Annotated in this window: 52 protein-coding genes and 3 pseudogenes (2 of these 55 running past the window's edge); 29 read left to right on the forward strand and 26 right to left on the reverse strand. The window is 63.3% G+C overall.

Annotated elements, in window-relative coordinates; translation table 11 throughout:
- The 3 genes in view from AC3YOG_RS15470 to AC3YOG_RS15480 are tightly spaced (at most 25 nt apart) and all read left to right on the forward strand, a layout consistent with a single transcriptional unit that may run on beyond the window.
- Positions 1-508: the 3' portion of a carbohydrate ABC transporter permease gene (locus AC3YOG_RS15470; protein ID WP_489935721.1), read on the forward strand. It extends 329 nt beyond the left edge of the window; only the last 508 of its 837 coding nucleotides appear in the window; its start codon lies beyond the left edge, outside the window; it ends in the stop codon at positions 506-508.
- A gap of 10 nt (positions 509-518) precedes the next feature.
- On the forward strand, positions 519-1,607 hold the full coding sequence (locus tag AC3YOG_RS15475) for an ABC transporter ATP-binding protein (RefSeq protein ID WP_172124430.1): 1,089 nt from the start codon (positions 519-521) through the stop codon (positions 1,605-1,607).
- Between the two features lie 25 nt (positions 1,608-1,632).
- Positions 1,633-3,645: an aldo/keto reductase gene (locus tag AC3YOG_RS15480; RefSeq protein ID WP_489935722.1), complete on the forward strand. Its 2,013-nt coding sequence runs from the start codon at positions 1,633-1,635 to the stop codon at positions 3,643-3,645.
- A gap of 39 nt (positions 3,646-3,684) precedes the next feature.
- On the opposite strand, the pseudogene AC3YOG_RS15485 reads toward AC3YOG_RS15480, so the two are convergent.
- The 5 genes and pseudogenes from AC3YOG_RS15485 to AC3YOG_RS15505 form a co-directional block, all read right to left on the reverse strand.
- Positions 3,685-4,791 (reverse strand): annotated as a pseudogene (locus tag AC3YOG_RS15485) (glycoside hydrolase family 1 protein); the annotation flags it as partial.
- Positions 4,792-5,065: 274 nt separating this feature from the next.
- Positions 5,066-6,091, reverse strand: a pseudogene (locus tag AC3YOG_RS15490) (glycosyltransferase); the annotation flags it as partial.
- A 525-nt stretch (positions 6,092-6,616) separates the two neighbouring features.
- Positions 6,617-9,739, reverse strand: a complete 3,123-nt coding sequence (locus AC3YOG_RS15495) for an efflux RND transporter permease subunit (protein ID WP_489888546.1) — start codon at positions 9,737-9,739, stop codon at positions 6,617-6,619.
- Complete coding sequence (locus AC3YOG_RS15500; protein ID WP_489935723.1) at positions 9,740-10,948, reverse strand: efflux RND transporter periplasmic adaptor subunit; 1,209 nt, start codon at positions 10,946-10,948, stop codon at positions 9,740-9,742.
- Between the two features lie 319 nt (positions 10,949-11,267).
- Complete coding sequence (locus tag AC3YOG_RS15505; protein ID WP_489935724.1) at positions 11,268-13,046, reverse strand: hypothetical protein; 1,779 nt, start codon at positions 13,044-13,046, stop codon at positions 11,268-11,270.
- A gap of 149 nt (positions 13,047-13,195) precedes the next feature.
- Here AC3YOG_RS15505 and AC3YOG_RS15510 point away from each other — a divergent pair, with 149 nt between their 5' ends.
- The 4 genes from AC3YOG_RS15510 to AC3YOG_RS15525 are packed head-to-tail and all read left to right on the forward strand — an operon-like array spanning position 13,196 to position 16,633.
- The gene (locus AC3YOG_RS15510) at positions 13,196-14,299 is read left to right on the forward strand and encodes an inositol-3-phosphate synthase (protein WP_489888543.1); all 1,104 of its coding nucleotides are present in this window, start codon (positions 13,196-13,198) and stop codon (positions 14,297-14,299) included.
- The gene (locus AC3YOG_RS15515) at positions 14,296-14,892 is read left to right on the forward strand and encodes a histidine phosphatase family protein (RefSeq protein ID WP_489935725.1); all 597 of its coding nucleotides are present in this window, start codon (positions 14,296-14,298) and stop codon (positions 14,890-14,892) included. The genes AC3YOG_RS15510 and AC3YOG_RS15515 overlap by 4 nt, the downstream gene beginning before the upstream one ends.
- A gap of 23 nt (positions 14,893-14,915) precedes the next feature.
- Positions 14,916-15,701 (forward strand): TIGR04290 family methyltransferase, encoded by a 786-nt coding sequence (locus AC3YOG_RS15520; protein ID WP_489935922.1) that lies wholly within the window; start codon positions 14,916-14,918, stop codon positions 15,699-15,701.
- On the forward strand, positions 15,698-16,633 hold the full coding sequence (locus AC3YOG_RS15525) for a beta-xylosidase (protein WP_489935726.1): 936 nt from the start codon (positions 15,698-15,700) through the stop codon (positions 16,631-16,633). The genes AC3YOG_RS15520 and AC3YOG_RS15525 overlap by 4 nt, the downstream gene beginning before the upstream one ends.
- 17 nt (positions 16,634-16,650) lie before the next feature.
- Here AC3YOG_RS15525 and AC3YOG_RS15530 read toward each other — a convergent pair whose 3' ends face one another.
- The 4 genes from AC3YOG_RS15530 to AC3YOG_RS15545 form a co-directional block, all read right to left on the reverse strand.
- Positions 16,651-18,072, reverse strand: a complete 1,422-nt coding sequence (locus tag AC3YOG_RS15530) for a Coenzyme F420 hydrogenase/dehydrogenase, beta subunit C-terminal domain (protein WP_489935923.1) — start codon at positions 18,070-18,072, stop codon at positions 16,651-16,653.
- Positions 18,059-19,123, reverse strand: coding sequence for a polysaccharide pyruvyl transferase family protein (locus tag AC3YOG_RS15535; RefSeq protein ID WP_489935727.1), 1,065 nt, complete (start codon positions 19,121-19,123; stop codon positions 18,059-18,061). Before AC3YOG_RS15535 ends, AC3YOG_RS15530 begins: the two co-directional genes overlap by 14 nt.
- A gap of 123 nt (positions 19,124-19,246) precedes the next feature.
- A complete protein-coding gene (locus AC3YOG_RS15540; RefSeq protein ID WP_489935924.1) occupies positions 19,247-20,038 on the reverse strand; it encodes a ZIP family metal transporter in 792 nt (263 codons plus the stop codon).
- Between the two features lie 4 nt (positions 20,039-20,042).
- A complete protein-coding gene (locus tag AC3YOG_RS15545; RefSeq protein ID WP_489935728.1) occupies positions 20,043-21,104 on the reverse strand; it encodes an ATP-dependent DNA ligase in 1,062 nt (353 codons plus the stop codon).
- A 92-nt stretch (positions 21,105-21,196) separates the two neighbouring features.
- Here AC3YOG_RS15545 and AC3YOG_RS15550 point away from each other — a divergent pair, with 92 nt between their 5' ends.
- The gene (locus AC3YOG_RS15550) at positions 21,197-22,597 is read left to right on the forward strand and encodes a M20/M25/M40 family metallo-hydrolase (protein ID WP_489935729.1); all 1,401 of its coding nucleotides are present in this window, start codon (positions 21,197-21,199) and stop codon (positions 22,595-22,597) included.
- Positions 22,598-22,619: 22 nt separating this feature from the next.
- Here the strand turns inward: AC3YOG_RS15550 and AC3YOG_RS15555 are convergent, their stop codons facing one another.
- The gene (locus AC3YOG_RS15555; protein WP_172124454.1) at positions 22,620-23,504 is read right to left on the reverse strand and encodes a carbohydrate kinase family protein; all 885 of its coding nucleotides are present in this window, start codon (positions 23,502-23,504) and stop codon (positions 22,620-22,622) included.
- Complete coding sequence (locus AC3YOG_RS15560; RefSeq protein ID WP_489935730.1) at positions 23,501-24,448, reverse strand: pseudouridine-5'-phosphate glycosidase; 948 nt, start codon at positions 24,446-24,448, stop codon at positions 23,501-23,503. The genes AC3YOG_RS15555 and AC3YOG_RS15560 overlap by 4 nt, the downstream gene beginning before the upstream one ends.
- A 401-nt stretch (positions 24,449-24,849) precedes the next feature.
- Between AC3YOG_RS15560 and AC3YOG_RS15565 the strand changes: the two genes are divergently transcribed.
- From AC3YOG_RS15565 to AC3YOG_RS15580, 4 genes are all read left to right on the forward strand, one after another.
- Complete coding sequence (locus tag AC3YOG_RS15565; RefSeq protein WP_489935731.1) at positions 24,850-25,941, forward strand: polyamine ABC transporter substrate-binding protein; 1,092 nt, start codon at positions 24,850-24,852, stop codon at positions 25,939-25,941.
- A 60-nt stretch (positions 25,942-26,001) separates the two neighbouring features.
- A complete protein-coding gene (locus AC3YOG_RS15570; RefSeq protein ID WP_489935732.1) occupies positions 26,002-27,150 on the forward strand; it encodes an ABC transporter ATP-binding protein in 1,149 nt (382 codons plus the stop codon).
- Positions 27,151-27,384: 234 nt separating this feature from the next.
- Positions 27,385-28,335: an ABC transporter permease subunit gene (locus AC3YOG_RS15575; protein WP_127754174.1), complete on the forward strand. Its 951-nt coding sequence runs from the start codon at positions 27,385-27,387 to the stop codon at positions 28,333-28,335.
- A gap of 1 nt (position 28,336) precedes the next feature.
- Positions 28,337-29,146 carry an ABC transporter permease subunit gene (locus AC3YOG_RS15580; protein ID WP_172124460.1) on the forward strand — a complete coding sequence of 270 codons (810 nt, stop codon included), beginning with the start codon at positions 28,337-28,339 and terminating at the stop codon, positions 29,144-29,146.
- A gap of 236 nt (positions 29,147-29,382) precedes the next feature.
- Here the strand turns inward: AC3YOG_RS15580 and AC3YOG_RS15585 are convergent, their stop codons facing one another.
- Both AC3YOG_RS15585 and AC3YOG_RS15590 read right to left on the reverse strand, forming a co-directional pair.
- The gene (locus AC3YOG_RS15585) at positions 29,383-29,811 is read right to left on the reverse strand and encodes an RrF2 family transcriptional regulator (RefSeq protein WP_127754176.1); all 429 of its coding nucleotides are present in this window, start codon (positions 29,809-29,811) and stop codon (positions 29,383-29,385) included.
- Positions 29,812-30,666: 855 nt separating this feature from the next.
- A pseudogene (locus AC3YOG_RS15590) lies at positions 30,667-32,436 on the reverse strand (cation:proton antiporter domain-containing protein); the annotation flags it as partial.
- A 298-nt stretch (positions 32,437-32,734) separates the two neighbouring features.
- Between AC3YOG_RS15590 and AC3YOG_RS15595 the strand changes: the two are divergent.
- Positions 32,735-33,574 carry a transglutaminase-like domain-containing protein gene (locus AC3YOG_RS15595; protein WP_127754177.1) on the forward strand — a complete coding sequence of 280 codons (840 nt, stop codon included), beginning with the start codon at positions 32,735-32,737 and terminating at the stop codon, positions 33,572-33,574.
- Between the two features lie 25 nt (positions 33,575-33,599).
- Here AC3YOG_RS15595 and AC3YOG_RS15600 read toward each other — a convergent pair whose 3' ends face one another.
- From AC3YOG_RS15600 to AC3YOG_RS15615, 4 genes are read right to left on the reverse strand one after another with little or no spacing between them, the layout of a single operon-like run.
- Entirely contained in the window at positions 33,600-34,490 is an 891-nt protein-coding gene (locus tag AC3YOG_RS15600; protein ID WP_127754178.1) for a transglutaminase family protein, read from the reverse strand.
- Complete coding sequence (locus AC3YOG_RS15605; RefSeq protein WP_127754179.1) at positions 34,487-35,575, reverse strand: ATP-dependent DNA helicase; 1,089 nt, start codon at positions 35,573-35,575, stop codon at positions 34,487-34,489. The genes AC3YOG_RS15600 and AC3YOG_RS15605 overlap by 4 nt, the downstream gene beginning before the upstream one ends.
- Positions 35,575-36,258 (reverse strand): fumarylacetoacetate hydrolase family protein, encoded by a 684-nt coding sequence (locus AC3YOG_RS15610; protein WP_127754180.1) that lies wholly within the window; start codon positions 36,256-36,258, stop codon positions 35,575-35,577. Before AC3YOG_RS15610 ends, AC3YOG_RS15605 begins: the two co-directional genes overlap by 1 nt.
- Complete coding sequence (locus AC3YOG_RS15615) at positions 36,251-37,312, reverse strand: aldo/keto reductase (protein WP_127754181.1); 1,062 nt, start codon at positions 37,310-37,312, stop codon at positions 36,251-36,253. The genes AC3YOG_RS15610 and AC3YOG_RS15615 overlap by 8 nt, the downstream gene beginning before the upstream one ends.
- Positions 37,313-37,430: 118 nt before the next feature.
- Between AC3YOG_RS15615 and AC3YOG_RS15620 the strand changes: the two genes are divergently transcribed.
- From AC3YOG_RS15620 to AC3YOG_RS15630, 3 genes are all read left to right on the forward strand, one after another.
- A complete protein-coding gene (locus AC3YOG_RS15620; RefSeq protein WP_489935733.1) occupies positions 37,431-38,297 on the forward strand; it encodes an EamA family transporter in 867 nt (288 codons plus the stop codon).
- 73 nt (positions 38,298-38,370) lie between these two features.
- Positions 38,371-38,748, forward strand: a complete 378-nt coding sequence (locus AC3YOG_RS15625; protein WP_127754182.1) for a YciI family protein — start codon at positions 38,371-38,373, stop codon at positions 38,746-38,748.
- Positions 38,745-40,031 (forward strand): RNA polymerase sigma factor, encoded by a 1,287-nt coding sequence (locus AC3YOG_RS15630; protein ID WP_489935734.1) that lies wholly within the window; start codon positions 38,745-38,747, stop codon positions 40,029-40,031. Before AC3YOG_RS15625 ends, AC3YOG_RS15630 begins: the two co-directional genes overlap by 4 nt.
- A gap of 66 nt (positions 40,032-40,097) precedes the next feature.
- On the opposite strand, the gene AC3YOG_RS15635 is transcribed toward AC3YOG_RS15630, so the two are convergent.
- The 5 genes from AC3YOG_RS15635 to AC3YOG_RS15655 all read right to left on the reverse strand — a co-directional run bounded on the left by AC3YOG_RS15635 (position 40,098) and on the right by AC3YOG_RS15655 (position 41,835).
- Positions 40,098-40,445, reverse strand: coding sequence for a DUF2934 domain-containing protein (locus AC3YOG_RS15635; RefSeq protein WP_127754184.1), 348 nt, complete (start codon positions 40,443-40,445; stop codon positions 40,098-40,100).
- A 45-nt stretch (positions 40,446-40,490) separates the two neighbouring features.
- Positions 40,491-40,694, reverse strand: coding sequence for a hypothetical protein (locus AC3YOG_RS15640; RefSeq protein ID WP_127754185.1), 204 nt, complete (start codon positions 40,692-40,694; stop codon positions 40,491-40,493).
- A gap of 5 nt (positions 40,695-40,699) precedes the next feature.
- Positions 40,700-40,888 carry a hypothetical protein gene (locus AC3YOG_RS15645; protein ID WP_127754186.1) on the reverse strand — a complete coding sequence of 63 codons (189 nt, stop codon included), beginning with the start codon at positions 40,886-40,888 and terminating at the stop codon, positions 40,700-40,702.
- Positions 40,889-40,965: 77 nt separating this feature from the next.
- Positions 40,966-41,484 carry a metallophosphoesterase family protein gene (locus tag AC3YOG_RS15650; protein ID WP_127754187.1) on the reverse strand — a complete coding sequence of 173 codons (519 nt, stop codon included), beginning with the start codon at positions 41,482-41,484 and terminating at the stop codon, positions 40,966-40,968.
- 45 nt (positions 41,485-41,529) lie between these two features.
- Positions 41,530-41,835, reverse strand: a complete 306-nt coding sequence (locus AC3YOG_RS15655) for a DUF6894 family protein (protein ID WP_127754188.1) — start codon at positions 41,833-41,835, stop codon at positions 41,530-41,532.
- Between the two features lie 131 nt (positions 41,836-41,966).
- Between AC3YOG_RS15655 and AC3YOG_RS15660 the strand changes: the two genes are divergently transcribed.
- The 4 genes from AC3YOG_RS15660 to AC3YOG_RS15675 all read left to right on the forward strand — a co-directional run bounded on the left by AC3YOG_RS15660 (position 41,967) and on the right by AC3YOG_RS15675 (position 44,939).
- A complete protein-coding gene (locus tag AC3YOG_RS15660; protein ID WP_127754189.1) occupies positions 41,967-42,254 on the forward strand; it encodes a hypothetical protein in 288 nt (95 codons plus the stop codon).
- 109 nt (positions 42,255-42,363) lie between these two features.
- Positions 42,364-43,737, forward strand: coding sequence for a hypothetical protein (locus AC3YOG_RS15665; RefSeq protein ID WP_127754190.1), 1,374 nt, complete (start codon positions 42,364-42,366; stop codon positions 43,735-43,737).
- Positions 43,734-44,612 carry an ATP-dependent Clp protease proteolytic subunit gene (locus tag AC3YOG_RS15670; RefSeq protein WP_172124473.1) on the forward strand — a complete coding sequence of 293 codons (879 nt, stop codon included), beginning with the start codon at positions 43,734-43,736 and terminating at the stop codon, positions 44,610-44,612. The genes AC3YOG_RS15665 and AC3YOG_RS15670 overlap by 4 nt, the downstream gene beginning before the upstream one ends.
- Positions 44,613-44,642: 30 nt before the next feature.
- Positions 44,643-44,939, forward strand: a complete 297-nt coding sequence (locus AC3YOG_RS15675; protein WP_127754192.1) for a hypothetical protein — start codon at positions 44,643-44,645, stop codon at positions 44,937-44,939.
- 3 nt (positions 44,940-44,942) lie between these two features.
- On the opposite strand, the gene AC3YOG_RS15680 is transcribed toward AC3YOG_RS15675, so the two are convergent.
- Positions 44,943-45,953 carry an LLM class flavin-dependent oxidoreductase gene (locus AC3YOG_RS15680; RefSeq protein ID WP_489935735.1) on the reverse strand — a complete coding sequence of 337 codons (1,011 nt, stop codon included), beginning with the start codon at positions 45,951-45,953 and terminating at the stop codon, positions 44,943-44,945.
- A 196-nt stretch (positions 45,954-46,149) separates the two neighbouring features.
- Between AC3YOG_RS15680 and AC3YOG_RS15685 the strand changes: the two genes are divergently transcribed.
- Positions 46,150-46,755 (forward strand): acyloxyacyl hydrolase, encoded by a 606-nt coding sequence (locus tag AC3YOG_RS15685; protein ID WP_489935736.1) that lies wholly within the window; start codon positions 46,150-46,152, stop codon positions 46,753-46,755.
- A gap of 83 nt (positions 46,756-46,838) precedes the next feature.
- Positions 46,839-47,375 carry a hypothetical protein gene (locus AC3YOG_RS15690; protein ID WP_489935737.1) on the forward strand — a complete coding sequence of 179 codons (537 nt, stop codon included), beginning with the start codon at positions 46,839-46,841 and terminating at the stop codon, positions 47,373-47,375.
- A 2-nt stretch (positions 47,376-47,377) separates the two neighbouring features.
- Here AC3YOG_RS15690 and AC3YOG_RS15695 read toward each other — a convergent pair whose 3' ends face one another.
- A complete protein-coding gene (locus AC3YOG_RS15695; RefSeq protein ID WP_489935738.1) occupies positions 47,378-48,568 on the reverse strand; it encodes a BaiN/RdsA family NAD(P)/FAD-dependent oxidoreductase in 1,191 nt (396 codons plus the stop codon).
- Positions 48,569-48,990: 422 nt separating this feature from the next.
- Here AC3YOG_RS15695 and AC3YOG_RS15700 point away from each other — a divergent pair, with 422 nt between their 5' ends.
- Both AC3YOG_RS15700 and AC3YOG_RS15705 read left to right on the forward strand, forming a co-directional pair.
- Positions 48,991-50,034, forward strand: coding sequence for an aspartate-semialdehyde dehydrogenase (locus AC3YOG_RS15700; protein ID WP_127754197.1), 1,044 nt, complete (start codon positions 48,991-48,993; stop codon positions 50,032-50,034).
- Between the two features lie 91 nt (positions 50,035-50,125).
- A complete protein-coding gene (locus AC3YOG_RS15705; protein ID WP_489935739.1) occupies positions 50,126-51,019 on the forward strand; it encodes an EamA family transporter in 894 nt (297 codons plus the stop codon).
- Here AC3YOG_RS15705 and AC3YOG_RS15710 read toward each other — a convergent pair.
- Positions 51,000-51,641, reverse strand: coding sequence for a carbonic anhydrase (locus AC3YOG_RS15710; protein WP_127754199.1), 642 nt, complete (start codon positions 51,639-51,641; stop codon positions 51,000-51,002). The two genes, AC3YOG_RS15705 and AC3YOG_RS15710, sit on opposite strands and share 20 nt — an antisense overlap.
- Positions 51,642-51,713: 72 nt before the next feature.
- On the opposite strand from AC3YOG_RS15710, the gene AC3YOG_RS15715 reads away from it, so the two are divergent.
- Positions 51,714-51,920 (forward strand): DUF1737 domain-containing protein, encoded by a 207-nt coding sequence (locus AC3YOG_RS15715; RefSeq protein ID WP_127754200.1) that lies wholly within the window; start codon positions 51,714-51,716, stop codon positions 51,918-51,920.
- Here the strand turns inward: AC3YOG_RS15715 and AC3YOG_RS15720 are convergent.
- A complete protein-coding gene (locus AC3YOG_RS15720) occupies positions 51,917-52,486 on the reverse strand; it encodes an NUDIX domain-containing protein (RefSeq protein WP_489935740.1) in 570 nt (189 codons plus the stop codon). The two genes, AC3YOG_RS15715 and AC3YOG_RS15720, sit on opposite strands and share 4 nt — an antisense overlap.
- 210 nt (positions 52,487-52,696) lie before the next feature.
- On the opposite strand from AC3YOG_RS15720, the gene sdhC reads away from it, so the two are divergent.
- The 4 genes from sdhC to AC3YOG_RS15740 form a co-directional block, all read left to right on the forward strand.
- Positions 52,697-53,086, forward strand: coding sequence for a succinate dehydrogenase, cytochrome b556 subunit (gene sdhC, locus AC3YOG_RS15725; protein WP_489935925.1), 390 nt, complete (start codon positions 52,697-52,699; stop codon positions 53,084-53,086).
- The gene (gene sdhD / locus AC3YOG_RS15730; protein WP_172124495.1) at positions 53,086-53,478 is read left to right on the forward strand and encodes a succinate dehydrogenase, hydrophobic membrane anchor protein; all 393 of its coding nucleotides are present in this window, start codon (positions 53,086-53,088) and stop codon (positions 53,476-53,478) included. The genes sdhC and sdhD overlap by 1 nt, the downstream gene beginning before the upstream one ends.
- A 6-nt stretch (positions 53,479-53,484) precedes the next feature.
- A complete protein-coding gene (gene sdhA / locus AC3YOG_RS15735; RefSeq protein ID WP_127754203.1) occupies positions 53,485-55,287 on the forward strand; it encodes a succinate dehydrogenase flavoprotein subunit in 1,803 nt (600 codons plus the stop codon).
- Between the two features lie 87 nt (positions 55,288-55,374).
- Positions 55,375-55,841: the 5' portion of a succinate dehydrogenase iron-sulfur subunit gene (locus AC3YOG_RS15740; RefSeq protein ID WP_127754204.1), read on the forward strand. The gene runs 316 nt beyond the window's last position; 467 of the gene's 783 nt are visible here — the first part of the coding sequence; the start codon lies at positions 55,375-55,377; its stop codon lies beyond the right edge, outside the window.

Genomic DNA, 55,841 nt, shown 5'->3' on the forward strand with positions numbered 1-55,841 from the left:
GCTAGGCATCATCCTGGGCACCCTGACCCTGCCCTATTTCGTGGTCGTCATTCCCCAGTTCATCATGGTCGCGCGCGACTTCAAGCTGGCAAACACCTATATCGCCTTGATCGTGCCGCCCCTCTTCAACTCCCTTGGCGTGCTGTTCATGCGCCAGGCCTTTTCCATGATGCCCAATGACCTGTTCGATGCCGCGCGTGTCGAAGGCGTCAAGGAATGGAAGATTTTTCTTTTCATCGCCCTCCCCCTCGCCCGGCCGACGCTGGCGGCGCTCTGCATCATCCTCTTCCTCGCCTCCTGGAACAATTACCTCTGGCCCCTGCTGATCAACAGCCAGCCAGAGATGATGACCGCCCCCGTGGCGCTGGGCTCGCTGATCGGGCTGACCAAGGTGTCCTGGGGCGGCATCATGGCTGGCGCCGTGCTGCTGACCGCGCCAATGCTCGTCGTCTTCCTCCTCTTGCAGCGCCACTTCATTGCCGGCATCGCAGCCGGCGCCATCAAATAGGAGCGCCGCCATGGCCGAAGTCTCCCTGCGCAATGTCACCAAGCGCTTTGGCGCCGTCCCCATCATCCATGGCGTCAGTCTCGATGTGGCCGATGGCGAGTTCGTGGTCTTTGTCGGCCCCTCCGGCTGCGGCAAGTCCACCCTCCTGCGCATGATCGCCGGGCTGGAGGACATCAGCACCGGCGAGATCGGCATTGGCGGGCGCACCGTCAACGATGTCGAACCCGCCGAGCGCGGCATCGCCATGGTGTTCCAGACCTATGCGCTCTACCCCCACATGACCGTCGAGCAGAATCTGAGCTTCGGCCTGCGCATGAACGGCAATGATCGCGCCGATACCGAGCGCCGCGTCAAGCGCGCCGCCGCGATCCTCCAGATCGAGCCCCTGCTCGCCCGCCGCCCCAAGCAGCTCTCGGGCGGCCAGCGCCAACGCGTCGCCATTGGCCGCGCCATTGTGCGCGAGCCCCAGGCCTTCCTCTTCGATGAGCCCCTTTCCAATCTCGATGCCGAATTGCGCGTGCAGATGCGCGTCGAGATCGCCCGCCTCCACAAGGAGCTGGGCACCACCATGATCTATGTCACCCACGACCAGACCGAGGCTATGACCCTTGCCGACAAGATCGTCGTGCTGCGCGAAGGCCGCATCGAGCAGATGGGCGCCCCGCTCGAGCTCTACGACGATCCCGCCAACCAGTTCGTGGCCGGTTTCATCGGCTCGCCCAAGATGAACTTCTTGGCCGGCGAAGTGGTGCAGAACGGCGCTACTGGCACCGTGATCGAGCTCACCAACCAGAACAACGCCCGCCTGCCCATGCGCGTCGTCGCGCCGGGCCTGCGCGCGGGCGATCGCGTCACCCTGGGCGTGCGCCCCGAGCATTGGGGGGAAGCGGGTGCCGGCGATCTCGACCTGCCCCTGGCCGTCGACGTGGCCGAGCATCTCGGCTCCACCTCCTATCTCTACGCCAACACCAAATCGGGCGAACCGCTGGTGATCGAGCGCGAGGAATCGCGCCACGAAACCCGCCGCGATCAGCTGCTGGTGTCCATCAATTCAGCCAAAGCCTTCCTCTTCGACGCTGCCGGCCAACGGCTGCGCTGATCAACTTTTCTGCAAAGGACCAACCATGACTACAACCAATCCCGTCCGCTGGGGCATTCTGGGGCCAGGCGGCATCGCCAAGGCCTTCGTGCTCGGCCTCGCCCAAGCCAAGAGCGGCACGCTCACTGCCATTGGCGCGCGCAATCCGGGCAAGCCCGACCTCGCCGAGAACTTCCCGGGCGCGCGGATCGTCGATGGTTATCAGGCCCTCTTGGATGATCCCGAAGTGGATGCCGTCTATATCTCGACGCCCCACCCCTTCCATGCGCAATGGGCCATCAAGGCCGCTCGCGCCGGCAAGCATGTGCTGGTGGAAAAGCCCATGACGCTGTCGGCCGCTGCGACCGACGCGGTGTTCCATGCCCACCGCCAGGCTGGCACTTTTGCTGCCGAAGCCTTCATGTATCGCCTGCATCCCGTGACCCGCAAACTCGGCGAGCTCATCGCTTCGGGCGCCATCGGCGAAGTTCGGATGATTGAATCGAGCTTTGGCTTCCAGATGCCCCGCTTCATGCCCGAGCATCGCCTTTTCAGCAATGATCTGGCCGGCGGCGGCATCATGGATGTGGGCTGTTATCCTGTTTCCATCGCCCGCTTCATCGCCGGCGCTACCCAGAACCAGCCTTTCCTCGATCCCATCGAGGTCACCGGCACCGCGCGCCTCAATGCCGAGGGCACCGATGACTGGGCCGCCGCGACCCTCACCTTCCCCAATGGCATCATCGCCCAGGTCTCCTGCGCCGTGCTCGTCAATCTCGACAACACCCTGCGCATCATGGGCTCGGAAGGCCGCATCGAAGTGCCTCGCTTCTGGTTTGCCGGCGGCCCCAACAATGCCGGTGGTCCCGGGCGGATCGACATCGTCAGGCCCGATGGCAGCCGGCAAACCATCGACCTCGGCATCGACGCCCATCTGTTCTCGTTCGAAGCGGAAGCGGCGAGTCAGGCGATCCTTGCCGGCAAGACCCAACTCGATGCGCCCGGCATGTCCTGGGCCGATTCTTTGGGCAATGCGCGGGTCCTCGATCTCTGGCGCAAGGAAGCCGGCGTCGAGTTCGCCATCGAGCAATCGACCCGCGCCACCTCGACCATTTCTGGCGAAGCCTTGCGCGCGGGCGGCACCACCATCCCGCGCCGCAACCTGCCGGGCCTCTCCAAGGCGCTTTCGGCTGTGGCGCTGGGCTTTGAGGATTTCCGCACCTTTGCCTCGGGCTCGGTGCTGATGGATGCCTATTGGGAAAAGGGCGGCAATCTCTTCGATACCGCCTTTGTCTACGGCGCCGGCTATACCGAAACCCTCTTTGGTCAATGGCACACCAGCCGCGGCACCCGCGAACAGGCCGTGCTGATCGGCAAGGGCGCCCATTCGCCCCTGTGTTATCCCGATCAGATCGGCAAGCAGCTGACCCAGTCGCTCGACCGGCTGCAAACCGATTATGTCGACATCTACTTCATGCACCGCGACAACACCGATGTCCCGGTGGGTGAATTTGTCGACGCCATGGACCGCGAAGTCCAGGCCGGCCGCATCCGCGGCATCTTTGGCGGCTCCAACTGGACGCGCGAGCGCATGGACGAGGCCATCGCCTATGCCGAAAAGACCGGCAAGCAGATGCCCGGCGCCCTCTCCAACAACTTCGCCCTCGCCGAAATGCAGGACGTCATCTGGCCGGGCTGCGTGTCCTCTTCCGATGATGCTTGGAAAGCCTGGTTCCGCGACCGGCAGATCCCCAACTTCGCCTGGTCGAGCCAGGGCCGCGGCTTCTTTACCGACCGTGCCGGCCGGGACAAGCTCGACAACGAGGAACTGGTCCGCGTCTGGTACAACGAGAAGAACTTCGGCCGCCGCGATCGCGCGGTGGAACTCGCCCGCGAACTAGGCAAGAGCCCCATCCATGTCGCCCTCGCCTATGTGCTGCACCAGCCCTTCCCGGTCGTGCCGCTGATCGGGCCGCGTACCCTGGCCGAACTGGATGACAGCATGTCCGCCTTTGACATCAAGCTGACGCCCGAACAGGTCCGCTGGCTGGAAGGCTAAGCACTCTTAAAACTGGGGGGAGCCCACGGGCTCCCCTCATCAATGCCATTCGGGATGGGCGGCGCGTTGGCGCCTGATTTCGTCGGCGAGCGGCTGATACACCCGCCGCCCGTCGCCCTCGCGGTGATGCTCCAGCAAGCCATTGTGGCACGGTCGGTCATCGTCCCAGCCGAAATGATTGAGCACGGGATAAAGGCAGATGCCCTCCATGGGCACGCCCTGCTCGCGCGCTGCCGCGACTTCTTCGGCGATATAAGCAAACCAGGCCGGCCGGCGCTCGTCTTCAATGCCAGTTTCGGCCACCAGCAACGGCCTCCGGTAGCGGGCATATGTGTCCGCCAGCATCTGTCGTAATGGACGATAAGACGGCGAGTCCCTCTTGATGGTCCGCCCTTTATGGAACCACTGATTGTTGTGGTAGTAATTGACCCCGACAATGTCGAGCAGGTCAGGCGCACCCCCAAGCTCCGGCAACAGGCGGCCCGCCAGCATATCCCATCCCTGGAACTGCGCCTGTGTATGCCCTTGCGCTATCTTGGCCTGCTCCGGCCGGCTCGGATAGGCCACGATGTTGATGATGGGGTCGCAATGCACAAACCGGGCTCGCGCGTCCACCTCGCGAATGGCGCGCATCGCCGCCACCGACGCGCGCGCCAGTTGTACCTTGAGCTCGTATGCGCGCTTGCTGGCAAAGGGGTTCAGATAGCGCGCATCCCCGCCTGCCCAGGCAAAGAACGAGATTTCGTTGACCGGGGCATAAAACGGCACCGCATCGCTTTGCTCACGCACCAGTTGCGCCGCCGCCCTCGCGAACTGGGCGAACCGGTCCACAAAGACCGGTTTCCAGATATCGATATCGTCGGGCCAGCCATAATGCAGCAGGTCCCAGACGACCTGGGTTCCAGTCGCTTGGGCCGCTTGCAGCATTCCCACCCAGCTCGACCAGTCATACTGGCCCGGGCTGGTCTCGATCCGGTACCAGCGCACGCCATCTCGCACAGTGCGAATGCCGAAGTCCTGCAACTGCCGGTAATCCTCAGCGGCAAATTGGTCATGTTCGCTGGATGCAATGATGTCGAGCCGCAAACCGCTTTTGCGCTTATGCGTCGAGCATTCGAACCCGCCCTGCATAAAGGACTGGAACAGCTTCGGCGCCGGCGCCGGCGCTGGGGCGCTCACGGGACCGCTCCAGCGGCATCAAGGTCTTGTCCGAGCATGGCTTGTTCTCCCCGCCAGCCGGGGGCCTCCTTTGTAATAGGGGGCCAGCCCGACAGCCCGGCACGTGGCCTGTCGGCGCTGAATCCGCAGGCAGGCTCGAAGGTTAAGATCGCCCGGTAGGTCCTGGCCTGCGCCAGGCCTCCGGCGGTCAAGCCGATACCGAGCTCACCCCGAGCGTTGTCCGCCCATTCATCAGCCGCAATGGCACGCTGGCAGCTTCGATTGCCTCCTGCACCAATGCATCCATATTCATGGCGGTCTTGTCCCAGCTCATCTCCGCCAGGATCCTGTCGACCCCAGGCAGCCATCCGGCGGGAGCCGCGGCGAGCTCAAGCGCTTCTTCGCAGGCCGCCACGAATTCCGCGGCACCCGCCGCAATGCTGACGCCCCGAACCTTGCCATATTGGCGCACCACATCGGGCACCGGTGTTGACACTACCGGCTTGCCCGCCGCCAGATATTCCGGCGTCTTGGTGGGGCTGATGAACTTGGTGGCTTCATTGACCGCAAAGGGCATCAGCGCCACGTCCCATTTCGCCACGATGCCCGGCAGATCGGCATAGTCGCGCTGGCCCACAAAGCTGATATTGGATGCTTGGGGCAGATCGGCCGCGCTGATCTTGACCACCGGCCCGACAATCTCGAAGGACCATTCGGGTCGCAAGGCTGCAACCTCCGCCAGCAGGTCCAGATCCATCCGCTCGTCGATCACCCCGTAGAACCCGAAGGTCTTGCCCAGCTGCCGTGGGCGGCGGGCTTTGGCAAAATGGGCGGTCTCAACGCTGGATGGAAATGGGTGAATATTGGCATGGGCATGTCGTTTGGCCTCGTAAAGGCTGTAGCCGCCGGTAAACACCGCATCGGCCCGCTTCAGCAGGTCGGCCTCCAGTACCCGCAGCCGGGGCGGGGCAAAGCGGAAATTGGCCAGCTCGTCCATACAATCATAGATCACGGCGGCGGCGTCCACATGCCGGGCAAAGCCAAACATCATGGGCGTATAGAACCACAGCACCGGCTTGCTTATGCGATTGACCTTGAGCATCAGATCGAGCAGCGCCGCAAGGCCCTGCTCCCGCTCCGCTTCGCTCCAGGACCGCGGCAGCCTTGGTCGAACGGCAATCACTTCCGTGCCCGCAAAGGGGTGATATTCCAGATAAGGCAGGTTGTGATCGGTCGGGATGTATTCTTCAAAAAAGAACACCCGCCGCTTGGCCGAAAATCGTTGCATCAGGTGCTGTGGCCGCTGCAGCACGAAGTCCCATCGCAGATGGGAGAAACAGATCAGCGGGTTTTCATCCGCTTCGAACCGGGACGGATAGGCCTTGGACTGCGCGAGGGGGGCTGACATTGAGTCTCCTATGCCAAAGCTGCCGCCAAGCGGCTATGTAAAGCGAAACGAACGGCGCCGGCTTTTGGATGCGGTGCCGCCAACACCAACATCAGTCATAAATCGAGCGCATTATGAGCTCGGCCGGGTGGCAACTTCCCGGTCTCTTGGCAGCCCGCTCCAAGCCATCCGCCACGGGGCGAATGGGCTGGCTCCCGCGCGTTCAGAACCCGTTCAGACTTGGTTCATCTAGATGAACAAACAGCGGTTTTGCCTCGCCTCGGCCCCTCCATCAGTCTGAAAAGGAACGCGGCGGCAGAAGCGGAAGCGCACACCCATTGGCTGGAATTGTCGCTGCCACGCCTTGGGCCGGCTTACCCTCACAACGGGCAGCAGGACGAATGGTTCCCTACTAACCCTTTATATTTACGCAACAATTTGCTCAGGTTCATCGGATGGCGCCTTGGGCAGGAAGCGCCGGCTGAACCGCGCGAAGCTGTCGAGATAGGTCAACATCACCGGCACCACGACCAGCGTCAGCGCCGTGGAACTCACGAGCCCCCCGATCACCGCCTGCGCCATCGGCGCATTCTGCCCACTCCCCTCATGCAAACTTAACGCCAATGGCAGCATGCCAAAAATCATCGCGAGGGTCGTCATGATGATCGGGCGGAACCGGGTGCCGCCCGCTTCCACCAGCGCCTCGTAAAGGTTCCAGCCTTCCCTGACATGCTGATTTGCGTTGTCTACCAACAAGATAGCGTTCTTCACGACAAGGCCCATCAGCATTATGAAGCCAATCACCGAGAACATGTTGAGCGTGGACCCGCCGATCAGCAGCCCCACCATCACCCCAATCAGCGCCAGCGGCAACGACACCATGATCGCGAGCGGTTGCAAGAAACTGCCAAACTGGCTGGCCAACACGAGATAAATGGCAATCACCGCCAGCAGCAGCGCCGAACCGGCCGAACTCGCGGTTTCGTTGAGCTGTTCCACATCCCCGCCCAGTGAAACACTATATCCTGCTGGGAGAACTAAGCTTTCCGTCGCGGCCTGAACCGCTGGCATGACGTTGCCGAGTTCAACACCAGCCAGGCCGGCCTCAACACTGACCTGACGCGACAAATCCTGCCGCAAAATCTCACCCGGCCCAGTGGACTGGACGATCTCAGCGACTTGATCCAGCCGCACCATACCATTGGAGCCCGTGGCCCCGCTCTGTGTAATCGGCAGCGATCCCAACGCGGTAACGTCATCGCGCGCCCACTCCGGCAGCCGGACGGAAACCGTGTAGCTGTCGCCATCAGGCGCGGTCCAATCGGTCACATCCTGACCACCCAGCATGGGACCAAGCGTATTGCCGATCTGCTGCAAGCTGACTCCAAGATCACTGGCGCGATCCCGATCAATGCGCACGCCCAGGACGGGCTGGGCGGCATCGAGGCTGGATTGCACGTCAACTAGGCCCGGGATTTCCTCCATGCGCGCCTGCAACTGGTTGGCTAGCCGCTCCAGCACAGCGAAGTTGTCGCCATAAATTGTCACCGAGATCGGCGCACTTAGCCCCCCAAGTCCCCCCGCAGCCCCCACCATGAACGTCGCTCCCGGAATTTGCGCCAGGGCCTCGCGCACCGGGATGGTCATTTCTGTTGGCGTGCGCTCACGCAGTCCCTGATCCACCATGGACACCACAATCGTCGCGCGGTTGTCACCGGTGGTCGTACCCGCATTGATTGTCGCATAGGTGCTTTCGACCTCGGGGAAGCGCTTGAGCGTTGAATCCACCTGCAGCACCTTGCTGGCCGTGTATTCGATGGAGGAACCCGGAGGCGTCTCGATCTCGACCTGGAATTCACCCGTATCAGTCGCCGGAACAAACTCCACGCCCACAAGTGGGAACAAGAAGAAGGTGCCGACAAAGGACAGCAATGCAATCCCAAGCGTGATCTTGCGGAATTTGAGGCACCAGCGCAACAGGCCACGGTATCCCTGTGCGATCCACTCAAAAAACCGGTCGAACTGCGCCACTGCGCGCCCCACCGGCCCGCGCTTGGCGCCCGGATGGGCGGCCGGATCATACCAGACGCTCGACATCATCGGATCAAGCGTGAAGGCCACAAACAGTGAGATCAGCACGGCAACGGACACGGTAACCCCGAACTGCAGGAAGAACCGGCCTAAAATGCCTTCCATGAAGGCGACCGGCATGAACACGGCAACAATGGATAGCGTGGTGGCGAGCACCGCCAGGCCGATCTCGTTGGTGCCATCCAGCGCTGCCTGCCGGTGCGACTTGCCCATATGCAAGTGCCGCATGATGTTTTCGCGCACGACAATGGCGTCATCGATCAAGATGCCGACGGCCAAAGACAGGGCCATCAGCGTCATCATGTTGAGGGTAAAACCCAGGAAATACAGCACGATCATCGTGCCGATGATCGAAATCGGCAGTGTCAGCCCGGTGATCACGGTCGAGCGCCAGGAATTGAGGAACAGGAACACGATAACGACGGCGAGAACCGCGCCCTCGATCAGCATGTTCTGCACCGCATGGAAAGACTGCTCGACCGGAATGGCGTTGTCCCTGACGATGTCGATGCGCACGCTCTCTGGCAGTTCGTTCGCCTGCAGATCGGCCAAAGTGGCGCGCACCTGCTCGGCGACCTGCACCGTGTTGGCGCCCTGCGTCTTGACAACGTCAATCGCCAGCGCCGGCCGCCCGTTCAGCAGCGCGAGGCTTTCCACCTCCGCCTGCCCATTCTCGACGACGGCGACGTCGCGCAGATAAACTGGCTGACCACCCTGGCGCCCCACGACGATGTCGAGGAAATCGGCTTCCTCGCCGATGCGGCCCTCGACCTGGATCGATTGCACCTGCGCACCTTCGGTAATGGAGCCTGCCGGTAGGTTCTGGTTCTCCTGGCGCAGCGCCTGCAGCACCTGGTCGACCCCAATATTGAACGCGTTCAGGCGATCAGGATCGACCAGCACATTGAGTTGGCGCGGCACGCCCCCGACCACAGTCGCGCGTCCTACGCCGGGAATATTGGAGAGCCGCGTGACAATCTCGTCCTCAGTGAGCGCCGTCAGATCGCGCGGCGACATTGTTTCCGAGCTGACTGCCAGCGAGATCACCGGCAACTCGGAAGGATCGAAGCGAAGCACCTGCGCATCCCCGGCGTTGTCGGGAAAGTTCGCTTCAACCGTGGCCAACCGGTCGCGAACATCCTGCGCCGCCGTCTGCGAGTTGACGTTCATGTCAAAGATGATAATCACGAGGGCCTGCCCGGCCTGCGAGGTCGACTGGATGGTGTCGAGCCCACTGATCGTGTTCACTGCCTCTTCGATGGGCTCGACAATGTCGTTTTCCACGGCCTCAGGGGAAGCGCCGGGATAACTCACCACCACGGCAACCACTGGCAGGTCGATATCGGGCAACTGCTCGATGGGCAGTCGTTGATAGGAGTAGATGCCGAACACCAGCATCGCCACCATGATCATGGTGGTAAAGACGGGCTGATTGACGCTGATTCGGGTAAGAAACATCTAGCCCTCCACCATCTCGACGCGATTACCGGGCTGCAACTGGCTCAGCGGAGCGGTAACGATCATGTCGCCAGGCTGCAGACCCGCTGTGATCTGCACCAAACGGCCCCCGTTCCAGGTGGACCCTTGCTCGATGGCTTGACGCACGACGTGATCGCCTTCGACCTTGAGCAGGAAGAACCCTTCGGCATCCTCGCGCACCGCACCGGTAGGTACCGCCAAGGCGTCGACCGCTTCGGCAACCACGATCTGGCCGGTGGCGAACATACCGCCGCGTAACAGGCCATCGGGATTATCGAGGCCAATGTAAACCGGGATGGTCCGAGTGCCTGCTACGGCTACGGGGTTGACCCGATCAACCGTGCCTTCAAAGGTCCGGTCTCCAAACCCTTCCACGTTGATCAACACCGGCTGCCCGGCGGCAACGAGGCTGCTCGCGCCCACCGGGGCGGCCGCATCCATTTCCATCTGGCTGAGATCGACAATGGTGAAGAGGGGCGTTCCGGGTTGCACGGTTTGACCCGGCTCCACCGCGCGCTCTGAAATGATACCGCTCATGCTCGCGCGCAGGGTGGCGTTCTGCACCGCAATGCGCGCCGCCTCCACTTGTCCTTCCAAGGCAGCAAGATTGGCGCGTAGCGCATCCACACTCGACTGCGCCTCTTCAAGACCCGATGAAGCGGACAGTCCGCGCTGGATCAGATCAGTGGTGCGCGCCAGCTGACTTTCAGCGAGTTGCAACTGGGCACGAGTGGCTTCGGCGGTATTGGTCTGCTGGTCGAGCTGAATTTGCAGGCTCTCGGTGTCGAGCTGCATGAGCACATCGCCCTCGTTCACCGTGTCGCCCGGCCGGGCCAGCACGGCCACAACCCGGCCCGCCACCTGCGAACCCAACTGGGTCTGGCGCTGTGGTGCAAGGGAGCCCGTCACCTTGACCAATTGCTGCAGCGTCTGAGGCTCCACCTGGGTGATCTCGAGAGGATTGAGCTGCATCACCGGCTCGGCCGCCTCAGCGACCGGTGCCTGCTCAACGGGAGCCGGTTGGGCTCGCATCCAGAGGAAATAGCCCACCCCGCCCAGCACAAGCAGGGCCAGCACGATCCAGGGTCCGAGCCGTCGACGCGGTTTTAGCCCTGCGGTTTCCCGGGCCGCATTGTCGCGCTCACGTTTACTTTGCGCCCATTCTGGCTTGGGTGTGTGCCCAGTCATGGTGTGTTCCCGTATTGATGGGGCTGGCCCCGATATCTTCCGCAAGAGCCCGGTTCTCGCGCCCCTTTGAACCGGTCGGCGGCCAAAGCAAATGTCAGCCTATCTCAGACGCAACGCGGCGTCCTTGTCCCCCATCAATGCTTGAGCCCGCCAACCAGCACCGCCCGAGAGTGCAGCCCTCGTTCACGCTTTCGAGTTTCGGCCGACCGGGCTACTGCCTCTGGCCACCCCTTCGGTTGTCATTCAGGTTGGAGACCGTCCACCTTCCCGCCACGGCGAGTGATTTGGTTTACGACACATTTCGGCAGCCCTATGGCAATCACCCTGACCCAGCAAGTTGGATCCACATGGGAGGTGAATGACCAGATAAGCACGCGGCCGCCAATTGCGAATAGCGTTGGACCATTACGCGGGCGGCCTCGGCATCGGCACCACCATTACTGCCGGCAGCAAAGCTCCAAAGGCCGATCTGGAACCCCAGATAGCACAGCTCCATGGCGTCGAGCAGTTCCGGATCGGCAGGTCGGCCCGCGGCTGCTGCCACCTTCTGGGCGAGGCTGGTGCGTTCGGCCGCCGTGAGTTCCAGCTCGACTGCCGCCCCGGCGAGATCCCAGGCAATGTCCTGACAGCCGACCAGGTCGTGGGCCGAGTCGTGATCCAGTGCATCGGTCTTCAGTAATCGCCCCTGCGGGCTGACCAGCCACTCCCACCAGTGCAGGCGATTGTCGGTATGGGCCGGTTGCACTCGGTCGGCGAGCGCCTCCGGAGCGCCCAGTGCCATGCTGACCCGCTTGGACCCATCCTCCCCCAGCACCACGCCGATATTGTATCGCGCCATCTCGTACAGCTCGGCAAGCGATGCGCCCGCAACGTCGGCGGGAAAGGCGCGCGCGCGAAAGCTGAGGTACTCGCCGACCTGCTCCAGCAGCCAGCCCCGTTCTGGCTGTGCTTGGCGCAGACTGCTGCCCTCGGCCCAGCGCTGCACGAGGAAGCCGTGGCACATACCCGCGATTTCCGGGGTCCATCCCGCTTCGACCAACTGGTGCCCGCGCCGCAGCTTGTCGTCCGCCATGCGGCCCAGCCCAGCCCATTTCACCAGCCAGGTGCCCGTTGCCGAAACCGCCAGCAGCTTGCGTTTTTCCAGCCCCGTGTCGACAGGCGGCCAATTGGCCGCATCAGCTGCTCCAAGCTGCCGCCAGCCGCCTCCCGAGATATCCCGCAATGGCTCCTGGAGCGGCCCGATCAAAGTCTCGACCCAACCCGCAAGGCCGCCCATGAAACCAGTTCTGTTCAGCACGACACTGTCGAAACCGATGCTGTGGCGTTGTGCTCGGGCCCAGCGTTGGCGATGACGGGACTCGGCCTGAGGTCCGAGATCTCCTGTGTGGCTGGGGAAGAAGTGGATCTGCTCGGGCGAAATGCCGGCGACCTCGAGCCAATCGGCAACACTGCCGAAGGAACTGCCCGATAGCCCAGGGCCTTCGTCTACAATGGCGAATTGGGCTTGCGGGTCCGCGAGGATTCTGGCGGCAAGCCCGGGTGCGACGGTGATCTGCCGATGATAGGGGTGTCCATGAGGGCGCAGCGTGAACATGGAATCGGCGCCCAGGCCTGCCGCTACCATGGCGGCGAGACCCGTGCCAATGCTCCGTATGCCGAGCACCACGGTTTGGGGACCCAACCCCGATCGTTGCGCTGCCAGGAGATAGCTTTCGGGAAAAAGGGCGTAGAACGCATAGCCCTCACCTTGTTTGGTGCGGATCGAAACCGAACGGCTGAGTTTGTTCAGCTGTTCGACGGGAACTTCGCCGCATTGAAGCTCGCAACCGGCCCAGGACCGTCCCACCATCCCGGCCAGCCCGATCAGCAGGGTGCTGCTTGCTAGTGCATCAGCGCTCCAGTCGTCAGCTTCATCCATCTTCCAGGCGATATCGAGCAATCCTTGCGCCAACTCGCCGGCACGGATGAAGGCACTTACCAGCGCCGCATGCCGGGCAATTCCAGGCGGCATCCCCTGCAAACCCTGCAGCTTCTGGGTAATTTCCGCCCCCAGATCCCGGGCATTTTCGAGTCGCTCAGCGTCGCCATAAACCAGCATTTCCCCAGACTCCCTTTACTCACGGCGCTCGGCAACGCACAATGCAGCTCTGTGTTAGGCGCCAGGAGGCGTTCCCGCGCAACGGGAACCAAGCCCCCGGGGCGCCGTTTTGCACCAGCATTGTAGATGCTTAGCGAGGAATATAGGGCATGGCTTCAAAGAAGATTCGCATCGGGCTCGTAGGGGTGGGCAACTGCGCATCTTCATTGGTTCAGGGACTCACCTATTATCGCGACGCCGACGGCAATGAACCCGTGCCGGGGCTCATGCATGTGGACCTGGGCGGCTATCATATCCGTGACATCGAAGTTGCGGCGGCTTTCGACGTTGCCGAGGGCAAGGTCGGGCGCGATGTCGCCGAGGCTATCGGCGCCGAGCCCAACAATACCCATCGCTTTGCCCAAGTTGCTCCCACGGGGGTGACCGTTGAGCGCGGCCCCACTCTGGATGGCATTGGCAAATACCTCGCTGACGCAGTAACCGAGTCTGATGCGCCGGTCGCCGACGTGGCCGCTATTCTGCGGGATGCGCAAGTGGACGTGCTCATCTCCTACCTACCGGTGGGCTCCGAAGAGGCGACGAAATTCTATGCCGAGCAGGCCTTGGCTGCCGGCTGCGGCTTTATCAACTGCATTCCCGTTTTCATCGCCTCGCGCGCAGAATGGGAACAGAAGTTCGCTGACAAGGGCCTGCCAATCATTGGTGATGATATCAAGAGCCAGGTTGGCGCCACCATCGTGCATCGCATGCTCGCGAACCTGTTCCGCGAGCGCGGCGTCAAGCTGGACCGCACCTATCAACTCAATTTCGGCGGCAACACCGATTTCCTCAACATGCTCGAGCGCGAGCGGCTGGAATCCAAGAAGATTTCCAAAACCCAGGCGGTCACGAGCCAGATCGACGTTCCCCTTCCCGCCAACGACATCCATGTCGGCCCCAGCGACCATGTGCCGTGGCTGACCGATCGGAAATGGGCCTATATTCGGTTAGAAGGCACAACTTTTGGTGGTGTCCCGCTCAATGCAGAACTCAAGCTTGAAGTCTGGGACTCGCCCAATTCGGCTGGTGTGGTGATTGATGCCGTCCGCTGCGCCAAGCTCGCGCTTGATCGGGGTATTGGCGGCGCGCTGGTTGGCCCTTCCAGCTATTTCATGAAGTCGCCGCCGACCCAGTTTACCGATGACGAAGCGCGCCAGCGCACGATGGCCTTTATTGCCGGCACGGAGGACGGGCTGCTCGGAGCGGCCGAGTGACCACCACTTTGTATCTGCTCCGCCACGCGGCCCATGACAATGTCGGGGGGTTTCTGGCCGGACGGACGCCAGGCATCCGGCTGGGTGAAGCAGGCCGCGCCCAGGCTGCACGGCTTGGCCAGCGCATGGCGAGCGAGCAGTTCGATGCCATTTATGCCAGTCCGCGTGAACGGACGCAGGAAACCGCGGCGGCGATAGCAGCTGAGCGCGACTTGCCGGTCCATACTGCGCCCGAACTCGATGAAGTGGACTTCGGCGCCTGGTCAGGCAAGACTTTCGACGTGCTCAATACCGACCCAAGCTGGCGGCAATGGAACACGATCCGCAGCCTCAGTCGCACGGCCGGTGGAGAATCCATGCTGGACGTGCAACGCCGGGCACTCACATTGCTGGAGCGCCTTGTCGCAGAGCATGAGAACAGGCGCCTCGTGCTTGTCAGTCATGCCGATATCATCAAGACACTGGTCAGCTATGTTCTGGGTCTTCCCATTGACGCCTGGCCCCGTTTCGATATCGGCCCGGCATCCATCACGACAATTGTCGTTGGTGACTGGGGCGCCAAGCTCTGGACGCTGAACGAAGTTATCTCCTAGCCAGCGTGCCCGTATCCATCAGCATCCAAGCGCAGCAACAAGGAACAGTCATGGCTTTGTCGGCCGATGAGTTGAAACAAAAGATTGAAACCTTGGGGCCGTGGTTCCACAATATCGATCTGGGCGGCGTTTGGACTGCGCCCAACCACTTCCTGGGCGATTATCCCGGCCGCAAGTACCGCAGATTTGCTGACGCGATCCCCGCCGACCTAACGGGCAAGAGTGTGCTCGATATTGGCTGCAATGCCGGCTTTTACTCCCTCGAGATGAAGAAGCGCGGCGCCGACCGGGTGCTGGCGGTCGATTTTGATGATCATTATCTGGATCAGGCGCGCTTTGTCGCCCAGACCGCCGGAGCCGATATCGAATTTCGCAGACTCTCGGTCTATGATGTCGGCGCGCTGGCCGAAAAGTTCGACGTCGTCATCTTCATGGGCGTCCTCTACCATCTGCGCCACCCGCTTCTTGCCCTGGACCTGATCCGCGAGCACGTCGCCAAGGACCTCCTGGTGTTTCAATCCATGCAGCGCGGCTCGACCGAGATCCTGCCACTTGAGGGGGATTACCCCTTCTCGGAAACGGCGATCTTCGATCGGCCCGGCTATCCCAAGCTCCACTTTGTTGAGCAGCGCTACAGCAACGACCCAACCAACTGGTTTGTGCCCAATGCCGCGGCCGCCGAAGCTTTGCTGCGCAGCGCGGGTTTTGAGATCATCAGCCACCCCGAGCAAGAGGTCTATATCTGCCGCACTGCGGCACAATCCCCCTATGCCAAGCCGGTCTACCCGGCCACAGGAGCCACTGCATGATTGAAGCCGCGATGATCTGGAACGAGCCCAACAACAAATCGCATTGGGACCCCGAGATCGACCCCGATTGGAGCCGTTTCGGCCAGATGGTCAATTTGGCGGCCGACGCCATCAAGGCACAGAACCCGGCGATCAAGCGTGTGCTCGGTGGCATTTCCCCCATCGATCCCGGCTTCATCAATCGCATGAAGGGCTATGGCGTGCTCGACCGGCTCGACGCCGTCGCGCTGCATGGGTTCCCTCTCGACTGGAACCTGTGGCAGATCGGGGAATGGCCAGCCAAGGTCGACGAAATCCGCGCTGTGACCGACTTGCCGATCTGGATCAGCGAAGTGGGTATTTCCACCTTTGGCGCCGAGGAGGTCCAGCTTTGGGGCCTGCAGCGTACCGCCGAGCTGCTCAAGGGTAAGGTTGAGCGCATCCAGTGGTACAGCCTCTACGATCTTCCCCGCGAGTGGGAGGCCACCACTCGCCACCGCGAGGCCGAGGGCTCATCCTATTACCGGCACTTCTATATGGGGCTGCTGCGGGAAGACGGCACGCCCAAGCCGGCCTACGGGGAGTTCCGCAAGCATACGCCCGATATGGGCGTGGTGCAGTGGTTTCATTACCACGACCACCGGCTCGATGATGCCGTGCGGCACATGAAGGATCTGGGCGTCACCTATATGCGCACCGGCCTGTCCTGGGCCGATAGCTTCCGTCCGGATGCGCTGGATTGGTTCGACCGCCAGGTGAAGGCGCTCGAAGATTTCAACGTCACGGTGACCTTCTGCTTCACGCCAGAACACCGCGGCATCGCTCCTCATCATACCAGCGCTCCGCAGGTACCCGAGGAGTTTGCCGAGTTCTGCCGCCAGATGATCGAGCGCTATGCGCCGGCTGGCGCGACCATGGTTAGCGGCTCAACCGCTGCACCCCTGCGGGTTTGATCCCTTGAGGGCGGCTGTTAGCCGCCCTCCCCCTTGATCTTGAGCTTGTCCACGAGCTTGCCGATGCGCCCGCGCCCATAGGCTACGCCGTGGTAGACCGCCAGCGCCGCGCGACCCCAACCCACATAAAGCCGGGGCTGCCCGGTCTGCTTTGCCAGCCAGGCCATGCGGTGGCTCCAGGCACTGATACCAAAACGCATGATGTAGATGAGCTTGCGCCGCGGCGCGATACCATGCCGCTTTGGTGCGACCCGCTTTTTGGGCCGAATGCCCAGTTTGGGCCAGCTCAGCCGATATGCGAGCCCCTCGCGCCGCTGGCGGAACCCCGCAGCCTGCGTTTGCACCACAAACTCGTGGTCGACCGGCTGCAGATCCAGCCGCCCTTCGCTGATGGCGTTCTGCACCAGACCATGCACCAGCGGCGAGCGCACGATCACCACATTGGTGCCGCGCCCGTCCGATGAATAGGGCTCCACCCAGGCGTCGCCAAAGGCGATGTCGGCGGTTTCCGCCACCACGTCGTCGCAATAATTGCAGGCCGAGTTCATGAAGAAACCCGAGCCCCAATCGCCATCCACCAGATGCCACCAGTCCTGCGTGCGGGCGCTGCCATCGCGCTGCGTCAGCTGTGCCGTGTACCAGTTGGCGGGCCGGTCAGGGTTCTTGAGCCGGTACTCGACTTTTTGCACCTCGCTCCACTCCGCGCCCATCTGCCAGGCAAAGCTTTCGATCATCCGGGCGCTTTTCATGTGGCCGCAAAACAGCCCCAGCACGAAAACGATGCGCTCCTTGAGGACAGGATCTTCCTCGCGCAGGAGATTTACCGCCTTGATGAAACAGGGGATGCCCACCACCGCATAGCGTCCGGGCACGGCGCGAATTTGTGCGATGACCCCGGCCATATCCACGGGGTAATAGCGCGACTTGGCGCCGCCCCGCAGTTGGTCAAGATCACGCGAGATGCGATAGCGGAAAAAGCCGTTGCCGGTTTCGGGCAGCTCGGGCGCGACATGGGCAACGCCGTCCACCAAGCCCTGGCGCAGCAACTCCGCCGCAACCCAGCTGACCATTCCGCCCGAACTGCCTTCGGCCCGAAAATCGGGCTCGGCTACGGCGCCAACATAAGCCGCCTCATAGCGCCCGATGCGCGGATCGCTGAGAGGCGCCTCGGCAAAACGCTCCAGCGCCAACTGATCCTCGTTGCGCGCCAGCGGCGAAAACGGACAGGTGCGCGAGAACGCCTCGGTGGCCTCGCCCATGAAACTAGCCGGACCGATGGGCTTTTTCTGCCCATAGGCATCCCAATCCATCGCCGCCGCACCGTTATTCGCCTGCGCGACGCAACTGCCGCAACCGATGCACAGCCCCGCGCGCACAATGGCGTCAGGACTGACCAGTTTGGGCTCCGCCCGCTTGGGCGCCGGATCAAGCAAGGACATGGTCGAGATAGCCGTTGGAATGGACACGCAAGGCTTCGATCCGCGCTGCCACCATGGGGTCGAGAGCTTCTCCCAGGATGGCAGCATATTGCTCAGCCGACGTCTCGGCACTGGCGAGGTGCCGTTCGGCCCCCACCGTCGCCATGAGATCCCGGACCTTGTTGGAGCGGTAATCGGACAGCGCGGCGGCAAATGGCTTGTTGTTCAGGAGCGCGAACACGCAGCCATGGAAGAAATTGGTGGCGACTGCGCTGGCCCCAGCAATGAAGCGCGCGAACTCCTCGGGACCCGCTTCGATCCAGCTTTCGTCGGCCCAGTCATTGCGATAGCCAATGCTGACGAGCCGGAGCCCCTTGTCCTCCGCGAACCGGCGCACGCCCTCCCGGAACCATCCGGACAATCCATGACCATAAACCGCCAGATAAGGCGCCTCAGCCACAAGCGGCTCCGCCGTTGGCGGGAATTGCAGGCAAGGATCGAGCACCAGGGTTGGCTCGAACCCCAAGGCTTCGCTGACGAGGCGATGAGAATTGGCGTCACGCACCGCGATGGCATCGAACTGCCGCAACTTGTCCGCCCAAGCCGGATCAAGGCCATCGCCAGCGGGGTAATTGCCAAAACTGGCGGCGTAAGACGCTAGTTTTCCCGCGCGCAGCCCATCGCCATAAAACAGGGGCACCGCGCCGTACCAGGGGTGACGCAGGTTCCAGACTTCATCGCTGCCGACAAGGATCAGGTCGAAGATTTCCATGGTTTCGGCCGCATCGAGGGCAAAGCGCTGCGACAGCGGCAGCGTGTCAAAGGCGGCAAAGAACTTGCCCATCTTCTCGCGATAGCGCGGATAATCTTCGGCCGAGGTCTTGATCGGCAGGAGCGGCTGCAGTGCGCAGCGCCACTCCAGGCGATTGACCCGGGCGGATTCATGTTCAAGCAACACGGCGTCGAGGCCGCGCGCGCGAAGACCTTCCACCAGTTGCCGCGCCTGCCAGTATGAGCCGTAATTGATACACCGATGAAAGGTGAGAACGCCGATCCTTTGCGGTGCAACCATGCTTAGACGATACCTGAAACAATAAAGAACGCTGCCTTAAGAACACGAGGGACCGTGCGAAGGCAATGGTGCCCCCTCTCAGCCGGCGTCGAACTCGTCATCGACCGGGTGGCGTTTTCAACGCTAGCCTGCCCCAGCCTCAAGGTTGGACAGAACCATCACGAGGACGAAGCCAAGTCCGATCGCAATAGCGGCCGACTGCTGGAACTGGTGGCTTTCCGCTTCGGGCAGCAAACTACCGATGGTCAGATAAAACATAGCGCCCGCACCCAAGCCGAGAAGGCTGCCCAGAACGGGTTCGGGTAGGCCTTTGAGCAGGAACCAGCCGACCATTGCCGAAACAAACAGCGAAACGCCGATCAGGCTGGTCCACAGCAAGGTCTTGCGGGCGGCGCCTTCCTCTCCTGAAGCGGCATCAATGGCCCCGAGGCTCAGGCCCTCGCTGATATTGTCGAGAACGATGGCCAGTCCTACGATCAGTGCCACCCGCAGATCCGCAGCGGCGCTGACCCCGATCGCCAAACCCTCGATCAGCTCTTCGGAACTCGTGGCTGCCCCGATGACGGTCACCTTGCGTGCCCCCTTGTTGTGGCGCTTCTGCTTGGCGTCAACTGCCGGCTTCTGGTCTGCCTCAGGCCCCGCCAAGGCACCGTGGTTCACCAAAAGGTCCAGCCCGTAGACCAAGGCGAATCCCACGGCAAAACAGACCGCAACCAAGGCCAACGGCGCCCGCTCCAGAGCGCTCGGTACCAGTTCGAAGGCAAAAGTGCCCAGCAGCACGCCCGCGGCCAAGCCTACGGCCAGGCTCAGGAAAAGCGATGACGTGCGGATGCGCGTGGCGATGAAACCGCCGAGTGGTGAGGCAAGGCCCGCCACCAAAGCCACGCCGAGTACAGGAAGCAAGCCGTCCATGATGTTCCTAAAGGTTCAGCGCTGCCAGGCTTTCGGCTGAGACCGCCGGCGCGATCTGCTCAAAAGTGCATTGGCGTGGCGCCTTGTCCGGACGCCAACGATGCAGCCGCGTGCCATGCCGGAACCGGCCGGCGGTAACGTGATCGTACAACACCTCGACCACGAGTTCGGGTTTGAGCGGCACCCATTGGGTCGAGCGCTCGGTGCTCCAGCGGCTGGGGCCGCCTGGGGCGTCGCCGGTAAAGCCCTCGCCGCCAGCAAGCGCCTCTACCCGCGCGGTGATTTCGGCACGGTCGCGCGAAGCGATGCCCGAGGTGAAGCCCACATGATCGAGCAAGCCTTGCTCGTTATAGAGCCCGAGCAGCAGGGAGCCGACCTCGTGATTATTGCTCCCATAGCGAAAGCCACCAACAACGCAATCGGCGGTCCGGATGCGCTTGATCTTGAGCATCGCCCTCGTACCGCTCTGATAGGGTTCGTTACTGGGCTTGGCGATGACCCCGTCGATTGCCGCGCCGGTGTGCTCCAGCCAGCCTTCTGCAACGCTTCGATCTTGGGTACGCGGAGACAAGCGCAGTCGCGCGGCTTCCGGGGCATCTGCCAACAGGGCTTCCAGTTTGTGCCGCCGCTCTGACAAAGGAGCGTCGATCAGGCTGGCGCCATTTTCGTCAGCCAGCAGGTCAAAGGCCACGAGCAGGGCTGGGGTTTCCGCCGCAAGCTTGCGCACGCGACTTTCCGCGGGATGCAGCCGCATCTGCAGGGCATCAAAGGACAAGCTGCCATCGGTGGAAATCACCAGTTCGCCATCGAGCACGAACTGCTCGGCAGGAACCTCCGCGAGCGCAGCGAGCATTTCCGGGAAGTACCGGCCCAAAGGCTTGCCCGACTTGGCGAAGAGCGCGACCTCACCCCCCGCCTTGACCGCAATGCAGCGAAAGCCATCCCATTTCGGCTCGAACTGCCAGCCCTCACCTTGCGGCAAGTCCTCGATGAGCTTTGCCTCCATGGGCTCGATGAAGTCGGCAGGCGGGGGTGGGGATGGTGTCGCGATCTTGTGCACTTTGGGCATGGGGAATACTCCGCTTCTTCAAGCGGACTCCCTTGCCCTTGGTTCCCACAAGCGGCATGGTCCGGCCAATTGCCGCGAAAGGATTACCTATGATGAACACCAGTGCGCTCGACGCCGTCCTCGCCCAGGTTGACCAGGGCCTCGACGCCAGCCTTGAACGGCTCAAAGCCCTGCTGCGCATCCCGTCCATCTCGACCGATCCAGCCTTTGCGCAGGATTGCCGGCGCGCCGCCGATTGGCTGGTCGCGGACCTGCAAGGCCTCGGCTTTGGGGCCGCCGCCCGTCCCACGCCTGGCCACCCGATCGTTGTCGCCCATGGTCCACAAACACCCGGGCCGCATGTGTTGTTCTATGGTCACTATGACGTGCAGCCGGTCGATCCCCTCGCGCTCTGGCACACCGACCCATTTGAGCCCGTGATCAAGGAGGGCCCCGAAGGCCGCACCATCATTGTCGGGCGCGGCGCCTCGGACGACAAGGGGCAGCTGATGACCTTCCTTGAAGCCTGCCGCGCCTGGAAGGCGGCTACCGGCAGCTTGCCCGTGCGCGTCTCCGTAATGCTGGAAGGCGAGGAAGAAAGCGGTGGCAAGAACCTGCCCGGCTTCATGCAAGCCAGTGCCCAAGAGCTGCGCGCCGACGTGGCGCTGGTGTGCGACACCGATATGTGGGACCGCCAGACGCCGTCCATCACCTCCATGCTGCGCGGCCTTGTGGGTGAGGAGATCACCGTTACCTGCGCCAACAAGGATTTGCACTCCGGCATGTTCGGCAATGCCGCGCGCAATCCCAACCAGGTCGTCGCCGATATTGTCGCCTCCCTGCGCGCTGCCGATGGCAGCGTGACGCTTGAGGGCTTTTACGACGACGTCCCCGAAATCACCCCGGAGCTGCGCGCGCAGTGGGAAGGTCTTGGCTTTGATGAGGCCGCGTTCCTGGGCAGTGTCGGCCTATCGATCCCGGCCGGGGAAGCGGGTCGCTCGGTGCTGGAAACGATCTGGTCGCGCCCGACCTGCGAGATCAATGGCATCTGGGGCGGCTATACCGGCGACGGCTTCAAGACGGTGATCCCCTCGCAGGCAAGCGCCAAAATCTCGTTCCGGCTCGTTGGCAATATGGATCCGGACAAGATCCGCGCCGCCTTCCGCCGCCATGTGGAAGCTCGGATCCCGGCCGATTGCACCGTGACCTTCAAGGAACATGGCGGCTCGCCTGCGGTAACCGTGCCCAGCGAGGGCGTTTATCTGCGTCAGGCGCTCAAGGCGCTGACGGACGAGTGGAACAAGCCGGCCGTGATCACCGGCTCGGGTGGCTCGATCCCCGTGGCCGGAGAATTCAAGTCCATTCTGGGGCTCGACACGCTGCTGATCGGCTTTGCGCATGTGGATGACGCCATCCACTCGCCCAACGAGAAATATGATCTGGAAAGCTTCCACCGCGGCATCCGCGCCTGGGTGCGGGTGCTCGCCGCCTTCGCGGACTCCGCCAAGGCCTGATGAGTATTGGACAGCTGGCAGTTCAGGCCGCCGGCTGTCCGCCCAGGAACTGCACCGCCTCGGCACCGGCCACGATGGCGCGCGCCAGGGCATCAGCCGGCTCGGCCCCCCCCAAATGGGCCGCCACAAAGCCCGCGGCAAAAGCATCGCCGGCACCCGTGGAATCGACGACCGGAACCACGGGCGCGGGTAGCGCCAGACGCAAGCCATCCTTGCCGCCCAAGGCTGCGCCGTAGCGGCCGCGCTTGATCACCACATTGCTGAAGTGATCCCCCAGCAGCCGCATCTGCGACTCAAAGCCAACCACTCCGCAAAGGGTTTCCGCCTCGGTGTCGTTGGCAAATAGCCAGTCGGCGCCACTGGTCCAGCGCAGGAACTCGGCCGGCCCAACCTCATCGAGAAAGCCGATGGACGCGGGATCGATAGCTACCTCGATGCCACGCGAGCGAGCGGTGGCGAGCAGCGCCTGCACGGCATGGCGCGGTGTTGCAGCAAAAAAGCTGTAGCCCGATACCATTACCATTCCGACACCCTCAAGCAGGCTTGGGGGCAAGTCTTCAGCACACAGATGCAGGTTTGCCCCGCGGTCGGTCAGGAAGCTGCGCTCGCCGTCTGGGTCGAGCAAGGTCACCAAGACCCCTGAGGGCAGGGATTTGTCGGCACCAAGCGCCGGGATCACTCCTAGACCGCGGAAGTAGTTCTCATACATCGGCTGGTCCGCAACCCCCACGCGGGCAGCAAACAGCACTTCTGTCCCCATGGAACCCAGCCACACGGCCTGGTTGGCGCCCGAACCGCCGGGGCGGCTGCGAATAGTGGCGCGGCGGTCCGAGCCTTGCACGACAGGGCCTTCAGGCTGGACGATGACGTCCGTCATCACGTCCCCGATCACCAAGACCCGGCTCATGCGCGATGCAGCGTCGGCTTGGGCGATGCGCGCTCGGCCAGTGCCACGGCAATCTGGGCGGCAACGGCGGCGTTGTTTTTCACCAGCTCGATATTGGCCTCGAGCGACTTGCCCCCGGTAAGCTCGAACACCCGCTTCAGGAGGAACGGAGTGAGGGCCTTGCGGCTGACGCCTTCCCGCTCGGCACCGGCGATGGCCTCGGCGATGCGGGCTTCAATGGCTACAGGGTCAAGGGCTGCAGCTTCCGGGATGGGATTGGCGATCAGCACGCCGCCGAGCCCGAGATCGGCCTGCATGGCGATGACGCGGGCCAGTTCGGCAACGTCGTCAAAGCGGTGATCCACCTTGTGGCCGCTTTGGCGGGCCCAGAAGGCAGGAAAGTCATCGGTGCGGTAGCCCAGGACCGGCACCCCATTGGTTTCGAGCACTTCGAGGGTCTTGCCAATATCAAGGATCGACTTGGCGCCGGCACAAACAACGGCAACTGGCGTGCGGCTCAGTTCCTCGAGATCTGCCGAGATATCAAAGGTTTCCCCCGCGCCCCTATGCACCCCGCCGATGCCGCCGGTGGCAAACACGGAAATGCCAGCGAGCGCGGCGATCTGCATTGTGGTGGCTACGGTGGTGCCGGCCATCACGCTCTTGACGAGGAGCGAGGAAACATCGCGTCGCGAGGCCTTGGCGGCAGTGGCGCCTTCCTGGGCGAGGCGCTCAAGGTCTTCCCCGCTCACCCCCACGCAGAACCGGCCATCCATGATGGCGATGGTGGCCGGGGTGGCGCCGTGTTCGCGCACAACGGCTTCCACCTGCTGGGCCATGGCCAGGTTTTGTGGATAGGGCATGCCATGGGTGATGATGGTGGACTCCAGCGCCACCACGGGTTGGCCGGCTGCGAGGGCTTTTTTGATGCCGCTGCTGACTGAAAGATAGGCTCTGCCGTCCATGGGAAATCGTTCCGCTGCCAGAATAAAGGCGCTTTTGCGCCAGTGTGCGCGGCGGCTTGTGCGCCTTGTCGACGCAGGGCGTCAAGTGGGTCTGCGTGTGGCGCCATTTTCCCTTGTCGCCCCCGGCATTTGGCTCTAGTTTGGCAGCAATTCCAGCGTTGAAAGGGCACTTCGCTGTACACGGTTTGGGTTGATCGCGCCGTCTGCGCGGACCGATATGCTCCCGGCTTTGGGCTCACGGCAGCAGTTTGTTTCAGCGTTCCAGCGCGCTTGTTCGCCATGCCGGCAGGGGCTCTTGCCTCGCCGGCGCCACAAAGATGAACGCCCTCTGAACATTTGTTCAGGCGGCCAGTTCGCCTCCCTTTTCTATCTCTATTTCCATCTCACAGGAGCTCCATCACATGAACAAGTCGCTCGCACTTGCCCTCGGCACGCTCATGGTCGCGGCACCCGTCCTCGCCCAGGAAGAGCCCGTGCTCAATGTCTATAACTGGTCGGACTATATCGCCGAGGACACCATCGCCAATTTCGAGGCGGAAACCGGCATCAAGGTCAATTACGACGTCTACGACACCAACGAGATCGTCGATGCCAAGCTTTTGGCCGGCTCGTCGGGCTATGACATCGTGGTGCCGAGCGGCAACTTCCTGCAGCGCCAGATCCAGGCCGGCCTGCTGCGCGAGCTCGACAAGTCGCAGCTGACCAATCTGGGCAATCTAGATCCCGCAGTGATGGCAACCGCTGCCGACTTCGACCCGGACAATGCCCATGCCGTGCCCTATATGATCAACACGATCGGACTAGGCTACAATACCGCCAAGGTCGCCGAGGCGCTGGGCGCCGATACACCGATCGACAGCTGGGATCTCCTGTTCAAGCCCGAGAACGCGGAAAAGCTCGCGAGCTGCGGCATTGCCGTACTCGACAGCCCTTCGGAAGTGGTGGGAATTGCCCTTCATTATCTCGGGCTCGATCCCAATTCGGAAAGCGAAGAAGACTTGGCCAAGGCCGAGGAACTGCTGACCGCAATCAAGCCTTCGATCCGCTACTTCAACTCGTCCCAGTATATCGATGACCTCGGCAATGGCGAAATCTGCCTGGCGCTGGGTTATTCGGGCGACGTATTCATTGCTGCCGATGCGGCAGAAGAAGCCGGCCAGGGCGTGGAGGTGGGCTACCTCATTCCCAAGGAAGGCGCGGGCACGCTGATCGACTTCATGGCCATTCCCGTGGATGCGCCCCATCCCGAAAACGCCCACAAGTTCATCAACTACATCCTCGAGCCCGAGGTCGTGGCCGCGATCACCGATTACGTGTTCTATGCCAACCCCAACCTGCCCGCGACCGAGTTCGTGTCCGACGAGGTCAAGAACAATCCTGGCATCTACCCGCCAGCCGAAACCGTCGCCAAGGCCTTTGCCCTGACCGCGCATAGCCCCGAGTTCGAAGAGCTCTTGACCCGCACCTGGACCCGCATCAAAACCGGCCAGTAACAATTCCCACCCATCGGGGGGCGGCCGCAGCGCCGCCCCTTCTGACTTTTCGAGTGCGCCATGGCCAAGAAACCCCAGATCGCCGCCGATACCCGACCCTGGCGCGACCCGGCAGCCAAACCTTTTGTGCGCATCAAGGACGTGACCAAGCGCTTCGGCGATGTGTACGCGGTCAACGAGGTTTCGCTCGACATTTTTCAGGGTGAGCTGTTCTGCCTTCTCGGCGGATCGGGATCGGGCAAATCCACCCTGCTGCGCATGCTGGCCGGTTTCGAGCAGCCCACCAGCGGCACGATCGAGATCGATGGGCAGGACATGACCGAGGTGGCCCCCTATAACCGCCCCGTCAACATGATGTTCCAGAGCTATGCGCTGTTTCCCCATATGAGCGTGGAACAGAACATCGCTTTTGGCCTCAAGCGCGATCACCTGCCCAAGAACGAGATTGCCGACCGGGTCGAGGAACTGCTCAGCCTCGTCAAGCTGCAGGACTATGGCAAGCGCCGGCCGCACCAGCTGTCGGGCGGCCAGCGCCAGCGCGTGGCTCTCGCCCGTTCGCTGGCCAAGCGACCCAAGCTGCTGCTGCTCGACGAGCCCCTGGGCGCACTCGACAAGAAGCTGCGCGAGGAAACCCAGTTCGAGCTGGTCAAGATCCAGGAATCGCTCGGCGTCACCTTCATCGTCGTCACGCACGACCAGGAGGAAGCGATGACGCTGGCCACCCGGATCGGGGTGATGAACTATGGCGAGATCGCCATGATCGGCGAGCCGACTGATATCTATGAATTCCCCAATTCGCGCTTCGTGGCCGGCTTTATCGGCTCGGTCAACATGGCCGAAGGCGTGGTGATCGACGACGAGCCCGACCATGTGCGCATTCGCTCGGCCGAGCTCGGTTGCGACATCTATGTGAGCCATGGCGTCGACTGCGCGCCCGACCAGATCCTGTGGTGGGCCGTGCGTCCCGAAAAGATCAGCCTTTCGCGCGAACAGCCCGAGGATGAGCACGACGCCAATGTTACCAAGGGCATGGTGGAAGAAATCGGCTATCTGGGGGACATGACGGTCTACCAGATCCTGCTCGCCAGCGGCAAGCGCCTGCGGGTGACGCAAACCAATACGGTGCGCGGCAATCCCGACGCGATCACCTGGGACGAGGAAGTGTATTGCGCCTGGGGTGGCAATGCCGGCTCGGTGCTGACGGTATGATGGCCAACCCAGCCACAGCGGGGGTCGGTTCGATTGCGGCATTTGGCCAGCCGCCGAGCTTGGCGATGAGCCGGAACCCACACCCCGTCCTTCCCCTCAAGGGGGAGGGTGTGGATCGGGGCCTCCGGTCATCAGTGACCCACAAGCTGACCCCCTCCCCGGCCCTCCCCTCAAGGGGGAGGGAGGGCAAAGCAACTGCATCGTGGCCCGGAACGGTCGAGGGCGGAGTTATCCATGTCCAGTTTTGACATCGACAATCCCGCGCCGCGCCGGCGGACCTGGACCATGGTGGAGCGGGGGCTCGCCGCGGTTGGGATTTCTGGCAAGATGCTGGTGATCGCGGCACCTGCGATCTGGCTGACCGTGTTCTTCCTTGTGCCGCTGGTTGTGGTCTTCGGCATTTCGCTGTCGATCAAGCAGTTCGGCCGCCCGCCCTATTCCGACCTCATCACCTTTGATGAGGAAGGCACGGTGCAGCTGACGCTGCACCTGACCAATTACCTGCGCCTGTTCACCGACAATCTTTATGTCGCCGCGTATCTCAGCTCGATCCGCATTGCCTTTATCTCGACGATCATCACGCTCCTGATCGGCTACCCCATGGCCTATGCCATTGCCCGGGCGCCTGATCGCTGGCGCAATATCCTCTTGATGCTGGTGATCCTGCCGTTCTGGACCTCGTTCCTGCTGCGCGTTTATGCGCTGACCGGCTTCATGCGTGGCAATGGTGTGATCAACCAGTTCCTCGGGCTGTTCGGCATCGAGCCGCTGGTGATGATGCAGACCGATTTCGCCGTTTATGTCGGCATTGTCTATACCTACCTGCCCTTCATGATCCTGCCGCTCTACACCAATCTGGTGAAGCTGGACGGCGCCTTGCTGGAGGCTTCGGCCGACCTCGGCGCGCGGCCCTGGCGCACTTTCCTGTCGGTGACCATGCCGCTTTCCATGCCCGGCATCATTGCCGGCTCCATGCTGGTGTTCATTCCCGCTATTGGCGAGTTCGTGATCCCCTCGCTGCTGGGCGGACCCTCGACCCTGATGATCGGGCGCGTGTTGTGGGACGAGTTCTTTGCCAACACCAACTGGCCCCGGGCCGCGGCGGTGGCTGTTGCGATGCTGGTGGTTGTGGTGATCCCGATCATGCTGCTGCAAAAGGCGCAAGACGCCGTGGTGGAGAAGTAAGATGCGGCGAGGCTGGTTTTTGCCCATCGCAGCGGCGCTGGGTTTCGTATTTCTCTACGCGCCCATCATTTCGCTGGTGGTGTTCTCGTTCAACGAATCCCGGCTGGTGACGGTCTGGTCGGGCTTTTCCTTCAAATGGTATGGCGAGCTGTTCCGCGATCCGCAGATGCTGGGTGCCGCGTGGCTGAGCCTGCAGATCGCCGCCGTCAGCGCCACCATTGCCTTGTTCCTCGGCACGCTCTGCGCCGTTGCGCTGGTGCGGTTCCGACGCTTCAGGGGCCGCACCGTGCTCGCGGGCACGGTTTCGGCGCCGCTGGTGATGCCCGACGTAATCACGGGCCTCGCATTGCTGCTCTTGTTCGTGGCCATGGAAGGCACGCTTGGCTGGCCGGCGGGCCGGGGCATGCTCACCATCATCATCGCCCATTCCGTGTTCTGCATGGCCTATGTGACGGTGGTGGTGCAATCGCGCCTGTCCGACCTCGATCTCAGCCTCGAGGAAGCGGCGATGGACCTGGGCGCGACGCCCGTACGGGTGTTTTTCGACATCACCCTGCCCATCATCGCCCCTGCCCTGGTTTCGGGCTGGCTGCTGGGCTTTACCCTGTCGCTCGATGATCTGGTGATCGCGAGCTTCGTGTCCGGCCCGGGCTCGTCCACCCTGCCCATGGTGATCTTTTCCAAGGTGCGACTGGGCGTGTCGCCCGATGTCAATGCGCTCGCGACCATCATCATCGGCATCGTGGCGTTGGGTGTGCTGGGCGCAACGCTGTTCCAGCTACGCTCACGCCCACATGCGTCAAGCCGTTAAGTTCTCGTTCAGCAAGCCGTGATTGGACAAACCGACCCGGGCACCCCATCTTTCTCATATGTTCAACAAATGTGAAGGAGGTGATCCAATGTCTATTGAGATTACGGCGCTCAACGAGAGCCTTGGATTTGGTGGTCTGGCAGGCGAGGTACGCCTCGGCTAACAACACCTCCTCCGGCTTTGAGGCCGTTAAACTCAGAAAGGGCTGCCGCAAGGCGGCCCTTTTTTGTTGCCCGCTAGACCGGAAGATCTTCCAGCTGCAATGAATCGGCAAGGCTGGTCCGATCGAGCACTGCCCGGGTAGCAAGGGTGACCCGCTCGAACACGTGGCGGATTTCGCATGACGCCTCATCGCGACAATCCTCGCAACGCCGGTACGCCGTCAGCGACAGGCAGGGCAAGGGCGCGAGCGGCCCGTCGATGAGGCGCAGCACTTCGCCAAACATCACCTCTTCGGGGGAACGCGCCAGCACATAGCCGCCAAGCCGGCCGCGACGGCTGGTGACGAGCCCGGCCCGCTTGAGCTCAAGCAGGATCTGTTCGAGGAACTTCTTGGGAATGCCCTGTTCACGCGAAATCTCGCCAATCATGCGCGATTCACCGCGCGCCGCCCGGCTGAGGGCAAGCAGGGCGCGCAGCGCATATTTGGCCTTTTGCGAGATCATCGGGCTTGGCGCTTAGCCTCTCGGCTCGGGAGTCACAGGCGGCGCCACCGATGGACGGTCGGCTTCCCCGTCCTCGGGTTCCGGCGGCAGTTCGTCCAGTGACGGCAGGCTATCGCGGGGCTCGGGGGTAACCTCGGGTGGCTCGCTGGGCGCGGCCGGCTCAGCGGGCAGCGCCGGCTCAGCAGCCATCGCGGGCCCACCGGCAGGCAACAGCGGCTCGGGAGCCTGGGGGGTGGACAGCACCGGACCGTGCTCGTGGGTCTCGGCCGCAGCGTCGTCGACGGGCGGCACCAGCAGATCAACCGGCTCGGCGAGCGAAGCCGGCTCACCAACCTCCACCAGAGGCTCTTCGCGAACTACAGCCGCTTCGGCCGCGGACGGGTTCGCGGCGGGCGGCATAGCGGGCGCAGTTGCGGACCCGCCACCATCAACCAGCACCGGCGGCACCTGAGCCGTCTCCTGCGTCTCGGGAGTGGCACTCGGGGCGCCAACAGGATGGGCGGCAAGCGGCTCGACAGGACCGAGTGCCTCGGCGAAAGCATCGGGCGCGTCGACATCGGTGAGACTGTCGTTGAGCAACTCCGGCTCGGTTTCCATGAAATCGGGTTCGAGGGTTTCCCCGGCAAGGGTCGTGGCCAGCGGCTCGATTTCCGTGGCTTCGGCGGCGGGGTCCGATTGGAGGCTCGCAGCCTCGAAATCGCCCAGCACCGGCTCGGCCCCCGCTGCGAGCGGGGCGCCCGCGACCTTGTGCAGGATGTTTTCGGTGGGGGCGAGCCGCGCTTCGGCCGCGCGCGCCTGGGCCGCGTATTCCTGGGCAACGAGCCCATCATCGGCGCGCGCACCACTGAGCCAGGCGAGCATGCCGGCGGCAATTTCGCGCTCGCCCATGATCACCGTATCGGCGCCGTGGCGCGTGAGGTGCTCGACCTCCTCGTCCGAATGGGCGCGGGCGATGATGCGGATGGCGGGATTGAGCTTGCGGCCCTGCTCCACCACCGTGCCGGCCTCGAAGCCATTGGGAATGGCGATCATCAGCGCTTCGGCGGCACCCAGATTGGCAAGCTTGAGCACATCAAGGCTCGCAGCATTGCCCACCACGACCGCTATGTCCTTGGCGCGGGCAGCGGCCACGGCATGGTCGGTGTCTTCGATCAGCACCAGCTTGCCGGTAGGCTGCAGGGCGTCGGCGGCGACGCGCCCGACCCGGCCATAGCCCACCAGCACCGTGTGGCCGGTCAGGGTAACGGGCTCGGGAGCGTCATCGAGGTCCTGGGTGTCGCTTTCAACGCCAACCGCATTGGGCCGGTCGGTGGTCAGCGGACCATCGGAAACGACTGGCCCCTCGCCCGGCTCGATGCGGATGTCGTCGTCGCGTGCCGAGCGGCGGCCGAACTGGGCTTCGAAGGTTGGCTTGAGCACGTCAGCGCCCCAGAACACCAGCGGGTTGAGCACGATGGAGATCAGTGCGCCCGCCAGGATCAGGTCCTGCCCTTCGGGCGGAAGGATCGCCAGCGACACGCCGAGCGAAGCAAGGATGAACGAGAACTCGCCGATCTGCGCCAGCGAGGCGGAAATGGTCAGCGCCGTGCCCACCGGGCGGCGGAAGAGGAGCACGATGCCAAAGGCGGCCGCCGATTTGCCGATCAGGATGATGAACACGGTGGCCAGCACCGGCAGGGGATCGGTGATGATGATGGAAGGGTCGAACAGCATGCCGACCGACACAAAGAACAGGACGGCAAAGGCGTCGCGCAGCGGCAGGGTTTCCTGGGCGGCGCGGTGGCTGAGCTCGCTTTCCGACAGGATCATGCCGGCAAAAAATGCACCCAGCGCCAGCGACACACCGAACAGCACCGCTGAACCCAGCGCCACGCCCAGTGCAATGGCGAGCACGGCCAGCCGGAACAGTTCGCGCGAGCCGGTATGGGCTGTGGCGTGCAGGGCCCAGGGGATGAGCCTCCGGCCAACGATCAGCATGAAGCCCACAAAGGCCGCGACCTTGACGAGGGTCAGGAACAGCACGCCCCAGATCCCGACTTCGGTGCGCAGCACGCGCTCGACAAACGACACAAAGGGATCATGGATGCCGCTATCGGTGCCATAAAGGCTAGCAATGGCGGGGATCAGCACCAGCGCCAGCACCATGGCCAGATCCTCGACGATCAGCCAGCCAACGGCGATGCGGCCCCGCTCGGTTTCAATCAAGCGGCGGTCCTGCAGGGCCTTGAGCAGCACGACGGTGGAGGCCACCGAAAGCGCGAGGCCAAACAGCAGGCCCGCGCCGATGCCCCAGCCCAGAACAATCCCCAAACCCAGTCCCAACAGTGTGGCAAAGCCGATTTGCACCAGCGCGCCGGGAATGGCGAGCGCGCGTACGCTCATCAGGTCCTTGAGCGAGAAATGCAGCCCCACCCCGAACATGAGGAGGATCACGCCCAGTTCAGCCAGTTCTGCCCCCAGCGCCTGGTCGGCGACAAAGCCGGGCGTATTGGGGCCCACCAGAATACCGGCAAACAGATAACCCACCAGCGGCGGGAGCCGGAAGCGATTGGCAATCATCCCGAAGATAAAGGCCAGCACCAGACCCGCGACGATCGTCGAGATCAGGGGGGTATCATGGTGCATGAAAGAACTCCGGGCTAACAACAAGGACAAGTGCAGGAATGACCCTGCTGCAAATTGGGGCATCAATGCGTGATCCGCAAGCGCCCGCGATCGGGAAAAGTGCAGCAATTAAATCGGTTTGGTCAGTTTTGCTGCAGCCCTCTCTTTGTTGATCAAGTTTGTCAGCGTGATGGCGAGCTTGACTAAAGCGCAGGGGGCTCGCAAGGGTTGCGGCGGTGGCGAGGTTCAAGCGCCAGCGAACCGCGCGATCCCACCGATTGCCGCCGGGTTTCGCACCCTGGGCAGACACGGAGTGGCGATGCGGTTATCCATTGGCTGTGAGATCGATTACGAGGTTTTCGACAACGCCACCTTGATCTTCAATGTCGAGGCGATGCATGGCGGCCGCCAGCGAATATTGAACGAGCGCATTGTGGTCACCCCGCCATTCGTGACCGAGCAGTTTACCGCCAACGACACTGGCAATCGGTTCCGGCGCCTGACGGCATCGGGTGGAGCGCTCAAGCTCCGCTATGACGCCCAGATCGTGCTTGATCCAGTGCTGGCGAACCCAGCCGATATTGGCGAAGTTCCGGTGGCGCAGCTGCCGCCCGAAACCCTCGGGTTTCTCAATCCCTCGCGATATTGCCCATCGGACCTCCTGGCCCGCTTTGCGTCGCGCCAGTTCGGCGATGTGGAGCCCGGCTTTGTCCGGGTGACCGAGATCTGCAACTGGATCCATGAGGAGGTCGATTACCTCGCCGGCTCCAGCGACACCTCAACGACCGCGGCCGATACCTTTGCCACGCGCGCTGGCGTGTGCCGCGACTTTGCGCATCTGGGCGTGACCTTTTGCCGGGCGCTCGGCATCCCGGCCCGCTTTGTGTCCTGTTATGCCTGGCAGCTGCAGCCGCAGGATTTCCACGCGGTGTTTGAGGCCTATCTCGGTGACCGCTGGTACTTGTTCGACCCCACGCGCATGGCGGCGCTTGACGGGCTGGTGCGGATCGGCTCGGGACGCGACGCGGCCGACACGGCCTTTGCTACGCTTTTTGGCAATGTGCAGTCCCGCGGAGTGCGCGTTTGGGCCGATGCGCTCGATGCGGATACGGATGAACCCTGGACAGTGGATGCAGTCAGCGTCGCCGAACTCAGCTGAACCAGACGGTGCCCAGGGCTGGCTTTCAACCCATAGAATCCTGCAGCGAGGTCACGCGCTCGACCCTGACTTCCACATCCATGCCCAGGTAATCCCCCGCAGCGCCGGTATAGGTGCCGGCAATGGGAATGGCCTGCCCGGGCTCGCGCGCCACCCCGACCCGGATCAGGTCGCGGGTGCCAATGATGCCATTGGTTGGATCAAATTCCACCCACCCGGCTCCCGGCAGGAAGACCTGGCACCAGGCATGGGTTGCGCCGCCGCCGCGATGACTGCCATCGCGGTCTGGGGAGTAAAGATAACCCGACACAAACCGGGCGGCGAGGCCGAGCGAGCGGACGGCCTCCATCATCAGCAGCGCGAAATCCCGGCAGGTGCCGCGTCGGCTCGACAGGGTGACGGACGGACGCTGCGTTCCCGGCTGGGTGCGCCGGATATAGGCAAAGCTCTCCTTGATGGCATAGGTCATGGTCATCAGCAGGTGACCGGTATTGGTGCTGCCCCGCGGATCAAGGAAGCGCCGCGCCCAGCTGTCGACTTCGGTTTCCTCGGGAAACTGGCGCTGGCTGGTGGGCCCCAGATCCACCGCGTCGGTGCCGCCATAGTCGAAGGGATACAGCTTGGCGCGCGGATCGATCTCGAAATCGGGCGAGCTTTCGGGCGCATGATCGAGCACCATGCTGGCGACGATGCGCAGCTCGTCAGCGGGCTTCTCGAAGCGCGCGAGGGCGATGCAATTGCCAAACACATCATGGATCCAGCGCACACCGACCGGTTCAGGCGAGATGCGAAGGGCAAAGGATTCCAGCGTTTGTTCCATGCTGTCACGCGGGCGCACCAGAAGGCGGTGCTCCCCGAACTGGACAGGGCCGGCATAGCGGTAGACCGTCTCGTGCCTGACCTGGAGCAGGGTCATGAGACCACCGTGATCTTTTCGGCCGCCCGGGTGATGGCGGTGTAAAGCCAGCGCGCGCGTTCCTCACGGAACACGAAGCTTTCGTCGAACAAGTAGACATTGTCCCACTGGCTGCCCTGCGCCTTGTGCACGGTCAGGCAATAGCCAAAGGTGAATTCATCGAATTGCCGCCGCTCGGGCCAGCTCATGGCGTCTTCTTCGCCCGAAAAGAACGCCTTGTGGGTCATTACCTTGGCTTCGCCCTTGCCCTCGTCAGCGCCCAGCAGCAGCGAATATTTGCCATTCGCCTTGCGCGCCACTTCGGTGACGATCCAGATCTGGCCATTGAGGAGGCGCTTGCGCGGATTGTTGCGCAGGCACACCATGCGATCGCCCACCACCGGCTCGTGAAATGGCAGGCCGCGCAACTCGCGCAGGCGGTCATTGTACTGCAGCCGCGTCTTGTTGCGTCCCACCAGCACCTGGTCGGCCTGAAGCACAGCATCACGATCCACCGAGTCACGCCCGACCACCAGTGACTCGCCATAGCGGCCATGTTCGAGATAGCCGCCTTCGCGCACATCCATGGACAGCCGGATGATCGGATTGTCGGCAGCCTGGCGATGGATTTCGGTGAGCATGATATCGGGCTCTTCGGCAGTGAAGAACCCGGCGCCCTGCACGGGAGGCAACTGGAACGGATCGCCCAGCACCAGCACCTTGACCCCAAAGGACAGCAGGTCCTGCCCCAGCTGCTCGTCCACCATCGAGACTTCATCGATGACGATGAGATCGGCATCGGCTGCGGGGGATTCCGGATCGAGCACGAAACGGGGCTCGCCTTCCTTTTCGCTGACCAGCGAATAGATCAGCGAATGGATGGTCTGGGCGCCCTTGCAGCCGCGGCGGCGCATGACCAGTGCGGCCTTGCCGGTGAAGGCGGCATATTTAACGTTCTTGACGTCACTGCCCAGATGCACGGCAAGCGTCGACTTGCCGGTGCCCGCCCAGCCGAACAGGCGGAACACCTGCGGCCCGTCCCGATCCTTGAGCCAGCTGGACACGGCCTTGAGGGCCGCATCCTGTTGTGCCGACCATTGCGTCATCAGCTGATCGTGGTCGCGATAGTGCCCACGCCTTCAATTGTGCCAACCAGCTGGTCGCCGCGCTGAACCGCGCCGACGCCGGCCGGCGTGCCGGTCATGATCAGATCGCCCGGCTCGAGACGAACCAGGCCCGAGAGATAAGCGATGGTTTCAGCCACGCCCCAGAGCTGGTCACCCAGATCGCCACGCTGCCGCTCGACGCCATTAACGCTCAGAGTAATGGCACCCGTGCCGGGATGCCCGATCCGATCAACCGGCACGATGGTGCCGATGGGGGCGGACTGGTCAAAGCCCTTGGCCATGTCCCAGGGCCGGCCGGCCTTCTTGGCGACGGCCTGCAGGTCGCGCCGCGTCATGTCGAGGCCGGCGGCATAACCAAACACGTGATCGAGGGCCTGGCTTTCCGGGATGTCGACGCCGCCGGTGCCGATGGCCACCACCAGTTCGATCTCGTGGTGCAGGTCACTGGTTTGGGGGGGATAAGGCACCGCGCTGCTATCCGTCACCACGGCATCGGCGGGCTTGCAGAAAAAGAACGGAGCTTCGCGCGCGTCATTGCCCATTTCACGGGCGTGTTCGGCATAGTTGCGTCCAACGCAGAAAATGCGTCGCACCGGAAACATCCGTCCGTCATCCACAGGAAGGCCAACGGGTGCCGGTGGCGAAAACACAAACTCAGTCACGCTTGAATTCCTCTACATAAGAGCCCAGCAAATCCTGGTCGATGGGCCCAAGCCGGTCGTTGGCGGTAAAAGTCTGGTGCCAATAGGGATAAAGCAGCGGCGGCCGGCTGACGGCGTCGAGCCGCGCCCGCTCCTCATTGGAGAGCTTGAGCTCGGCGGCAGCGAGATTGTCGCGGAACTGCTCTTCGCTGCGCCCGCCGATGATCACCGAAGTGACGCCCGGCCGGCCCAGCAGCCAGGCCAGCGACACCTGCGCCCCCGACACATTGCGCTCTTCGGCAATGGCGACGATCACATCGATGATGTCATAGAGCCGGTTCCAATCAGGCACCGGCGGCTCGCGCCAGCCCCCCACATGGCGGCCGGCATCGGGGCCGCCTTCGCGCCGGTATTTGCCCGACAGGAGTCCGCCGGCAAGCGGAGACCAAACGAGAATGCCCAGCCCCTGATCCTGGCTGATCGGCACCAGCTCATATTCGGCTTCGCGCGAATGGAGGGTGTAATGGATCTGCTGGGAAATGAAGCGTTCATTGTGGCGCTCGCCGGCAGCCTGGAGCGCCTTCATGATGTGCCAGCCAGAGTAATTGGAGCAGCCGATATAGCGGACATGGCCGTGCTTGACCAAGATGTCGAGCGCTTCCATGGTTTCTTCGACCGGGGTCATCCCGTCCCATTCATGGACCTGGTAAAGATCGATATGGTCGGTCTTGAGGCGCTTGAGGCTGGCCTTGCACTGCTCGATGATGTGATGGCGCGACAGACCCGCATCATTGGGACCATCGCCGGTGCGGAAGCGCACCTTGGTGGCAAGCAGGGTGCGCTCGCGGCGCCCGTTTTCGCTCAGCGCCACCCCGATCATCTCCTCGGACACGCCCTTGTTGTAGATATTGGCGGTGTCGAGCAGGTTGATGCCGTGATCGAGGCAGAGATCGATCTGGCGGGTGGCTTCGTCCTGGGGCGTGTTGCCCACCCGCTCGGAGCCACCAAAGGTCATGGTGCCCATGGTCAGGCTTGATACGCGAAGTCCCGAACGGCCGAGATAACGATACTCCATGGCGGAGCTCCTGTTGTGCTGGGTCGTTAGGGCTAGTGCGCAAACGCGGTCGGGTCAATGCGCGCTATGCGCGGGCACCCCAAAACTGCTACGAGTCTGGCCTCCACTGGAAGCCTTGTTGTTGCGGCCCGCCAATCCATTTGTATCTGTTTCGCTGGTGACGCTGGGCATGGTGGCCACGCAGATCGGCGCTTCGCTCGCCAAGGGGCTATTCCTCCTGATCGGGGCAAGCGGCACCACGGCGCTGCGCCTGCTGCTTTCGGCGCTGGTGCTGGCGATCCTGTTCCGCCCCTGGCGGTTCCGGCTCGACCGGGCGCAGTGGCGCGCCGTGGGTTTTTATGGCGCGGCGATGGGCGCCATGAACCTGTTGTTTTATAGCGCGCTCGCCACCATTCCCCTTGGCGTCGCGGTGGCGCTGGAATTCACCGGCCCCCTCGCCGTCGCGCTGGCGTGCTCGCGCCGCGGCATTGATTTTGGCTGGGTGGCGCTGGCGGTGCTGGGGCTGCTGTTCCTTTTGCCGCTGTTTGGCTTGTCCGAGCCGCTGGACCCAATGGGGGTCGTTCTGGCACTGGCCGCCGGGGCGTTCTGGGCGGGCTATATTGTTTTCGGGCAGCGCGCGGGGACCGGTGGCGGGCCCCATACGGTGGCGCTGGGCGTGGGGCTTGGGGCAGCGCTGGTGCTGCCCTTTGGGCTGTGGAGTGCGGGCGCCGCCATGTTTGACCCGGCCATCCTGCCACTGGCGCTGGCCATGGCGCTGCTGTCCAGCGCCATTCCTTATTCGCTCGACATGCTGGCGCTGCCCCACCTGCCGGCGCGCACTTTTGGCATCCTGATGAGCGCACAGCCGGCGCTGGCCGCGCTGATGGGGCTGGTGCTCCTGGGCGAGCAATTGAGCGCGTGGCAATGGGCCGGCATTGGCGCGGTGATGCTGGCGTCGCTGGGCAGCACCGCCACAGCCCGTCGCAGGCCGCCCCCGCTCGCCTGAACCCGACGAAATCGGCTGCAAGGGCTGTCGGCTTTTGGCATAGTCCCGCGTCATCAATCAGAAGGGACGCGCCATGCTCTACGCCGTGTTGTGCTATAGTGACGAAAATGTCGTCGGCTCCTGGACCAAGGAAGAAGACGATGCCTGCCTTGCCCGCCTGGCCCAGGTGCAGGACCGGCTGGATCAAAAGGGCAAGCTCGGTCCAGTGGTGCGCCTGCTCCCCACCACCGCCGCGACCACGCTGCGCAAATCGGGCTCGGGCGAGCCGCTGGTGATCGACGGCCCCTTTGCCGAAACCAAGGAACAGTTCCTGGGCTTTTACGTCGCCGATTGCGAAACCCTCGATGAAGCGATCACCTTTGCCAAGGACCTCGCCAAAGCCAATCCGGTGCAGGGTTCCTATGAAATCCGGCCGCTTTCCATCTACAAACCCAGTGGACTCAAGCCATGACCGACAGCGCCTGGATCGCAGCAGCCCTTTCGGCAGCTCGCCCCCAGGCGCTGAGCGCCTTGTTGCGCTATTTCCGCGACCTTGATCGCGCCGAGGAAGCCTTTCAGGAGGCGAGCCTGCGCGCGATCAAGACCTGGCCCGAAAAAGGCCCGCCGCGCGAGCCGGTGGCGTGGCTGGTTTTCGTGGGCCGCAACAGCGGCATCGACCAGGTGCGCAAGAGCCGGCGCAATGTGCCCCTGCCCGCCGACGATATCCTCTCCGATCTCGACGATGCCGAAGCCGACATGGCCGAGCGGCTCGACAACGAGCATTATCGCGACGACATCCTGCGGCTGCTGTTCATCTGCTGCCATCCCGAACTGCCGGCCACCCAGCAGATCGCGCTGGCGCTGCGCATCGTGGCGGGCGTGCCCACCAGGCAGATCGCCCGCGCCTTCCTTGTGGGGGAAGCGGCGATGGAGCAACGTATCACCCGCGCCAAGGCGCGCGTCGCCGCCAATGCCGTGCCGTTCGACCCACCCGATGCGGTGGCCCGCGCCGAGCGGCTGGGGGCGGTGGCGCTGATGATCTACCTCATTTTCAATGAAGGCTATTCGCGCGGCCACTCCGATGAAGCGGCGGCGCGGCTTTGCGACGAGGCGATCCGGCTCGGACGCTTGCTGTTGCGCCTCTTCCCCACTGAACCCGAGATCATGGGCCTGCTGGCGCTGATGCTGCTGCAGCATGCGCGCAACCCCGCGCGCGCCGACGCCGCTGGCAATCTGGTCCTGCTGGAAGACCAGGATCGCAGCTTGTGGAACGGCCAGATGGCGGCCGAGGGGCTGGCCTTGGTGCAAAAAGCGCTGCGGCACGGGGAGCCCGGCGCCTATCAGGTGCAGGCTGCCATCGCCGCCCGGCACGCCGTGGCCCAAAGCGCCGCTGAAACCGACTGGGCCAGTATCGAGCAGCTATATGGCCTGCTCGAAGTGCTCCAGCCCTCCCCGGTGGTGACGCTCAATCGCGCCGTCGCCGTGAGCAAGGCGCGTGGGCCCGCCGCGGCGCTGGCGCTGGTGGAGCCCCTTGCCGAGCGCCTTGATGGCTATTTTCATTTCCATGGGGTGCGGGGCGGCTTGCTGCTGCAGCTGGGCGAACACGCCGCAGCGCGCGAAGCCTTCAACCGGGCGATTGCACTGGCGGGATCCCCCGCGGAAGCGGCCCATATTCGCGGCCACCTCGATCGGCTGGGAACGCTGTCAGATGGTGGTGACGATCCGGCGCCGCTCAACCAGCACAGTTCAAGCTAGCAAGCGAGGCTTCGTCGGCTGCAAGGGCGCAAAAAAGATGCCGGCGCGGACGCCGGCATCGGTTTGTTATTTGGCGGAATTCCCTCGGGCTCCGGCCTGACCGGCCGAGGAGCCTGCGCCCCCTGACTGCCGGGCACCGGCTTGCTGTTCGCCGATGGTGCCGCCGACCGGTCCGTCAATCCCGGTGGGCTGACTGCCAGGCGGCAAGGCCTCTGCAGGCGGAACGCCGATGGGATTGGGAACCATGTCCTCGATCCCGCCGCCGCCCTCGTCATCCTGCTCGCCCTGGGCGGAGAACTCATCGCTGGCCTGGCGCCAGTGATCCTCGTGGCGCCCTTCGGGGCGGCCTTCCTGCTCCCAGAGCTGGTAAGCGCGGTCCCGGGTCTTGCCTTCTTTATGCTCGTCCTGGTCCATCGGATTGCCTCCTCGGGCAGTTGTCAAAGGGGGTGTAAGCGGCGCCTAACCCTTGTCGCGGTTGTTGTGGGTATGATGGCTGTCGCGCACCCCGCCCCCGCCTGAAACGTCGGACTGCCGCCCATTGGTCGGCTCCCCTGGCGCTGGACCGCGACCCTCAGTGGGGTCGGGAAGGTCCTCACGTTGGTGGCTGCTGCCGGGACCGCCATGGTGGCGATTGGCTTCCGGGATTTTCTGAGATGTAGACATGGCGCTCACCGATCGTGCTGCAGACCCTGATTGGTCGTGTTCTGCTTGATGTTGCCTTGGCGACCCTGCTGATCATAGTTGCGTTCGGCGCCATTGGCGGCGGCGTTGCTGGTATTTGGATCCAGGGTTGCCTCGCCGCCGGGGCCTTTGGTGCTCCGATTGGCGGGTGGCACGGGAGGCAGATGTTTGCTCATCGTTGATCTCCTTTTGCGTAGGGGAAAACGTGCAAGCCCCCAGCATGTTCCCCAATTGGTGCCGACAATAACGGGAGCTAAGCGGGAAGCTTGGCCGCCCGGCGCGCCTTGCGGCTGGCCAGCACGGTTTGCAGCGGCACCGGCGCCCAGCCCTGCGGATCGACGCCCACGTCGTATTGACGCGTGACCGGGCTTAGCCGTCCATGGGAGTGGCCATGCAGGTTGATGGACTTCTTGCCCTGCGCGTTCCAGGTGCGGAACGGATAGTGGCAAAGCACCAGCATATGGCCCTCCAGATGCAGTTCGGCATAATGTTGCACGCTGGCCCAGCCGTCGGCGGCCAAGGTGGCCGGCCCGTCATTATTGCCAATGATCAGGTGCTTGCGGCCGGGGAGCGCAGCTAGCAGGGCCGCAACGGTGGCGCTGTCGCCGCGGGAAAAATCGCCGAGATGCCAGACTTCATCCTCGGGGGAAACCGTCTGCGCCCAGGCGGCAACCAGCGCCGTGTCATGTTCGGCAACCGTGCTGAAGGGGCGCCGGTCGATGCGCAACACGCGCGGATCGCCAAAATGGCTGTCGCTAGTAAAGAAAATCATCCCGCCTCCCCGCCTGGCCGCGTCGAGCCTTGAGCCAAACACGCGTTAATAGGGTCGGGAAAGCGCGCCGCCACCATCGGCGAGCAGGGCGCGCCATTGCATGTGGTCCCCAAGAAAATTGGCGGGCGCAGCCTCGAACTCGACGATCACCCGCAACATCAGGCGATAGGCTTCATTGGACACGGCGAACACCAGCCGCAAGGGCCCCTGCTCGGGAATGAGTTCGGCGGCCACCTCCATGGCCGTGCGCAAGGCTTCCTCGCGCGCAGCCGGAAGGTCCTGCAACTCGACGCCGGTGTGATCGAGGCTGAGATCACCATTGGCCATCATGTCAAAGTAAAATCGGGGCATGCACTTAATTCCTGCTCGCACCAAGCAATGCTCAGCTCTCGCGATTGTTTCCGTCCGCTTCGATCACAATCTGGAACTCTGCTGCAGTTCTGCGCCTTTGTATCAATGGCAACAAAGGTCGGAGAGGTCCCATGCCCCGTTTTCAAACCTGCCCACCACATGCGGCACCCGCCGACGCGGTTGTGGTCAATATCTGGCATGCCCTGGGCCGGGTGGTTGGCGATGTGGGCTGCGCCCATTGCCCCAATGCAAGTGATTACATCGTCCCCGACTTCCCTCGACCGGTGCCGCTGGCGTTGGAACGCGCCGAGGAAGTTCGCGCCCATTGCGGGCTTGCCCGGGTGGTCATCGCCATTGATGATCCGAGCCTATGGAAAGCCGAATGGGGCGCATTGCTGCAAGCTGAAGGCGTTCATTGAACCCTGACGCTGTTTCGCCTGAATTCTTGACCTATTCGCCCTGATCTTGCCGGGTTAGGGCTATTGATTATGTCCGCAGCGGCTCCGTCGAGCCCCGGGGTCCTGATTCATGCAGCTCAAGCCGAACGCGTATAGGCTCAACGAAACCGTCAAGGGCGTTGAAACCATGACCCGCTTTGCCCTGGCCGTTTTGGCGCTGGCGTCGGGCGTTTACACCTATCTCGGGGTGCGCGGGCTACTGGATGGCTCGGCCACATTCGTGTTTTTCGCTGCCATCATTTATTCGGCCGCCGTCTCGGTCGCCATTTACGCCTTTTGGAGCTTTATGCTCCGTTTCGTGCCGCTGGTGACGTCGGGCGTGCAACGTGCGGGCCTGTTCGCCACCATGGCCGTGGGGTGCCTCATGATCATGGCCATGAGTTCATGGCTTAATGCCGCGGCATTGGCGGGCTCGGCGGCCACCGAGCAGCATATGGCGGTGACGCTCCAAGGCTATGCCGAGGACCTCGACCAGGCCCATGCCAATGCGCTGGCCGCCCAGTCGCTGCTGCCCGATGTGCAGCGCGCCGCGGAACGCTTTTCCGGGCTGGCCGCGGACGAGCGGGAGTCAGGCGCCCTGACCGGCACCACCGGCTCGGGCAGCGTCGTGCAATTGCTCACCCAGATGGGCACGCAGATGAACCAGTTGGCGGCCACCATCACCAGTTCGCGCGATGAAGTCGCCCTGCAGTTCGAACAAGGCTCGGCGCGCCTCGCCACCATGCGCGAGCTGGTATCAACGCCGGGCAGCATCGAGCCGCGACTGGATGGTTTCCAGGCCGAGGCCGTGCAACTGACCGCCGTGATCGCGGCGCTGCAGCAGACCGGCGTCGCCGCTTCGGTCAAGCGCGCTTCGGCCGATCTTTCCGCCGGCTTTATTGCTCCGGTCGCCGATGGGCAGATTGGCGACCTGGCCAATCGGCAGAACCAGGTGATGGAAACGGTGCGCACTTCGGTGGCGACCCAATCGGCGGCGCTGACCACCGCGGCCGACGAGATTCTGGCGACACCGGCCGTTGAGCAACGCCGCTTTGTGCCCCTGTCCAGCGCCGAAGCGGTGCTGCGCTATTGGCAGGACTTCATTCCTTCCTGGGCGGGCGCCATCTCCATCGATCTGTTGCCGGTGGTGCTGGTGTTGGTGCTGATGATCGTCAACGACGCCATGCGGCGGGAATCTGAATCTCTCGAAGAAGCGGAAAACATCACTGCCGCCGAAATGCTGCGCGCCATGGCGCTGTATCGCCAGATGGAAGCGGCGGGCGTGGTTGTTCCTCAGGCACCACCGGCGGAGCGGACCGAGCCCGAGACTGTGCCCGAAGCACCGATGGAGCCATTGGCGCCCGCTGCGGCCAGCCACACCGATCCAGCCGACGGGGCGGATGCGACAGTGACGCCAATCGACAGCGCCCAGCGCAAGCGGGGCGACGGCCCCGCGCGCGTATGAGCACGAGCGTCGAAGCGTCCGAAGAGCCGCAGCGCGCCTCCTGGGGCCGGCGCCTGGTCCAGCGGGCCGCGGCGGTGGACGATGGCGCAGTGATGCGCACCGCGTTCTGGGCGCTGCTGCTGGGCACGGTTTCGGTGCTGTTCGTCGACTTTCGCGAATTGACGCAAAACCAGGCCGCGCCCCTGCCCGTGCCGACGCAGCCCATCCTGCCGCCCGCCCCCGCCACAAACCCCGAGGCATCGCCGGGCGCCGGCACCCGCCCGGCGATCACCACCAGCCCCGAAGTGCTGGAAGGGGCCCTCGTCATCGCGCTGCGGCCCGGGGGCGAGTTGAGCCTGACGGGAACGCTCGATGTCGGCTCGGCGGAGCGGTTTGCCGCCGAGATTGCCGAGCGGGGCGAATATGTGCAAACTGTGGTTCTCGACTCCCCTGGAGGATCGGTCGTGGATGCACTGGCGATTGGCAGTCTGATCCACCAAAGGGGCCTTGCCACCAAGGTCGCCGCGGGCTCGCTTTGCGCCTCCTCCTGCCCCATCATATTCGCCTCGGGCGCCGAGCGGATCGCCAGCCCCGAAGCGGCTATAGGCGTGCACCAGATCTATGCAGCGGCGCTGGGCGGCAATGCCCAGGACGCGCTTCGGGTCGCCGGCACCGCGATGAGCGACGCGCAAACCACCACCGCCCAGATCACCCGGCATCTGGAACAAACCGGGGTTGATCCCGCGCTGTGGCTGCATGCGCTCGAAACGCCACCGCAGCTTTTATACTATTTCACGCCCGAGGAGATGCTGGCCCTGAGGTTGGCTACTCGGCTCGATAACGAAGATTTGGCCGATGGAACCGGAGGAGAAACGGAGCCGTTACGTGCCAGATAAGCCGGGAACCGGCAACAAGGGGAGGCGAGCATGTCTACAAACCAAACATTGACACGTCATCGCGACATCCAGGTCTGGGTGACGGGGCGTCGCGGGCGGCCGGCGATCGCCCGGATACGCAATCCGGATGGCCAGCAACGGGCGCAGCTGCGCCTGAGCTTTGGCAGCCCGGTGAGCGACAAACGCGACCCGGCGGCCCTTGATGACGGGGTCAGCCCCTGTTCCTGGGCGGCGTGGCTGGCCGAGCTCGATCGCCAGCGCCTGGCGCTGCGCATCGACCCGGCTGCCGGCGCGTTCGAGCTGGTGGATCGCAACGCGCAGAACTGAGCCCTAGGAGCGCGGTTCAAGCCCAAGAGCGTCGGCGATCAGGCTATAGGAGCGCCGACGCAGTTCGTAGGAATGCATGGTCGTGGTGATCATCACCTCATCGGCCCCGGCCGCCTCGGCTTTCTGGCTGATGGCGGCCTTGACCGTTTCGGGCGACCCCACGATCCAAAGGCTCGACTGATGCTCGATCACCGCGCGCTGCTGGGCGGTGAGCGGATGGGCGATCGCCTGTTCGGGGGCAAACAAGCGGCGCTGTTCGCCCGAATGGAACAAGGCCCAGTTCACCTCCTGCGAGCTCGACAGGAACCGCGCTTCCTCGTCGGTTGGGGCGCAGATCACCGACAGGCATAGCAGCGTGCGCGGCGCGGGAAACGCTGCAGTCGGGGTGAAAGCTTCGCGATAAGCGGCAAAGGCAGGCGCGGCTGGCGTTTGGCTGAAATGAGCGGCAAAGGCATAGCCGATCCCCAGCTGACCGGCCGCCGTGGCGCTCGAGCCCGATGAGCCCAGGAGCCAAAGGGGCGGCAGGCTGATGCCGCCGGGCGCGACCGCGACGTGGGAGAAGGGATGCTCGGGCGGAAAGCCTTCTTCCTCGAAGGCCAGCATTTCGCTTAAATATTGCGCGAACTCTTCGCCGCCGCCGGTGCGCAGGGCGCGCATGGCATAGCCATCGCCGCCCGGGGCGCGGCCCAGGCCCAGATCGATGCGGCCGGGATGCAGGGCTTCAAGCGTGCGATAGGCCTCGACGATCCGCAGCGGCGCGTGATTGAGCAGCATCACCCCGCCCGACCCCACGCGGATGGATTTGGTGTGAGCGGCAGCGCTCCCAATCAGGATTTCGGGCACGGAGGACGCGATCGAGGGCATGCCATGATGCTCGGCATACCAAAGCCTGGTGTAACCCAGCTGGTCGCCCAGCTGCGCCAGCTTGATGGTCTCAGCCATGGCCTGCGGCGTGCTGGTGCCATCAGCGATGGGCGCGAGATCCTGGATGGAAAGGGCGAAGGGGGCGGTCATGGGCTTTGGGCTTTCGCAGCTAGTCTTTGCGTCCCCATATCGGTAAATTACGATGAAAGCGAGACAGCGTGGCGGCGTGAGGGGCTGCCGAGGCGTGGCGCGGGCAGCACAGAGCGGGGGTAATCGGGCGGCAGTGGTTGACTCGGTGAGGCTCTTGCCGGTTACTGGCGCCGATCAATACCTTCCGAGTGCGGCCATGACCAAATCCATTCCAGCTTGCCTCGTGGCGGCTTTGCTGCTCGGCACCGCCGCTCCCGCGGTGGCGCAGACCGATGTCGCCGCCCTGCCCTCGGCCGGCGTGCTGGACATTGTCGATGAAGTGCGGGTGGGTCTGGCGTTCCACGGCGTTTATTACACGCTGATCCCGCAGGATTTTGGCGATTGGGATTATAGCCGGCTCGAGGACGTGACCTTTGACGTGCTCTTCACTTCGCCCGATCTCGATGCCTTCCGCTGGATCGGCGCACCGCGCCCTGAAGTGGGCGCCACCATCAACCTCGAGGGCGAGGACAGCCTGGTGCATGCGGGCCTGACCTGGCAGGCCCATCTCTTTGATAGCCCGGTGTTCGTGGAAGGCACCTTTGGCGCGGCGATCCACAATGGTTATCTGGGCGATGAGGCGCCGGAGGGCCGGCGCAAGTTCGGTTGCCGGGTCAATTTCTATGAGCGCATCGGCGTCGGCGTCGACCTGACGGAAAACGCCACCGCCACCCTGGCCTATGAGCACTCCTCCAATGCCGAGCTGTGCGACTATAATGCAGGCATCTCCAACCTCTCGCTCAAATTCGGCTGGAAGTTCTAGTCGGTTAAGCTGCGCTTAGGCATAGTAAAGCAATGATGGAAAGGCCGGCGATCCCCGGCCTTTTTGTTTTGCGTAGGCCCGCCATGCTCCGTTTCTGCCTTCCCGTCCTTGCCCTGCTGGCCACCACTGCACCCGCCTGGGCGCAGGTGGATCTGCTGCCCGAAATCCGCGCCGGTGTTTTTGCGCGCGATGCTGGGGCTAACCTTTTAGATGGCGGACGCATCGAGGATGCCAATGTGGAGCTGCTGTTTGCACCCGATTGGGGTCAGCTGGGGCTTCTGGGCGAAATCCGGCCGCATATCGGGGCCACGCTCAATACGGCGGGGCATGAAAGCCTCGTTTATGCCGGCGCCAGCTGGACGGTACATGTGCCGGTGCTGCCGGTCTGGGGCGAAGCCAGCCTGGGGGCCGCGTTGCACAATGGCGAGTGGCTCGACGATGACGCGCCCCAGCGCTGGGGCTGCACCGCGCTGCTGCGCGCCTCCGCCAGCGTCGGGGTCAATGTGCTGCCCGGTGCGGCGGTAATGCTGACGGCCGAGCACCTGACCGATGGCGGCGCTTGTGGCGGCCCCGACGAGGGCGTCACCAATCTGGGCGTGCGCGCGGCACTGCGCTTCTAGGCTCAGGCGACCTGCCCGGCGGCCCAGCCCGAGGCCCAGGCCCATTGGAAGTTATAGCCCCCGAGCCAGCCGGTGACATCAACCACTTCGCCCACGAAATAAAGGCCGGGCACATCACGCGCAGCCATGGTCTTGGCGTCGAGATCGCGGGTGTCGATGCCGCCCAGCGTCACTTCGGCGGTGCGATAGCCTTCCGTGCCGACGGGCTTGAGCGTCCAGTCCGAGAGGATAGCGGCGGCCTGGTCGAGCTTCTTGTCGGAAAAGTCGCCGACGATCCCGGGCAGGTTGAGCTCATCACCGAGGAGCTGGGCGAGCTTTTTGGGCAGGAAATTGCCCAAGACGGTCTGTATCTGCAGCTTGGGCGTGGTTTGCCGCGCCTGGCGCAACAGTTCCCCCGGATTGCGCCCGGGCATCAGATCCACCCCGATCGGATCGCCCTCGCGCCAATAGCTCGAAATCTGCAGGATCGCCGGGCCGGAAAGGCCGCGATGGGTGAACAGCAGCGCTTCGGCGAACCGGGTTTTGCCGTGGCGCACTACGGCGTCCGTGGCGATACCGGCAAGCTCCTTAAGGCGCTCAAGCGCGCCGGTTTCAAAGGTCAGCGGCACCAGCGCAGGGCGGGTGTCGGTAACGCGCAGGCCGAACTGGCCCGCGAGCTGATAGCCAAAGCCGGTGGCGCCCATCTTGGGAATGGACTTACCGCCGGTGGCGACGATGAGGCTGTCGCAGGTGACCGAGCTGGTCGAGAGCTGCAGGGCAAAGCCATTGTCCTCTTTGCTCACCGCTTCGATCGCCGTTTCCAGCACTAAGGTCACGCCGGCCTGCCGCATTTCGCTCAGGAGCATGCTGTTGATCTGGGTGGCAGGACCGTCGCAGAACAGCTGGCCGAGAGTTTTCTCGTGATAAGTGATGCCATAGCCCTGGACCATGGCAATGAACATTTCGGGCGTATAGCGGCTCAGCGCCGAGAGGGCGAAGCGGGGATTGTTGCTCAAAAAGCGATCCCGGCCCTTGTCGGTCGTCGCGTGGATATTGGTGAAGTTGCAGCGCCCCCCGCCCGAGATGCGGATCTTTTCGCCAGCATATTTGGCATGATCCACCACCAGCACGGTGCGACCGCGCTTGCCCGCTTCAATGGCCGCCATCATGCCGGCAGCGCCGGCGCCCAGCACCACGACGTCGTAGTGGATCATGCTTTGTCCTTTTTGGTTGGGCGCAGTTACCGCGATAGCCCAAGCGGGCGCAAGGCTTGAGAGGGGCGACGCAGTGGCAATGGGCAACGGGCCGCAGGCGTCTGGCCCCGCCCTAGCAGCGGGGAAGCGCAGCAAAGGAAAGCCGCACAGCAGCCGTTGACTAAATCCTATTTGGGAGTATGACTTCGCCTGCTTTCCATTCAAGCAGTCAAACCATGCGCAGCATCAGCACATCAGTGACCTCATCCACCGCCCGGCTGTTCGCCGGCGGCGTTGCTGCGCTTATGACTAAAACCACCAAAACCGCCTGAAGCTTTTCCCCGGGTCGCGCTCCCGCCGGGGAGAGGCCGAAACCGGATGACCATGGTCCCACCGGGATCGTGCGGGGGCGGAAAATTGGTACAGGGACTGGAGTTCCATTCATGGGTTATCGCGTCGCAGTTGTAGGGGCCACGGGCAATGTGGGCCGCGAAGTTCTTGCCATCCTTGCCGAGCGCAAGTTTCCGGCCGACGAGGTGATCGCCTTGGCCTCATCGCGCTCCATCGGGCGCGAGCTGAGCTTTGGCGACAAGATCCTCAAGGCCAAGAACCTTGACGATTTCGACTTCACCGGCGTGGATTTTGCCATCATGTCGGCCGGCGGCGCCATTTCCAAGGAATGGGCGCAGCGCATTGCGGCCAAGGGCTGCATCGTCATCGATAATTCCAGCTACTGGCGCTACAACAGCGACGTGCCGCTGGTGGTGCCCGAAGTGAACGCCCATGTGCTGGACGCCTTCATGGCCAATCCGCGCCGCACCAACATCATCGCCAATCCCAATTGCTCGACCGCCCAATTGGTCGTGGCGCTCAAGCCCCTGCACGACTTTGCCAAGATCAAGCGCATCGTCGTGTCGACCTACCAGTCAGTCTCGGGCGCGGGCAAGGAAGGCGTTGACGAGCTCTGGAACCAAACCAAGGGCATTTTCGTCAATGACAGCCCCGGCCAGGGCAACAAGTTCCCCAAGCAGATCGCCTTCAACGTCATTCCCCAGATCGATGTGTTCATGGAAGACGGCTACACCAAGGAAGAATGGAAGGTGCTGGCCGAAACCAAGAAGATCCTCGATCCAAAGATCCGCGTAACCTGCACGGCCGTGCGCGTGCCGGTGTTTGTTGGCCATTCGGAAGCGGTCAATATCGAGTTCGAAAACCCCATCACCGCCGATGAAGCGCGCGACATCCTGCGCGAAGCGCCGGGCATTTCGGTGCTCGATAAGCGTGAGCCCGGCGGCTATGCCACGCCGGTGGAATGCGTGGGCGAATACGACACCTTCGTGTCCCGCATCCGCGAAGACGATACGGTGGAAAATGGCCTCGCCATGTGGGTTGTGTCCGACAATCTGCGCAAGGGCGCGGCGCTCAACACCATCCAGATCGCCGAAACCCTGATCGAGCGCGGCCTGATGGCCAAGAAGGCCGCCTAGCCTCAAGACTTTTCGCCGGCCCCTAGGCGGGGCCGGCATTGTTCACGCGGCCGACGGGGATCCGCCAAGCCCGCAGCCTGCAGGGTCCTCCATGTCTCCGCGCGATATTTTGCTCGCCCTTCTGGTTGTGACCGTCTGGGGCGTCAACTTCACCGTCATCAAGCTCAGCGTTGCCGAACTGCCGCCGGTGCTGGTCGCGGCGCTGCGGTTTTTCTTTGCTGCCGTGCCGGCCGTGTTCTTCGTGCGCCGGCCCGATGCACCCTGGCGCCTCGTGATCGCCTATGGACTGTTCATGGGCGTGGCGCTGTATGCACTGCTCAATCTCTCCATTTACCTCGGCATGCCCGCGAGCCTGGCGTCGCTCGTGCTCCAGGTGCAGGCGATGTTCACCATCCTTTTGGGCTTTGTGGTGTTGCGCGAGCGCCCACGGCCGCAGCAATTGCTGGGCGTGGCGGTGGCCTTTGGCGGCATTGCCCTGATCGGCAGCGTTGGGCTCGAAGGGGTCGGCTTTTTGCCCTTCGCCCTCATCATTGCGGCGGCCATGGCCTGGGGCGTCGCCAATATCGTGTCCAAGAAAGCCGGCAATATCGATATGCTGAGCTTCACCGTCTGGGGGAACCTGGTGGCGCCCCTGCCCCTGCTCTTGTTGTCGGTGGCGCTTGATGGCCCGGGCGTGGTCGCCCATGCACTGACGCACCCCACCTGGCAGGTCGCGGCGATGGTGGCGTTCCTCGCCTATCCCAATACGCTGTTCGGTTTTGCGGTGTGGAGCAATCTGCTCAAGCGCTATCCCACCGCGAGCGTGGCGCCCTTCACCCTGCTCGTGCCCGTGGCGGGAATCGCCTCGGGCGTCGTGTTTCTTGGGGAAACTATCGGGCCGGTGGAGATCGCCGGGGGCGCGCTGATCCTCGTCGGCCTTGGCTTGGCGGTGATCCGCCGGCGCGAACCGGCGGCTTGCGCCGCGATCAGAGCTCCGGGCGGATAAAGTCGCCGGTTTCGCTGTCCATCACCCAGAGCTCGCCGGTTGAAATATCGAACCAGGCGCCATGTACCGCCAGCTTGCCCGCGCTTTCGAGCTCGGCCACATAGGGGAAGGTGCGCAGATTATTGATGGAGTTGCGGATGGAAATCCGCTCCAGCGCCGTTTGCCGCTCGGCCGAGGTCAGGAGCTTGTTGGCGCCCAGCTGGTTAGGCAACTCGCCCAGCATGCCGATCCACTTGCCGATGAAGTCGCCATGATCGAGCGGCTCGGCCGTGGGATCGAGCGCGGCGCGAATGCCCCCGCAGCGGCCATGGCCCATAATGACGATATTGCTGATCCCAAGCGCCTTGACGGCAAACTCGATGCCCGCCGATGTGCCGTGCTGGCCGCCATCGGGCTGGTAGGTGGGGACGAGATTGGCGACATTGCGCAGGACGAACAATTCGCCCGGCCCCGCGTCAAAGATCATCTCGGGCGCAGCGCGGCTGTCGCAGCAGGCGATGATCATGGTGGTGGGATTTTGCCCAAAAGCGGCAAGGTCGCGAATCCGATCGCGCTCCCGGGAATAGCGCCCCGCCATAAAATTGGCGTGACCCTTCAAAAGGTGTTCAGGAAAGCGGTGCATGGGCACTCAATTAGCTGTAAGAGCCAAAGAGATCAACTCCAGCGCAACAGCGCCAGCGCATCGGTGGCATGCATGATTATCTACCGGTTTTTGTCGGGTGAGGACGACGCGAGTTTTTGTCACAAGGTCACCAAGGCGCTTTCGGAAGGCTGGAGCCTGCATGGCTCGCCCACCTACGCCTATGACGCTTTCTCCAAAAAGATGCGCTGCGGGCAGGCGGTGACTAGGGTCGCCCCGGACCAGCCCTATGATCCCGACAAGAAGCTGGTGGACTACTAGCGCCGCTTAAGCGCCAGCCATTGCAGCATCATGATGGTCTTGCCATCGATGATCTCGCCCCGATCGATCATGGCGAGCGCTTCCGCGAGCGGCAGCTCGAGCACTTCGATATCCTCGCCCTCATCGGCGAGCCCCCCGCCCGCGGCGGCCGAGCCGGCGTGGTAAAGCCCGAGATAGCAGCTGACTTTTTCCTGCACCGAGCCCGGGCTCATATAGGCGTCGAACATATGCTCGACCCCGAAGGGCTGGTAGCCCGTTTCTTCCAGCGCCTCGCGCATCACCGCGGTTCGGGGCGGATCGTTGTCGACGAGCCCGGCACAAACCTCCACGAGGAAGGCCGGATCGCCGGCGGCAAACACGGGATAGCGGAACTGGCGGATGAGGATGACCGTCCGCGCATCCGGTTCGAACAGGAGAATGGCCGCGCCGTGACCATGGTCATAACATTCGCGCACCTGATGCTGCCAGGAACCATCGCTGCGCTGATACTCGAAACTGGCCTTGGTGAGCGTGCCCCAGTTATTGGCCAGGGTTTCAACAGTAACGTCCTTGATCCGCTTGCTCACGCCGGCCCCTTTGATTCTGTCCCGGCGTTCTAGCCCATGGCCCTGGGCACCGCAAACCGGCCGGGATTGACGGAGGGGGCAACATTGGTCAATTGCGGCGAAAGTTTATCCCCGCAAGACGTTTTCGGGCTTTGACCTTGCGACAGCTCGACGCTAGAAGTCTTGAACTATTCCAAACTGCAGCGGCTCTGCCGCGCCAGCGAGGCTGCATTGCCGGTTAGACCCCGTCCGATCTCCCCCCATCTGCAAATCTATCGCTGGACCATCACGATGACGATGTCGATCGTTCATCGTGCGACCGGCATTGCCAATTATGCGGGCTCTTCCCTGCTGGTGCTGTGGCTGGCGGCCGCCGCTTGGGGCGAAGAGCCCCTCAATGTCGTCAACGCCATTTATGGCTCGTGGGTCGGGCAGTTGGTGCTGTTTGGCTATACCTGGTCGTTGATCCACCACATGCTGGGCGGTTTGCGCCATTATGTGTGGGACCTGATCTATGGCCATGAGGCCGGCCAGCGCGAGGCGCTGAGCTGGGCCAATCTCGTGGCCTCGGTTGTCCTCACCCTCGTTGTCTGGACCATTTTCGTGTGGGTTGGCCGCTGATGCGCGAACAGATCATTTCCAAGGCCACTATCGCCAATCCCAAAAGCAAATATGGGGATGCGCGCTCCTCGACGAGCCACTTCATCCTGCAGCGCCTCTCAGGCGTCAGCAATATCGTGTTCCTGGGCTTTTTGATCTTCATCGTGGTGCGCCTGGCCGGCCAGGATCGCGCCGAGATGGTCGAGGTGATCGGCAATGCCTGGATTGGCCTGCCCTTTGCCGTGCTGCTCGTCATCGTGACGCTGCACATGCACAATGGCATGCGCGACATCCTCGAAGACTATTTCGCCGGCCGCACCTATAGCCTTTACATGATGCTCAACACCATGTGGACGCTGGCGATTGCCGTGATCGGCGTCTTCTCCATTCTCAAGCTTGTATTCTGGGGTTAGTGGCTGATGGCTTCCACCTATGAGATCATCGACCACGAATTCGACGTGGTGGTGGTAGGGGCCGGTGGCGCCGGCCTCCGCGCGACCCTGGGCATGGCCGAACAGGGCTTCAACACCGCTTGCATCACCAAGGTCTTCCCCACCCGCAGCCACACCGTGGCCGCGCAGGGCGGCATCGCCGCTTCGCTCTCCAATATGGGCCCCGATAGCTGGCAGTGGCACATGTACGACACCGTCAAGGGGTCGGACTGGCTGGGCGACAATGACGCCATGGAATATCTGGCGCGCGAAGCACCCGCGGCGATCTATGAGCTCGAGCATTATGGCGTGCCGTTTTCACGCACCGAGGCCGGCAAGATCTACCAGCGCCCCTTTGGCGGGCACATGACCGAATATGGCGAAGGCCCGCCGGTGCAGCGCACCTGCGCCGCCGCCGACCGCACCGGCCACGCCATTCTCCATACGCTCTATGGCCAGTCGCTGCGCAACGACGCGCAGTTCTTCATCGAGTATTTCGCGCTCGACCTGATCATGGGCGAGGATGGCTCGTGCCAGGGCGTGATGGCCTGGAAGCTCGATGATGGCACCATGCACCGCTTCCGCGCCAAGCTCGTCGTCTTGGCGACGGGTGGCTATGGTCGCTCCTATTTCTCGGCGACATCAGCCCATACCTGTACCGGCGACGGCAATGGCATGGTGGCACGCGCCGGCCTGCCGCTCCAGGACATGGAATTCGTGCAGTTCCACCCGACCGGCATCTATGGCGCGGGCGTGCTGATCACCGAAGGCGCGCGCGGCGAAGGCGGCTATCTCACCAATTCGGAAGGCGAGCGCTTCATGGAGCGCTATGCCCCCAATGCCAAGGATCTCGCCTCGCGCGACGTCGTGAGCCGCTGCATGACGCTCGAGATCCGTGAAGGGCGGGGCGTGGGCCCCAAGAAGGACCACATTTTCCTTCATCTCGATCACCTCGACCCCAAGGTGCTCCATGAGCGTCTGCCGGGCATCACCGAGTCAGCAAAGATCTTTGCCGGCGTCGATCTGACGCGCGAGCCGATCCCGGTGCTGCCGACCGTGCACTACAATATGGGCGGCATTCCCGCGAACTATCATGGCGAAGTGCTCAACCCGACCGAAAGCGATCCCGATCGCGTCGTCCCCGGCCTGATGGCCGTGGGCGAAGCGGCCTGCGCTTCGGTGCATGGCGCCAACCGGCTCGGCTCCAATTCGCTGACCGACCTCGTGGTGTTCGGCCGTGCCGCCGCGCTGCGCGCCGGCAAGGTGCTCGATCGCACCGCACCCGTCCCGGCGATCAACAAGAGCCAGGACGACAAGATCATGGCGCGCTTTGATCGGTTGCGGAACGCCAATGGCGGCCAGCCGACCGCCGATCTGCGCGAAGCCATGCAGCGCACCATGCAGGAAGACGCCGCCGTGTTCCGCACCGGCGAAACCCTGCAATCGGGCGTGCAGCGCATGAGCGCCATCTACAACCAGATGGCCGATGTGCGCGTGTCGGATCGCTCGCTGATCTGGAATTCGGATCTGGTGGAAACGCTCGAGCTGGAAAACCTGATGGCCAATGCCATGGTCACCGTCGTGTCGGCCGAAGCGCGGCACGAATCGCGCGGCGCCCATGCCCGCGAGGATTTCCCGTCGCGCGACGACGTCAACTGGCGCAAGCACACGCTGAGCTGGATCGACACCGATACCGGCGCCGTGCGGCTGGGCTATCGACCCGTCCATGTGGACCCGCTGACCGATGGCATTGATTTGAAGAAGATCGCGCCCAAGGCCCGCGTATACTAGGCGGGCGACGGGTAGCCTCGTGCAGCATATTGGATCGAGACCAAGCTCAGTGCCGCCGCAGCGGCGCTTAAGAGAGGAATACGCATCATGGCCGAGCTGACGCTCCGAAAGGCCGATCGCCCGCTCAAGGGCAAGACCTGGCCCAAGCCGCAGAGCGCCAAGCGCCTGCGGGAATACCAGATCTATCGCTATGATCCCGATCTGGGCGACAATCCGCGCATCGACACCTATTTCGTCGATCTCGATGATTGCGGCCCAATGGTGCTCGATGGGCTGCTCTATATCAAGAACAAGGTCGATCCCACCCTGACCCTGCGCCGCTCCTGCCGCGAAGGCATCTGCGGGTCGTGCTCGATGAACATCAACGGGCTCAATACGCTGGCCTGCACCAAGGGCATGGATGACTCGGCCGGGCCCATCAAGGTTTACCCCCTGCCCCATATGCCGGTGGTCAAGGACCTGGTACCGGACCTATCCAATTTTTATGCGCAGCACCGCGCCATCGAGCCGTGGCTCAAGACCACTTCGCCAACTCCGACCAAGGAATGGACGCA

This window comes from Devosia sp. Z6_126, from assembly GCF_058133495.1.

What these genes read in the sequence shown, in the direction of transcription:
- AC3YOG_RS15650 (WP_127754187.1), bottom strand. Translation starts at nt 41,484, where the DNA reads ATGATTTTCTTTACTAGCGACAGCCATTTTGGCGATCCGCGCGTGTTG.
- AC3YOG_RS15675 (WP_127754192.1), top strand. Translation starts at nt 44,643, where the DNA reads ATGTCTACAAACCAAACATTGACACGTCATCGCGACATCCAGGTCTGG.
- AC3YOG_RS15625 (WP_127754182.1), top strand. Translation starts at nt 38,371, where the DNA reads ATGCTCTACGCCGTGTTGTGCTATAGTGACGAAAATGTCGTCGGCTCC.
- AC3YOG_RS15615 (WP_127754181.1), bottom strand. Translation starts at nt 37,312, where the DNA reads ATGGAGTATCGTTATCTCGGCCGTTCGGGACTTCGCGTATCAAGCCTG.
- AC3YOG_RS15545 (WP_489935728.1), bottom strand. Translation starts at nt 21,104, where the DNA reads ATGCCCAAAGTGCACAAGATCGCGACACCATCCCCACCCCCGCCTGCC.
- AC3YOG_RS15605 (WP_127754179.1), bottom strand. Translation starts at nt 35,575, where the DNA reads ATGACGCAATGGTCGGCACAACAGGATGCGGCCCTCAAGGCCGTGTCC.
- AC3YOG_RS15595 (WP_127754177.1), top strand. Translation starts at nt 32,735, where the DNA reads ATGCGGTTATCCATTGGCTGTGAGATCGATTACGAGGTTTTCGACAAC.
- AC3YOG_RS15630 (WP_489935734.1), top strand. Translation starts at nt 38,745, where the DNA reads ATGACCGACAGCGCCTGGATCGCAGCAGCCCTTTCGGCAGCTCGCCCC.
- AC3YOG_RS15505 (WP_489935724.1), bottom strand. Translation starts at nt 13,046, where the DNA reads ATGCTGGTTTATGGCGACGCTGAGCGACTCGAAAATGCCCGGGATCTG.
- AC3YOG_RS15580 (WP_172124460.1), top strand. Translation starts at nt 28,337, where the DNA reads ATGCGGCGAGGCTGGTTTTTGCCCATCGCAGCGGCGCTGGGTTTCGTA.
- AC3YOG_RS15585 (WP_127754176.1), bottom strand. Translation starts at nt 29,811, where the DNA reads ATGATCTCGCAAAAGGCCAAATATGCGCTGCGCGCCCTGCTTGCCCTC.
- AC3YOG_RS15525 (WP_489935726.1), top strand. Translation starts at nt 15,698, where the DNA reads ATGATTGAAGCCGCGATGATCTGGAACGAGCCCAACAACAAATCGCAT.
- AC3YOG_RS15700 (WP_127754197.1), top strand. Translation starts at nt 48,991, where the DNA reads ATGGGTTATCGCGTCGCAGTTGTAGGGGCCACGGGCAATGTGGGCCGC.
- AC3YOG_RS15680 (WP_489935735.1), bottom strand. Translation starts at nt 45,953, where the DNA reads ATGACCGCCCCCTTCGCCCTTTCCATCCAGGATCTCGCGCCCATCGCT.
- AC3YOG_RS15715 (WP_127754200.1), top strand. Translation starts at nt 51,714, where the DNA reads ATGATTATCTACCGGTTTTTGTCGGGTGAGGACGACGCGAGTTTTTGT.
- sdhA (WP_127754203.1), top strand. Translation starts at nt 53,485, where the DNA reads ATGGCTTCCACCTATGAGATCATCGACCACGAATTCGACGTGGTGGTG.
- AC3YOG_RS15635 (WP_127754184.1), bottom strand. Translation starts at nt 40,445, where the DNA reads ATGGACCAGGACGAGCATAAAGAAGGCAAGACCCGGGACCGCGCTTAC.
- AC3YOG_RS15705 (WP_489935739.1), top strand. Translation starts at nt 50,126, where the DNA reads ATGTCTCCGCGCGATATTTTGCTCGCCCTTCTGGTTGTGACCGTCTGG.
- AC3YOG_RS15510 (WP_489888543.1), top strand. Translation starts at nt 13,196, where the DNA reads ATGGCTTCAAAGAAGATTCGCATCGGGCTCGTAGGGGTGGGCAACTGC.
- AC3YOG_RS15670 (WP_172124473.1), top strand. Translation starts at nt 43,734, where the DNA reads ATGAGCACGAGCGTCGAAGCGTCCGAAGAGCCGCAGCGCGCCTCCTGG.
- AC3YOG_RS15475 (WP_172124430.1), top strand. Translation starts at nt 519, where the DNA reads ATGGCCGAAGTCTCCCTGCGCAATGTCACCAAGCGCTTTGGCGCCGTC.
- AC3YOG_RS15555 (WP_172124454.1), bottom strand. Translation starts at nt 23,504, where the DNA reads ATGAGCCGGGTCTTGGTGATCGGGGACGTGATGACGGACGTCATCGTC.
- AC3YOG_RS15600 (WP_127754178.1), bottom strand. Translation starts at nt 34,490, where the DNA reads ATGACCCTGCTCCAGGTCAGGCACGAGACGGTCTACCGCTATGCCGGC.
- AC3YOG_RS15645 (WP_127754186.1), bottom strand. Translation starts at nt 40,888, where the DNA reads ATGAGCAAACATCTGCCTCCCGTGCCACCCGCCAATCGGAGCACCAAA.
- AC3YOG_RS15565 (WP_489935731.1), top strand. Translation starts at nt 24,850, where the DNA reads ATGAACAAGTCGCTCGCACTTGCCCTCGGCACGCTCATGGTCGCGGCA.
- AC3YOG_RS15550 (WP_489935729.1), top strand. Translation starts at nt 21,197, where the DNA reads ATGAACACCAGTGCGCTCGACGCCGTCCTCGCCCAGGTTGACCAGGGC.
- AC3YOG_RS15575 (WP_127754174.1), top strand. Translation starts at nt 27,385, where the DNA reads ATGTCCAGTTTTGACATCGACAATCCCGCGCCGCGCCGGCGGACCTGG.
- AC3YOG_RS15665 (WP_127754190.1), top strand. Translation starts at nt 42,364, where the DNA reads ATGCAGCTCAAGCCGAACGCGTATAGGCTCAACGAAACCGTCAAGGGC.
- AC3YOG_RS15535 (WP_489935727.1), bottom strand. Translation starts at nt 19,123, where the DNA reads ATGGTTGCACCGCAAAGGATCGGCGTTCTCACCTTTCATCGGTGTATC.
- AC3YOG_RS15480 (WP_489935722.1), top strand. Translation starts at nt 1,633, where the DNA reads ATGACTACAACCAATCCCGTCCGCTGGGGCATTCTGGGGCCAGGCGGC.
- AC3YOG_RS15500 (WP_489935723.1), bottom strand. Translation starts at nt 10,948, where the DNA reads ATGACTGGGCACACACCCAAGCCAGAATGGGCGCAAAGTAAACGTGAG.
- AC3YOG_RS15690 (WP_489935737.1), top strand. Translation starts at nt 46,839, where the DNA reads ATGCTCCGTTTCTGCCTTCCCGTCCTTGCCCTGCTGGCCACCACTGCA.
- AC3YOG_RS15530 (WP_489935923.1), bottom strand. Translation starts at nt 18,072, where the DNA reads ATGTCCTTGCTTGATCCGGCGCCCAAGCGGGCGGAGCCCAAACTGGTC.
- AC3YOG_RS15685 (WP_489935736.1), top strand. Translation starts at nt 46,150, where the DNA reads ATGACCAAATCCATTCCAGCTTGCCTCGTGGCGGCTTTGCTGCTCGGC.
- AC3YOG_RS15655 (WP_127754188.1), bottom strand. Translation starts at nt 41,835, where the DNA reads ATGCCCCGATTTTACTTTGACATGATGGCCAATGGTGATCTCAGCCTC.
- AC3YOG_RS15570 (WP_489935732.1), top strand. Translation starts at nt 26,002, where the DNA reads ATGGCCAAGAAACCCCAGATCGCCGCCGATACCCGACCCTGGCGCGAC.
- AC3YOG_RS15495 (WP_489888546.1), bottom strand. Translation starts at nt 9,739, where the DNA reads ATGTTTCTTACCCGAATCAGCGTCAATCAGCCCGTCTTTACCACCATG.
- AC3YOG_RS15640 (WP_127754185.1), bottom strand. Translation starts at nt 40,694, where the DNA reads ATGTCTACATCTCAGAAAATCCCGGAAGCCAATCGCCACCATGGCGGT.
- AC3YOG_RS15560 (WP_489935730.1), bottom strand. Translation starts at nt 24,448, where the DNA reads ATGGACGGCAGAGCCTATCTTTCAGTCAGCAGCGGCATCAAAAAAGCC.
- AC3YOG_RS15695 (WP_489935738.1), bottom strand. Translation starts at nt 48,568, where the DNA reads ATGATCCACTACGACGTCGTGGTGCTGGGCGCCGGCGCTGCCGGCATG.
- AC3YOG_RS15710 (WP_127754199.1), bottom strand. Translation starts at nt 51,641, where the DNA reads ATGCACCGCTTTCCTGAACACCTTTTGAAGGGTCACGCCAATTTTATG.
- AC3YOG_RS15660 (WP_127754189.1), top strand. Translation starts at nt 41,967, where the DNA reads ATGCCCCGTTTTCAAACCTGCCCACCACATGCGGCACCCGCCGACGCG.
- sdhD (WP_172124495.1), top strand. Translation starts at nt 53,086, where the DNA reads ATGCGCGAACAGATCATTTCCAAGGCCACTATCGCCAATCCCAAAAGC.